Genomic DNA, 57,671 nt, shown 5'->3' with positions numbered 1-57,671 from the left:
TCTGCTCAAACCCTTGCACCAAGCAGAGTAAAGGAATGCCCAGCGCCCGCGCCAGGATCACCGTGTGGGAGGTTTCCGCCCCCTCGCCCATCACGATGCCCTGCAACCCGGCGCTGCGTAGGGCGAGAAGCTGTCCCGGCGTGACGCGCCCGTGGCAGACGATGATGGGATCCTGCGTCAGCACCGGCAGCGTGATGCGCGACGTCAGACACGCCGCCAGCCGCAGACCGAGATCTTCAATATCCAGTTCGCGCTGGCGCAGATAGTCGCTGCCGCTGTCACGAAACGGCAGGCGCAACTCATCAACGGCACAGGCCAGCGCCGCCAGCGTGTTGCGGGCCTCGCGCGGGGCGCAGAGAATTTCCTCCACCGCTTCATCCCCTAAAAGCTGGCTTTGCGCATCCAGAATGCTCGCTGCCTCGCCCGTGGCGCGCCCGGCTTCGTCGTCTAACTGCTGGCGAACGCGTTGCAGCGCCGCCTGTAAAAGCGGGATCTCCACGTCACCTGCGGGTTCTGCCTGGGCCAGCGCGTGCAGATCAAATGGTGTCAGTTGCACGGCGATCCCCTGCGCCAGGCCCGGACTGACGCCGTTACCGCGCACGTACTGCGAGGTGGTGCGGGCTAGAAACACCGGCAGCGCGTGGTTCGTCGTCTCCTGCTGCGCGAGCGGCGCGTCGCTCTCGTTGAATTCGTCGGTAATAAACGGCGCAAGCGCCGCGTGCGCCTGCGCCTCATCCGGTCCTTCAATCTGGAGCAGACACTCATCCCCCAGGGTCACGTCGGCGCTTACCAGCGCCAGCACGCTTTTGGCGCTGGCCTCGCGGGATTTAGTGACGTTGATCAACGTGATAGCGGAATGAAACGCCGCCGCGCGCGTCTCCAGCGCGCTGGCGGGCCGGGCGTGAATGCCGTTCGGCAACTGACAGCGAAATGAAATCGTAAGCATAAGGTGTTCGTCCTTTTAATAATCCATCCGCCAGGAAAGCGGCGTACCGGGCGCAACGGTGTCACTGAGCGCATCGACGGGCGTTTCCGCCAGCGTCACGGGCTGTGCGGCGGTGTTCACGTCTGGCGTCACGCAGGGCAGCGGCGTCAGGCCCGGATTCCAGCCGCGCAGTATCAGCGCGTTGCCGTTCTGCGCCTTTTTGAGGGTGCTGAAGTGCAGCGCACAGTCCCATGCCAGCACGCTGTAATGATCGGCAAAGCGCAGGCCGTGCGGGTTGGTGCGAAAGCGCGACCAGCCAGAGTCCAGATAACCGCTGGCGGGCGTGCGCCAGTGTTCCACCGCGCGCCAGAAACCGGCGCTTTGCCCTTCCGCCATCGGCAACACAGCCAGATGGAAATGGTGCTGACCCGGAATTTGCGACTCCGGCGAAGGCAGAACCATCCCGGAGGCGCGTCCCGGTCGCCACGGCAGATCCGGCAGCCCAAGCCAGCCGACGCTGCGCAACAGCGTGACCGCAATCACCCCGGTTTGCGCCGCCGGGATCTCATATTCCCGCAGCCCTTCCGTGACCGCGCACAGCCCACGCGTGGCGTTATGCAGCATCACGAGGCTTTGCATCGGCCACAGCGACGCGGGCGCTTCCGTCCAGTTCTCCGCCTGCCAGTGTTGCAGGGCAGCCGGGCGATTTTCCCGCTGGATCAGGCCAAACGGCTGATCGGCAAAATGGAACGCCTGCTCAATGCCGACCGGGATTTCCACCTGCAAACGGTGATCGCGCAGGGTGTTATTGACGTCGATTTCAACGTCCAGCCACGGGCGGTCGTGCGGTAACCGGATGGTCATCGCGACCTCAAGCAGCCCGTTGCACTCATGCGCCTGACGCGCCGCGGCATCAACGGGTGCCGGGATGCGCCAGTGCAGGGTGAGCGTGTCGTTGAGCGTCGCCCGCACGCAGTGCGATTTCGTCAGGCAGCCGTCGCTGGTGATCTGCCAGTCCTGTGCGGGCGGGGAGTAGTTGTAGTTGTCCCCGGCGTCGCCGCCGTCCACCAGCCGTAAAATATGCGGGTAGCGCTGCTGGCTGCGTTTATCGGTGAGGGTAAGCTGCCCGTCCTCCAGTTCCAGCCGCAGCCAGGCGTTTTCCAGCGCGTCGGTATCCTGGGTCTGATGGGCAAATCCGGCGGGCTGCCCTTCCTGGAGAGAGAAAGTGCGATAGCCGCAGGCGGGGAGCGCCGCCGCCTCCAGCAAAATCTCGCACTTGCGATACCAGGTGGTGGTGGTGCTGTTGGACAGCTCCTGCACGATGGTCGACATATCCTGCGGCGTCTCACGCAGCAACTGCCAGCGGCACGGGTTTCCGGCGTCGTCGACAATGCGGAAATCGGCGTGCGGCGTGTAGAGCGTCAGCGTTACCTGCGCGTCACGCACGTGCGGCAACGGGTTGAACAGAATGATTTTTTTACCGTCCTGGCGGGCGCTGATGCCCTCCGCCAGCATTTTCATGTTCAGATCGAACAGCTGCCGGGCGCTCTCCAGCCCGTCGGTGAGCCGCGCTTTGACCATGCTGTTGACGCGATCGGCATTGCAGCCGCCGATGCTGTCGTGGGCGTGGGATTTCATCGCCTCGCGCCAGATGTTTTCCACCGCCTGCTGCGGATACGGCAGGCCAAGGCGCATGTTCACTGCCAGCAGCGGTTCCAGCGTCTGGCTGACGAACTGCTCAAGGCGCGCGTTCAGGAGTTTTATGTCGATGCGCGTGGAGAAAATCCCGCGATGGATGCGCATATATTTCGGGCTGAGTAACTCGCCGCTAAACGTCGGCAACGGCGTTTTCGTGGCCCGCAGCGCGGCGAAAAAGGCGCTAAAGTCGCTGCGCTGAAAACGGTAATCCTGCTGGCGTTCGTTTAACGCATCGAGCATCGCCGGGACGCCGTACTCAAACGGCGACTGATCGTTGCCGTTCGGCAAGAGCAGTTCATCAGTGAGTGAAAAACGCGCCTGCTTTTGCAGAATGGCGGGCAGGACGTCCATGGCCTTGTCAGCGTCCGTGGGCAGCCATTTCGCGCAGCCGTAACCCCACGGCAGCACCGCCGTGGTGACCGCGCGACCGCCCTGCGCCACCCAGTCGAACTCGCTGCTGGCGACATCGTACTCACACCAGCCGCGCCAGATCACCGCGCAATCTATGCCAAATTCACGCAAAAAGAGCGGCAGCTGCGCGCTTTGCCCGAAGGAATCCGGTACATAGCCGACCGGCATCGTGCCGCCCCACGTGTCGCAGTCGGCTTTACCGAGCAGCAAATTGCGGGCGATGGACTCCGCACCGACCACTAAAAAATCGGTCTGCGTATACCAGGGGCCGATAAGAATGCGGCCTTCGTGGATAAGTCGCTGCACGCGTTCGCGCTCGTCGGGTGCCACGCGCATAAAATCCTCCAGCACCACCGTTTGCCCGTCGAGGATAAAGGGGCCGAGTGTGGTGTCCTGCTCCAGACGCGTGAGCAAATCCTGCATGAAATAATAAAGTACGACCCGCGAATCGTTCTCGGTGAAATACCATTCCCGATCCCAGTGGGTGTGCTGAATCAAATGTACGGTTTTCATTCCTGCCTCTTTGCTTAAATTCAGGATGCGTAAATCCCCAGGCTTAAATAAGCCTGTGATTTCTCCGTCGATGATGAATAACGCGCTTAGCGCCCGACTTTAAATTTCGGCGCTACCGCAGCGGGTTTATTTTCATTCGGCACATCGCCACGAAAGACCAGTAACGATCCAAAGGCAATAATGGCCGAACCGGTGGCAATGGAAAGCACGTAAATAAGCCAGTTATCCACTGCAAGCCAGCCGTAAAAGCCTGAGATCGGCGCGTGGTTGACTGCGCCCAGGCCTACCGCCATCGCTGCACCGACTGCGGAACCGAGTACGTTAATGACGATGATTTTTGGATTCGACAGCGCAAAGGGGATCGCCCCTTCGGAGACGCCAATCAGCCCCATCAGGGTGGAGGCTTTACCCGCTTCGCGCAGGGATTCCGGGAAGCGTTTTGCCCACAGCAGCGTCGCCACGCCAAGGCCAATCGGCGGAACGATGATCGCCACCTGCGCGGCGGTGTTGGGGTCGTAAATCCCGGAGGCCAGCAGCGCCATCGCAGTGGTGACCGCCGCCTTGTTGACCGGGCCGCCAAGGTCAAAGCCCACCATGCCGCCAACCACCGCTGCGAGGATGACTTTGTTCGCGCCGGACATCGACATCAGCCAGCTTTCCATGCCGTGATTGAGCGCCGCCAGCGGCGTGCCGATGATAAACGCCATCACCAGACAGGTCAGCAGCGTGCCGCCGACGGGCAGGATGAAAATCGGCCCGGCAGAAGCCAGCGCTTTCGGCAGTTTGATGTGGGTAGCGAGGGCACGCACGATGTAACCGGCGACAAATCCCGCCGCCAGCGCGCCCAGAAAGCCGGTGCCGAGGTTGCTGGCGAGTAATCCGCCGACCATGCCCGGTGCCAGGCCGGGTTTGTTGGCAATCGCAAAGCTGATGTACCCGGCAACAACCGGCAGCATCAGCGACAGCGCCATACCGCCAAAGCCATCAAATTTGTGCAGCAGTTGCACCACGACGCTTGCGGCCTGCGCGTGGCTGCCGTCCCAGATGTTATCAATGCCATACATCGATGCGCCGATACGCGCGATGCCCATCAGCACCGCCCCGGCGATGACAAAGGGCAGCATCCATGACACGCCGGTCATGATCGCATTTTTGATTTCCGTGCCCGCAGAAGGGCCGCTCCCGCCTTTGAACTTAGCCATTTGCTATCTCCTGTTCGATGGCTTCAAACACCGCGTCGCCAAATTTAATGGGATCGGCGACGCTGCACTCCAGTTTCACCATGCCGTCGAAGCGCTCCCGGTTGGTCACCGCCACATCGGTGGCCAGAATCACCGCATCGGCACGCGCCAGATCCTCAGCGGTGATTTCGTTTTCCACGCCCATGCTGCCCTGGGTTTCCACTTTGATTTCATGACCGCGCTGTTTGCCGGTCATTTCGAGGGCTTCCGCTGCCATATAGGTATGAGCCACGCCTGTCGGACAGGCCGCTACGCAAACAATAAACATATCAACTCCTTAGAAGGGCATTTTTTAGCAATAAAAAAAGCACAATGGCGTGAGCGCATTGTGCTTTCAGAGAAAACAGAGATTGAAGATGCGGCGTCATCCAGCTCACCACTGGCGTGGTGGCACGCTCTGAGCTGATGCAGGCTGGAGATGCGGCATAAGAACGCCAGTTCGTAACGCTTACGGCTGTGCAGCCGGGTGGAATGGGCGGCGCGGCGGCGGGCTTTTACAGGCTTTGTCGGGCGATAAACGGAGACACAAAGTTTTCTGGCGCTGCACCAGACCTGCGCCCAGTTCAGGAACGCATCTTCATCAGATTCAAACGAGGCATCGTCTTCGAGGGCATTTATGGAGGTGAACCAGCAAATATTATTCAGCAGCGTCCTGATCCTACCGTCAATCGACAGTAAGAATGCGGTGCTGATGAAATAATATCGGGCGATATAGGCCATAGCTGCTCCTGAATATGACAGGCGGAGTATAGGCCAGCGAAAAAATATCGAATGTGATGGTACACGCACTTATGGCGTTGACTATTAGCCGCAGGAATTTCTTTATTCTTTTCAGACAACACGTAATTAAAGACACGAGAACAAAACTCCCCACAAATTGTGTGGGGAGCGGTGACTCTTTTTATATTGCCTGCGGTTTTTCAATCGGCGCAGTTACGCGATTATTGGTCAGGGTGAAGGCCGAAATAACCGTTACCGACAGCACTAAACAGCCCAGAATGAGATAGGTGTCCTGGAAGCCGATGCGGTCATACATATTTCCGGCGAAGGCGGAGAGGAAAATCGCCGCCAGTTGTTTGGCAAAGTTAAAACCAATCAGATAAATGGTGGCAGACAGCCGGGTGTCGAAGACGCCGGTGATGTATTTGAACGCGCCCACCAGCAGGAACGGCACTTCCAGCGCGTGCAGCATTTTCAGCGCCACCACTTCCACCACCGTGGTGGCGAAAGCAGAGCCGATGATGCGCGTCGCCATGATCGTCCCGGCAATCAGCAGGGTGTTTTTCGCACCGATGCGGTTGATGATCCATGGCGAGCAGAACATGATCACCGCGTTGCATAACTCTCCGGCGGTAGTGGCAAACCCAAAGGCCTGCGTGCCCGCCTGCGGGGTGGCGAAGAAGGATTTAAAGAAGGTCGCAAACTGTTGGTCGAACACGTCGTAAACGCACGCCACGCCGATAACGTAGAGCACGAACATCCACATTCTGCGCTGGCGGAACAGGTTGAACACCATTTTGCTGGTGATTTGCGGCGAGTTTGCGCCCAGCGCGTTCATCACCTGCGCGGTCTGGTTCGCCTGCGGGCGGGAAACGAGCAGCAGCACCATTAAAATCAGCGCCGCGCCTGACCCCATCCAGAACACCCATGCCGGGTTGATGCTGAACAGCATCCCGGCGGTCGAGGCGCACAGTCCCCAGCCAAGGCAGCCAAACATGCGCGCTTTGCCGTATTCGAAAAAGTTGTTACGGCTGACGCGCTCGATATACGCCTCAATCGCCCCGGAACCCGCCGAGAAAACAAAGCCGATATATAACCCGCCGCTGAGCGCGCCAAGCCAGATGCTTACTTTCAGCAGCGGCGCGAACACGTACAGGAAGAAGGGCGCAAACAGAAACAGCATGATAGCGATGATCCACAGCAGATGTTTCTTCAACCCGAGTTTATCGGAGATCACCCCCAGCACCGGCTGGAAGGCGATAGCCGACAGCGAAATGCAGGAGAAGACGATCCCGGTATCGGTCTTGCTCAGGCCGATGATATCCGACAGCCATATCGGCAGAAACGGATAGCAGGTCGCCATAATGAAAAAGTAGAGAAAAAAGAACGAGCCGAAAATCCAGAAGTTAGGGTTATTTTTATGGGTACAGGCAGTTGTGTTCATTGTGTTTTCCTCAGTAAGGGCCGTCTGCGCGGCCCGTCGCCACTACACGCGTTCAAAGCCAATCAGAATGGCGCTTTCCGGGTCGAGCACCGGCAGGCTCATCCCCGCCTGCATTAACCAGGCACCGCTGACCGTTTGCGTCCCGGTCATCCACGCGGGTAACTTGCGCATGGTGTGCCCGCCCTCGCCCGTAAGCTGAATGTTGGGGTGATCCAGAAGGGTGGTGCGGTAGCGGGCGCTGGCCTCCAGTCCCGGCACGCGCAACGGCGGCATCAGGCTGTAATCCGGCATCGCAAGCTGGCTGACGCTAAACAGCGCCTGCCGCTTATCCTGGCTCACCACGCCCTGAACCTGGGTGGTGGCATCGGGCATATCGACCCGCCACTGGGTGCCGGAATGGATCACCTCACGCCACTGTTTGTAGAGCGCGGCGTAATGCCGGTAGCCTTCCCGCTCGCCCGCGTCGGCATTGGTGGGGTCCAGTTCCAGCCCCATGTGCCCGAACAGCGCCGTCAGTCCGCGAAACGCAATGCTGTGCTGGCGGAACGTGGCGTGGCAGTGGCGATTGCCGATGTGCGCGCCCATTACTTCCGGCGGGAAGAAATAGCTCATCCCGCGCTGGATAGCGTTGCGCTCCAGCGCGTCGTTATTATCCGACGGCCAGAAACGGTGGCAGCGCGTCAGCACGCCGTAATCTATACGCCCGCCGCCGGAGGCGCAGGACTCAAATTCCACATCGGGGAAACGGGTGCGCAGCGTATCGAGCAGGCGATAGTACTGGCGGGTTTGCGCATCGGCGGCGGCTTTGCCGTTATGCCCCGGCTGCACCAGTTCGCGGTTCATATCCCATTTCACATAATCAATATCGTGCTCGCCGAGCAGCCAGCTCATGCGCTCCAGCAGATAATCAAATGCCGCCGGAATGTTCAGGTTGAGCACCAGCTGGTGCCGTCCGGTGGCCTGCGGATAGTCCGGCAGCGCCAGCACCCACTCCGGGTGCGCGCGGTAGAGGTCGGAATTTGGGTTGATCATTTCCGGCTCCACCCAGATGCCAAACTCCATACCCTGGTTTTTAACGTGATCGATAACCGGCTTCAGGCCGTCCGGGTATTTTTGCGTGTCGAGATACCAGTCGCCGAGCGCCGCGCGATCGTCATTGCGCCCCTTAAACCAGCCATCATCAATGATAAAACGCTCGACGCCGAGCGCCGCCGCGTCCTCAGCCATCTGCATAATATAAGCCGGGGAGTGGTTGAAATAGATGCCCTCCCAGGTGTTGAGGTGCACCGGGCGCGGCTTATTTTCCGGGAAGCGGATCACCAGCTCGCGCAGGAAACGGTGGTACTGCTGGCTCATGCCGTTAAGCCCGTTTGCGGAGTGGCTGGCGTAGAGCCACGGCGTCCACAGCGTTTCGCCCTCGCCCAGCGCCATTTCGCCCGGCAGATAGAGCGCCTCCGCCTGCATGTAGCGGCGTCCGTCGGTCTTCACTTCGCAACGCATCCGGTGGTTGCCGCTCCAGCCCAGGTGCGCCCCCCACACGTCGCCCTGCATTTCGCTAAAGCCGGTACTGCCTGCGATCAGCGCCGGAAAATGCTCGTGCGAGCTGCGCCCCCGGCGGCTTTCCAGCACGAAACTGTCGTGGGTCAGCGCCACGCGGTGCGGCTGAAATTCACGGGTCCAGCGCCCGTGAAAGGCCATCACCTCCTGCGCCCGTTCCGCCACCGGCAGCGTGACCGCCAGCCGATCCACCTGCCAGGCCCCTGCCCGCACATTGGTCAGACCGTGACGAATTTTCAGCACGCCGGACGCGTCGAGGCTGATTTCACTCTGCAAACGCAGTCCGGCGCGGGTGTCTTCGCTGAGGAGGGTCAGCGAGCCATCGTGCTGCTCACAGTGAACGGTGGTGAAGACCGGAGAACCATCGAGGCCGCTGCGGTGCCCTTCAATGCCCGGCGAACCAAACAGACCGTGACCCGGTTCAGCCATCAGCGTCACGGGCGCATCGACATCCAGTTTGCCGTTGGCAACCGGGCGTTCGAGAGTGGCGACATCCTGCGGCGAAAAATCACTAAGATGCGCGCCCCAGTAGAGAATTTCGGCGAACGGGTGGGTTTTGATTATCACATCCACAGTGGCGCTTTGCAGGCGCACGCAGGTCGTTTCCATTGAGCATCTCCTCATAAGTGATGCTTCAATGGTTGATCCGAAACGTTTCGGATGCCAACCAAAACGTTTCGGAAATGTGATCGTGCGAGGAATTTAAGTTTAAGAGATGAACTCAGGCGGTCGCGCCTGGCGTAAATTCAGGCTGCCACAGCACCTGCAAGGTGGCGAGATCGTCGCCCGCAATCAGCCGTCGCACCATGTCGGCAATTTGCCGGCCCACGCCCTGACGGGTGGACTGGATCACCGCCGCAACGTCAACATCAACAATGCTGTCGGCGGGCAATCCGTCATACACGATCAGCGCCACGCGGTTATCGCCGGTGAGTTTGCCCGCGTGCGCCAGCGCCATCGCCGCGCCGTCGCCGTGGGTATTGCAGTCAGTGATAATCGCCGTCGGCGGTTCGGGCAGGGAAAGTAATTCCAGAGTGGCGTTGTAGCCCGCCCGGCGTGACGGCGGCATGGCGCGCAGCCATTCGTGGGATAATCCGCTCTCATTCAGGGCGTTGAGGTAGCCGTTGCGCCGCTGGGTGATAAACGCCTGGGTGTTGTTTTCCGCCAGCATCGCAATGCGCCAATGGCCCTGGGCGATGAGATGGCGCGTGGCGCGGTAGGTGCCTGCGTGATTATCAAAATCAAACCAGGCGTAAGGCTCGCTTAACTGGCTGCGGCCCAGTGCCAGAAAGGGAAAACGCGCGGCCTGAAGCTGCTCCAGGCGCGGATCGTTATCCAGGGTGTGCGCGACAATCAGCGCATCCACCCGGCGGCTTTGCACCATGCGCATGTAGCTGTGTTTGTCGGCTAAATCGTCATCAGCAATTAGCAGCAGGTCGATTTCATGCGTTGCAAGTTGATGGCTGATTTCACCGACCATATCCATAAACACGCTGTTATTGAGCGGCACCGGATGCACCGGGAACACCAGCCCTACCGCGTCGATTTTGCCCATCTTCAGGCGACGGGCGAAGGTGTTAGGGCGGTATCCCCGACGCTGCGCCTCCGCTTCCACCCGCGCGCGCGTTTCCTGCGACACGTCGTCATACCCGTTTAAGGCACGGCTCACCGTGGTAACGGAAAGTCCCAGTTCTTTGGCGATGGCTTTTAACGACATAATTTTCCGTGTCAGAAACAAAAGGTGGCCTTAGTGTCACCCAAGGCTCGCGGGGGGTAAAGCCTGATAAATATTATTTACTTTGCGTTTATCTACCCACCGCGTCCAGCTACCCGGTCCTCCGCTTCTTTCATTTTTAGCTCCTTAACGTTGTAGGGAAATAAAAAACGCCTGGCGAGCAGGCGTTTGAAATTAGCGTTACGAATTAGAAGTAATATTTGAAGCGCAGACGGGCACCGTAGCGATCGTCGTCATCGCCATCCTGGTTACGGGCCGCTTGATCGCTATCCAGCATTGAATAGTACGCACCCAGGAAGATATCGAAGTTCTTCATATCCATGACGTTCGGGATCTGATAAGACGCGTGAATGGTATGAATATCGTAGGTGCCTTCATCACGAATAAAGCAGCCGTTGTCGCACACGACGCCTGCAAAATCGTCCACTTTGTTATGTGCGTAGATATAGCCCACTTCAAAGCGTTTCCACAAAATGTTCGCCGCAGCCGTAAAGTCCTGCTCGTTATCGGCATCCATGTAGGCGGTGTTCACGTTAACCACCACGCCATTATCCGGATCGGTTTTCAGGCCGTCCCAGGTCATGGTCAGACCGTAACCGGTACGGTTCGACTGATCGACAAAATTACCGTTGGCATCGGTGTAACCATAGGCGTTATTAACGACGTTGGTTTCCATTGCCGCCGCGACGGAGAACTCATCCTGCGACCAGGCGATAACCGGACGCAGATAGGCGACGTTCTTTTGCTGTTCCATATCACGGCCATGATAGCCGCCTTCGTTAAACAGCGATGTGCCGTCTTCCAGCAGGGAGTTCAACTCGAAATACCAGTTATCGATCTGTTTGCTGACGAGGAAGTTACCGCCCGCATCGGAACGGCCACGGCCTTCTTTCATCATATAGATGTAGCCGCTACCGTCGTCATACAGATCGTTCGCGGTGTTACCGGAGTGCTCAACAAAGGTATCCTGATTCAGCGGGAACATGTCGTAGGCTTCGAAACGACCCACTTTCACCGCCCAGTCATCTTTCTGACCAAAGAAGAACATGGCGTCATCAAGGTCCATAGAACCTGACATATCAGCCAGCGGCTCGGCGCGGAAGCCCGCGAAATAACCATTTTCTAATGTACGATTGCCTTCAAAGCCCAGCTTGATGCGACCATTCAAATCCCATTGTTCATTAGTCGGGTCGTTATCCAGACTGGCATTGGTCATCGCCAGTAAGCCATGTTTACTTTCGGCATCCATGTTGAATTCAACATCACCATAGATTTTCAGATCGCCATACCCGGCCAGAGATAATGCGGGTGACGTGGCGTTTTTACGAATTTCTTCTTTCGAGGCTTCCACCGCCTCTACACGAATATTACCCTGTGCCGCTTTAATTTCCTGAATTTCAGCCGCCTGTTGAGTCTTCAACTGTTGAACCTGACTTTCCGCTACCGCCGCGCGATTTTCCGCAGCAATAAGGCGTGATTCAAGCTGTTGCAGACGCTGTTCAATTGAGGCATTACTGGTTTTCGCCCACCCAGAGGTCGCCGTTACCGATAATCCTATTGCCACTGCCAGGATTGTTTTCTTCATTATTACATTCCTTGAAATAAAGTAGGGGCTGGCATTGCCGAAGCAATTCCGTCATCTCAATTCATATTCACGATGTATTTTATATATTTTATTTATTGATTAACTGAGTCCCTGATACCCTTGAAATTTTTCAATTACCCAGTTCAAACCCATCAATACAGGTGCAAAAAAATATTATCTGCCCTTTCCTGTGATGTAAACGCTTACAAAAGCAGGTTCGTGAGCGAGATAACATAAGCATTAAATTAAAGTTCATTATATTTTTGAATTTATTTATTCGTATAAATCACATGAATAAAATAGCGTTATTTAAAATCACGGTGAATATAAAACACATCACTGGCAATTATTGAAATAATTAACCCCACGCATTTTTCTTTTATTAATAGAAATAGTTTTCTCATGCGTCGTCGCCGAAATGTGGGCGAGCCCGCAAAATCGCGCTATCGCTGGCAGGAATCTGTCACCGATTCTGGACATATCCGCGCTCAAATCGCCTCCCGCGCCCGCGTACACTCAGGGAAAATCATCAAGGAGTGAACTCATGGCAGAACTGACACCGGACTGCATCAATCTCAACATCAGCGGCAACAGCGCCTATTCGGTGCTGAAAAATCTGGCGGATATGGCCGAAAAGCGCGGCTTCGTCAGCGATCGCGGCGCGTTTTTACACACCCTGCTGCTGCGCGAAAAACTCCACTCCACCGGCTTTGGCGCGGGTATCGCCGTTCCGCACGGCAAAAGTGCCTGCGTGAAACAGCCGTTTATCCTCTTTGCCCGCAAAGCCGATGGCGTGGACTGGAAAGCCAGCGACGACGAAGCGGTTAACTGCTGGATTTGCATCGGCGTGCCGCAGGCGGGTGAGGATGAGCAGGTCAAAATGATCGGCACGTTATGCCGCAGGCTTATCCACGCTGATTTTGTCAGCCAGCTTAAACAGGGCGACATGAGCCAGATCCTCACGTTGCTTAACCACACACTGACTCAATAAGGAGCGCGCCATGAAGGATGCATTACGTCTGGTCGCCATCACCAACTGCCCGGCGGGGATCGCCCACACCTATATGGTGGCGGAAGCGCTGGAGCAGAAAGCCCGCGCCCTCGGCCACACTATTCAGGTGGAAACACAGGGATCGAGCGGCGTGGAAAATCGTCTCAGCGATGAGGCCATTGCCGCTGCGGATTACGTTGTTCTCGCCACCGGGCGCGGCCTGAGTGCGGAAGACAAAGCGCGGTTTGCGGGCAAGAAGGTGTATCAAATTGCCATTTCCCAGGCGCTGAAAAATATCGATCAGATTTTCACCGACCTGCCGACGCACTCTCAGCTTTTTGCTGCCGACAGCGCGGTGAAGCTCGGCAACCAGGAAGTGCAATCAGGCAGCGTGATGAGTCACCTGATGGCGGGCGTCTCTGCCGCGCTGCCGTTTGTGATCGGCGGCGGTATTCTGGTCGCCATTGCCAATATGCTGGTGCAGCTCGGCCTGCCCTATACCGACATGTCGAAAGGCGCGCCGTCATTTACCTGGGTGGTGGAGTCCATCGGCTATCTCGGCTTCACTTTCATGATCCCGGTGATGGGCGCGTATATCGCCTGGTCGATTGCCGATAAACCCGCTTTTGCCCCGGCGTTTCTGGTCTGTTATCTCGCCAACGATAAAGGGCTGCTCGGCACGCAATCCGGCGCGGGCTTCCTCGGCGCGGTAGTGCTGGGGCTGGCAATCGGCTATTTCGTGCTCTGGTTTCGCAAACTCAAACTCGGCAAAGCGCTCCAGCCGCTGCTCGGCTCTATGCTGATCCCCTTTGTCACGCTGCTGGTTTTCGGGGTGCTGACGTACTACGTGGTCGGTCCGGTGATGTCGGACCTCATGGGCGGCCTGCTGCATTTTCTGAACACCATTCCGCCCTCCATGAAGCTCGGCGCGGCGTTCCTCGTCGGCGCAATGCTGGCTTTCGATATGGGCGGGCCAATCAACAAAACCGCATGGTTCTTCTGCTTTTCACTTCTCGAAAAACACATCTATGACTGGTACGCGATTGTGGGTGTGGTCGCGCTGATGCCGCCCGTCGCGGCGGGGATTGCGACCTATCTTGCACCGAAGCTGTTCACCGCCCAGGAAAAAGCCGCCGCCAGTAGCGCGATTGTGGTCGGTGCGACCGTCGCCACCGAACCGGCTATCCCCTATGCGCTGGCCGCCCCGCTGCCGATGATTACCGCCAACATCCTCTCCGGCGGCATTACCGGAATGCTGGTCATCGCTTTTGGCATCAAACGTCTTGCCCCGGGATTGGGTATCTTCGACCCGCTGATCGGCCTGATGTCACCCGTCGGCGCGTTCTATCTGGTGCTGGGTATCGGCCTGACATTGAATATCGCGTTGATTATCTTACTGAAAGGATGGTGGCTTAAGCATAAAGCCGCGAAAACGGAGTTAGCCCATGAACACTGAGTTACTGAAAACACTGTGCGATGCCAGCGCCGTCAGCGGCGACGAACACGAAGTGCGCCAGATGCTGACGCAGCAGTTAAAAAGCCATGCGGATGAAATCGATTTTGACGGACTGGGCAGTTTTATCGCCCGCAAGGGCAGCCAGGGGCCAAAAATCGCCGTGGTCGGGCACATGGATGAAGTGGGCTTTATGGTCACGCACATCAGTGAGCAGGGTTTTATCCGCTTCGACACCATCGGCGGCTGGTGGAGCCAGTCGATGCTCAACCATCGTGTCAACGTACGTACCCGTGGCGGCGAGAAAATCCCCGGTGTGATCGGCTCTATCGCCCCCCACGCACTCAGTGAAAAGCAAAAGCAGCAGCCGCTGGCGTTTGACGAGATGTTTATTGATATCGGCGCAAACAGCCGCGATGAGGTACTCCAGCGTGGCATTGATATTGGCGATTTTGTCAGCCCGGAGGCGAATTTTGCCCTGTGGGGCGAAGACAAAGTGGTCGGTAAAGCGCTGGATAATCGCGTCGGCTGCGCATTAATGGCCGAACTTTTCGCCACTGTCGATAACCCGGCCATTACGCTCTACGGCGTCGGCAGCGTGGAAGAAGAAGTGGGGCTGCGCGGGGCGCAAACCTCGGCGGAAAAAATCAAACCGGACGTGGTGATCGTGCTCGACACCGCTGTAGCAGGCGACGTGCCGGGCATTGATAGCGTCAAATACCCGCTCAAACTGGGTAACGGCCCGGCAATGATGCTTTTCGACAAGCGCTATTTTCCCAATCAGAAACTGGTGAAGGCGGTGAAAGAGAGCGCCGCGCGCAGCGAAGCGCCGTTGCAGTGCTGCACCATGAAAACCGGGGCCACCGATGGCGGGCGCTATAACGTGATGGGCGGCGGGCGTCCGGTGGTGGCGCTTTGTTTGCCGACGCGGTATCTGCACGCCAACAGCGGCATGATCTCAACAAAGGACTATGACGCCGCGCTTGCCCTGGTGCGCGATCTGCTTCTGTCTCTGGATGCCGACAGCGTGCGCGCGCTGGCGGATTTTCACTAAGGAATCTTATGCTTAACGAACGCCAGCTGGCCCTGCTGGAAACTCTGGAAAACCAGCCGCAGACGCTGGCGGAACTGGCACGGCTGGCAGACGTTTCACCGCGCACAATCCTGCGCGATCTCGACTATCTGAACTTTACCCTCAGTGGCAGGGCGCGGCTGTTCACCACCGTTAATGCCACCTGGCAACTGGATATTCTCGATCGTAAAAGCTATTTCCGGCTTTTGCAGCGCCATGACAACGACGACCGCCTGCTGGTGTTATTGCTGCAAAACGCCTTTACCACCCGCATTCAACTGGCCGATGCGCTAAACATGCCAGAAACCTGGGTCGCGGATAAGCTGGCGCGCCTGAAACAGCGCTACGGGAAGGGATTTACTCTCGCCGGTCGCCCCGGTGCGGGCTATTTTATTGACGAACCGGAGATGAAACGGATCGTCATTCTCGCCAATTTACTGAAAAAAGACCCCGATCTGCTGCCATCCTGCGGCAAATCTGTCGCCACGCCGCTGGCCGCCTACCCCGCGATCCCCGGTGACTATCTGGCAAGCCTGATCCGGGCGGTGTATGTCCTGCGTAATCGTCTGGAACCCTCCGTACCCGTGGCGGTGGATGAAGCGCTGAAAATTTGCGTCGAGGAAATGGATATCTACCTTAGCCCGCAGGCGCTGCAAACCCTGACAACGCTTCTTGATGCCCTGCAACAGCGGGCAAATTTACTGACGCCCGCGCGGATCGTGGCCCTGCTGGAGCAGGTACGCGATAAACATCCGCCGGCCATTATCGACCCGCCGTTGATTAACGATCTGACCGGGCATCTGATCCGCTGCGCCGCCACCCCGGTATGGCTGGCCGAAAGCCGCCAGAGCAGCCTGAATAATCTGAAGGCCGCCTGGCCCGCCGCGTTTGATATGAGCATTCGTTTTATTGCCCTGCTGCGTGAGCAACTGAACGTCCCGGTGTTCGACAGTGATTTAATCGGCTTGTATTTCGCCTGTAGCCTGGAACGCAACCAGACCGAGCGCCAGCCGGTTATTTTGCTGTCCGACCAGAATGCGATTGCCACCATCAATAAAATGGCGATTGAGCGCGACGTACTGAACTGCCGGGTGATGGTGGCGCATAACCTGAGTGAACTGACGGCGATGATGGAGGCCTTTTCTCCGGCGTGCATCATTAATAACAGCCATTTCCGCCTGGATGAGGCGCTCAAAAATACGCTGACGATTAAAAACATTATTACGCCCGCCGGGATCGGGCAGATTAAAGATGTTGTGGAATCGGTCTTTATCCGGCAAAACCCTGGCAAGCTGTTCCCGGCGACCGGCAGTTTTCACTACGCCAATCAGCCATCGCAGTGCTGGGATACGGTGATGCTGGCGGTGTGTGAACAGTTAAAAGCAATGCAGCATCTGAGCGCGGAAGAAGCGGTGAATCTTTGTCAGCGTGAGCGCGAAGGAGAGAATTTAATCGTCAACCGTGTGGCGATCCCTCACTGCTGGAGTGAGCGTCCTTCGGCTTTTCGGGGATTTTTCGTGACGCTGGCCCATCCCATGACGGTCAATGACGAGCCGGTTTCACACATGCTGATTGCCTGCGCCAGTTCAGCATCACGGCAGGAATTGAAAATATTCAGTTATCTCGCCAGCGTGCTGCATCGCTATCCTGCGGAGAAGATCGCGGCGCTGCGTGGCTATGATGATTTTATGGCGTTACTGCGGGAGTGAGGCGGGAAGCCTGTCCCTGCCTGAAAAGGCCAGGGACAGTAGCGTGAGGCAAAACCTTATTTGTTCAGTTCAGCCGTCATGTGCACCTGGCCGCCGGTGTACGCTTCAATGATTTTGTAAGATGAAGCACCTGCCTGCTGAGCCTGAGCAGCGATTTTTGCTTCAGCACCGGACAGCGTGGTGTCAGTTGCGGTCACAGACTGCGCAGCGAAAGAACCGAAAGAAGTAGCGAGAGCGATAACTGCAACAAAAGTTTTGATAGATTTCATGATGTTTACCCTTACGTTATTTGTTTGAATAAGGCGTGTCGCCTTGATGTGATAAATAGTAATCCTGTTTATCACCAACGAATAGCGGAAGGATTTGCTTTGAATAGTCAAAATTATTGAACATTCATTTTGCGCTTATCAAACGCTGCGGATGGGTATAAATCGTCGCCCTGCCCGGCTTGCAAAAACCCACCAGCGTCAGGTTGCAACGTTCAGCCACTTCCACCGCCAGCGTGGTGGCGGCAGAGACGGCAAAGAGGATTTCCACCCCGCACATCGCCGACTTTTGCACCATCTCATAGCTTGCACGGCTTGATACCAGCACCGCGCCAGGCTGCCAGGCATCCCCTTCCCGCGCCCGGCGGCCCAGGAGTTTATCCAGCGCCACATGACGGCCCACATCTTCATGGCCACCCGCCAGCTCCCCTGACGGCTGCACCCAAGCCGCCGCGTGCGTGCAGCCGGTGAGTTGCCCGACGGGCTGAAAATCGGTCAGATGACGCAGCGCGTTATCAAGCACGGCGAGGTTAAATGTTTGGGTAAAGGGCAACGGTGCAACGGGTTTGCCGATATCGTTAAGCTGTTCCACCCCGCATACGCCGCAGCCGGTGCGCCCGGCCAGCGCGCGACGGCGCTCTTTAAGTCCCATAAACCGGCGGCTGGAGAGTTCTATTTGTACTTCCAGACCATTGCAGGCGGGCACCACGTCGATTCCATAAATGTCATGGATTGAATCGATAATGCCTTCGGAGAGAGAGAAGCCGATGGCAAACAGCTCAAGATCTTTGGGCGAGGCCATCATCACCACATGGGAGATGCCGTTATAGACCAGCGCTACAGGCACTTCTTCTGCAAGAATATCCTGTTGAGAATGTTGCAAATCATCACGTTTCCAGAGCGTAAAGGGCTGACAGCCTGTGATATAGGTCACACTTTCCTCTTGTGCAGCGCACTAATTGTTCGTTTTTTGTTAACCGCACCGGGTAAGGCCTGGTAACAATATGGTATTCTCTTGCCAAATCCCCCCGCAAAGAGGGGATTACACAATTCTGAACCTTTGCGACGCCCGTCGCAAAGTATAACAACGTGAGACAATGTCGAAACAAGGAGTGACCATGCAGGTCAGCAGAAGGCAGTTCTTTAAGATCTGCGCTGGCGGTATGGCAGGTACAACAGCAGCGGCGCTGGGCTTTGCCCCATCCGTCGCGCTGGCGGAAACGCGGCAGTATAAATTGCTGCGCACCCGCGAAACTCGCAACACCTGCACATACTGTTCCGTCGGCTGTGGGCTGTTAATGTACAGTCTCGGCGACGGCGCGAAAAACGCCAAAGCATCTATTTTCCATATCGAAGGGGATCCGGATCACCCGGTCAACCGTGGCGCACTCTGTCCAAAAGGGGCGGGCCTCGTAGACTTTATTCACTCCGAAAGCCGTTTGAAATACCCGGAATATCGCGCCCCAGGCTCCGATAAATGGGAACGCATCAGTTGGGAAACCGCGTTTGACCGTATCGCCAAACTGATGAAAGAAGATCGTGATGCCAACTATATCGCGCAAAATGCCGAAGGCACCACCGTCAACCGCTGGCTCTCCACCGGGATGCTTTGTGCGTCCGCAGCCAGCAACGAAACAGGCTATTTATCCCAGAAATTTACCCGCGCACTCGGCATGTTAGCCGTCGATAACCAGGCGCGTGTCTGACACGGACCAACGGTAGCAAGTCTTGCTCCAACATTTGGTCGCGGTGCGATGACCAACCACTGGGTCGACATGAAGAACGCCAACCTTATCGTCGTGATGGGGGGGAATGCGGCTGAAGCACATCCGGTGGGATTCCGCTGGGCGATGGAAGCCAAAATTCATAACGGCGCGAAGCTGATTGTGATCGATCCGCGCTTTACGCGTACGGCGTCGGTGGCCGATTTCTATGCTCCTATTCGTTCCGGTACTGACATTGCTTTCCTGTCAGGCGTGATCCTGTACCTGCTTAATAACGAAAAATATAACCGCGAATATACCGAAGCCTATACCAACGCCAGCCTGATCGTGCGTGAAGATTTCGGCTTCGATGATGGTCTGTTTACCGGCTATAACCCGGATAAGCGCCAGTACGACCGCGCGAGCTGGAACTACGAGCTGGACGAACGCGGCTTTGCGAAACGCGACACCACGCTGACGCATCCGCGCTGCGTGTGGAACATGATGAAAAAACACGTTTCCCGCTACACGCCGGACGTGGTTGAAAACATCTGCGGAACGCCAAAAGCTGACTTCCTGAAAGTCTGCGAATACATTGCAGAAACCAGCGCTCACGATAAGACCGCCTCGTTCCTGTATGCCCTCGGCTGGACGCAGCACTCAGTCGGCGCGCAGAACATCCGTACCATGGCGATGATCCAGTTGCTGCTCGGTAACATGGGGATGGCAGGCGGCGGCGTTAACGCCCTGCGCGGTCACTCCAACATTCAGGGTCTGACCGACCTCGGCCTGCTGACGCAAAGCCTGCCGGGTTACATGACGCTGCCGAGTGAAAAACAGGCCGATCTGCAAACCTATCTGGCGGGTAACACCACCAAACCGCTGCTGGAAAATCAGGTCAACTACTGGAGCAACTACCCGAAATTCTTCGTCTCGCTGATGAAAGCCTTCTACGGCGATAAAGCGACGGCAGAGAATAACTGGGGCTTTGACTGGTTACCGAAGTGGGATAAAGGCTACGACGTTTTACAGTATTTCGAGATGATGAACGAGGGCAAGGTCAATGGTTATATTTGCCAGGGCTTTAACCCGGTTGCCTCTTTCCCGAATAAAAACAAGGTCGTTGCGTCGCTGTCGAAACTGAAATTCCTCGTGACCATCGATCCGCTCAATACCGAAACTTCTACCTTCTGGCAGAACCACGGTGAGCAGAACGATGTGGACCCGTCGACCATTCAGACCGAAGTGTTCCGTCTGCCGTCCACCTGTTTCGCGGAAGAAAACGGCTCTATCGTTAACTCCGGTCGCTGGCTGCAATGGCACTGGAAAGGTGCGGACGCCCCCGGCGAAGCGCTGAACGATGGCGAGATCCTGGCGGGTATTTTCATGCGCATGCGTAAGATGTATGCCGCAGAAGGCGGGGCGAATCCAGAGCAGGTGCTGAACATGTCCTGGAACTACCTGACGCCGGAAAACCCGTCGGCAGAAGAAGTGGCCATGGAAAGCAACGGCAAAGCGCTGGTCGATATTATCGATCCGGTAACAGGCAACGTGCTGGCGAAAAAAGGGAATCAGTTGAGTTCCTTCGCGCACCTGCGTGACGATGGCACCACCTCCAGTGGCTGCTGGATCTTCGCCGGAAGCTGGACGCCGGATGGCAACCAGATGGCGCGCCGCGATAACGCCGATCCGTCAGGCCTTGGCAATACGCTGGGCTGGGCATGGGCGTGGCCGCTGAACCGCCGTATCCTGTATAACCGCGCCTCCGCAGACCCGCAGGGTAAACCGTGGGATCCGAAACGCCAGTTGCTCTCTTACGCTAACGGCAAGTGGGTCGGGGCTGATATCCCGGACTACAACACCGCACCGCCGGGCAGCGATGTCGGGCCGTTTATCATGTTGCAGGAAGGCGTCGGCCGTCTGTTCGCAATGGATAAAATGGCGGAAGGTCCGTTCCCGGAACACTACGAGCCGTTTGAAACGCCGCTGGGCACCAACCCGCTGCACCCGAACGTCATTTCTAACCCGGCCGCCCGTATCTTTAAAGGCGATGCGGACGCGTTAGGAAAAGCGGATAAGTTCCCGTATGTCGGCACCACGTACCGTCTGACCGAGCATTTCCACTACTGGACCAAGCACGCCTTGCTGAACGCGATTGCGCAGCCGGAGCAGTTTGTGGAGATCGGTGAGAAGCTGGCGGGGAAACTGGGTATTACTCAGGGCGATACGGTGAAAGTCTCCTCGAACCGCGGCTATATCAAAGCCAAAGCGGTGGTGACGAAACGTATTCGCACGCTGAATGTGAACGGTCAGCAGGTCGACACCATCGGCATCCCGATCCACTGGGGCTATCAGGGCGTGGCGAAGAAAGGCTTTATCGCCAACACGCTGACGCCGTTTGTGGGTGACGCGAACACGCAGACGCCGGAGTTTAAGGCGTTCCTGGTTAACGTGGAAAAGGTGTAACGGCTTATGGCTTACCAATCTCAAGATATTATCCGCCGTTCCGCGACCAACGGTTTCACCCCCGCGCCTCAGGCGCGGGATCACCAGCAAGAAGTGGCGAAACTTATCGACGTGACCACCTGCATCGGCTGTAAAGCCTGTCAGGTGGCCTGTTCGGAGTGGAACGACATCCGTGATGAGGTCGGGCATAACGTCGGGGTGTATGACAACCCGGCGGATCTGACCGCCAAATCCTGGACGGTGATGCGCTTCTCGGAAGTGGAGCAAAACGACAAACTGGAGTGGCTGATCCGTAAGGACGGCTGTATGCACTGCGCCGATCCCGGCTGCCTGAAAGCCTGTCCGTCTGAAGGGGCAATCATTCAGTACGCCAATGGTATCGTCGATTTCCAGTCAGAACAGTGTATCGGCTGCGGCTACTGCATCGCAGGTTGTCCGTTTGACGTTCCGCGTATGAACCCGGAAGACAACCGCGTGTATAAATGCACCCTGTGCGTGGATCGCGTGGCCGTCGGCCAGGAACCTGCCTGCGTGAAAACCTGCCCGACCGGGGCTATCCACTTTGGTTCTAAAGAGGATATGAAAACGCTGGCGGGCGAGCGCGTGTCCGAGCTGAAAACCCGTGGTTACGATAATGCCGGTCTGTACGATCCGGAGGGTGTTGGCGGCACGCACGTAATGTATGTGCTGCACCATGCCGACAAGCCGAATCTGTATCACGGCCTGCCGGAGAACCCGGAAATCAGCGCCACTGTGAAGTTCTGGAAAGGCATCTGGAAACCGCTCGCCGCTGTCGGCTTTGCGGCGACGTTCGCAGCCAGCGTCTTCCACTATGTCGGCGTGGGTCCAAACCGCGCGGATGAAGAAGAAGACAATCTGCATGAAGAGAAAGACGAGGTGCGCAAATGAAAAGACGTGACACCATCGTGCGCTACACCGCGCCGGAACGCATCAACCACTGGGTCACCGCCTTCTGCTTCGTGCTGGCGTCGGTGAGCGGACTGGGCTTTTTCTTCCCGTCCTTCAACTGGCTGATGCAGATCCTCGGCACGCCGCAGCTCGCACGCATTCTGCATCCGTTTGTCGGCGTGGTGATGTTTGCCTCATTCATCATTATGTTTTTCCGCTACTGGCATCATAACCTCATCAATCGTGACGACATTTTCTGGGCGAAGAACATTCGTAAGATCATCGTTAACGAGGAAGTGGGTGACACCGGACGCTATAACTTCGGCCAGAAATGCGTGTTCTGGGCGGCGATTATTTTGCTGGTGATGCTGCTGGTCAGCGGGGTGATTATCTGGCGGCCTTACTTTGCGCCAGCGTTCTCCATTCCGGTGATCCGATTTGGCTTAATGCTGCATTCATTTGCAGCCGTGGGGTTAATTGTGGTTATCATGGTGCATATTTACGCCGCCCTCTGGGTGAAAGGCACCATTACCGCGATGGTGGAAGGCTGGGTACCGAAGGCGTGGGCGAAGAAACATCACCCGCGCTGGTACCGGGAAGTCCGCCAGAAAGAGGAAAAGTCATCTGAATGAGTATTCGCATAATCCCGCAAGATGAGCTGGAACAGAGCGAAAAACGCGCGGCGGGAGCCATTCCGCCGTTGTTATTCCCCAGACTCAAGAACCTCTATAACCGCCGTGCAGAGCGCCTGCGCGAGTTGGCCGAGAAAAATCCGCTGGGCGATTATCTGCGCTTTGCCGCGCTTATCGCCCATGCGCAGGAAGTGGTGCTGTATGACCACCCTTTGCAGATGGATCTCACCACCCGCATTAAAGAGGCTGCTGCTCAGGGTAAACCGCCGCTGGACATTCACGTTCTGCCGCGCGATGCGCACTGGCAAAAACTGCTGCATTCGCTGATCGCCGAGCTGAAGCCGGAGATGAGCGGCCCGGCACTGGCGGTGATTGAGAATCTGGAGAAGGCCTCTTCGCAAGAGCTGGAAGCAATGGCAAGCGCGCTGTTTGCCGCCGATTTTGCCTCGGTCAGTAGCGACAAAGCGCCTTTCATCTGGGCCGCGCTATCGCTGTACTGGGCGCAAATGGCCGCGTTAATCCCAGGGAAAGCGCGTGCGGAATATGGCGAACAGCGCCAGTTCTGCCCGGTTTGCGGGTCGATGCCCGTCTCAAGTGTCGTACAGATTGGTACCAGTCAGGGCCTGCGTTACCTGCACTGCAATCTGTGCGAAACCGAATGGCATGTAGTACGCGTCAAATGCAGCAACTGCGAGCAAAGCCGCGATTTACATTACTGGTCGCTTGAGAGCGAGCAGGCGTCAATCAAAGCGGAAAGCTGCGGCGACTGCGGGACTTACCTGAAAATCCTTTATCAGGAAAAAGATCCGGGAGTCGAACCCGTGGCAGACGATCTGGCCTCGCTGGTACTCGATGCCCGCATGGAGCAAGAAGGCTTTGCCAGAAGCTCCATTAACCCGTTCTTGTTCCCGGGTGAAGGGGAGTAGTCTCACCAATGCCGGACAGTGCGAGCTGTCCGGCTTATAACTGGTAGGGCGTCGTCACACCAGGTATGCCTGCAAAATCCTTCGTGTTTCTTGTTACCAGTTCCAGACGATGAATATGTGCCGTTGCCAGAATGATGGCATCCGGGAGTTTCATTCCATATTCCTGTCTGAGATTGACGCTTTGTTCAGCAATATCTTGCGAAATGCCAATGACGTTAAATGCGCTTAATGCGAGGCGTGTGCGATGTTCCTGATGATATTTTTTTGCCCCCACCATTACTTCCATCCAGGTAATGAGGCTAATGGCATTCTGCGGCGGATACGCCTCAAGCGCATTCCTGGCTTCAACGCGCCCGCTAAATAGATCAATCAATATATTGGTATCAAAAAGTACGGGTCCCTTTAGCATTACCATTCCTCGCGCAGCTTCCTTTCAAATTCAACGCCGTCTTCTTCACAGCCTTGCCAAAGCCCCAAAGCATCAGAAATCGTTGTTTTAGCCTGCTTTTCCAGATACTGCTCAATCGCCTCCCGTAACAGTTCTGCTCGTGGAAGATTGCGCTGCTGCTTGAGGTCATCAAGCCGTTTGATAACTTCGTCCGATAAATCGAGTAATATTCTGCCCATATCCCTGCCAGCCATCATGCTCATATATACCTCCAGTATATCATTTCGGCTCAATTCATCGCCAAAATACCCTTGCAAACTGTAGTAAGCAAAGCCATTTCCCTGACTTTGTTCACTTTTGCGAGGCGCTTTCCAGAATCATATTTCTCTCATTTTTGTCGTTTCCAACGGTGTGAAACCAGGATATAAAAACTGTATATGCATACAGTTTAAAGGGAAAATCATGGCACTGGAAAAGGGTATCGCAGAGTTAGTTGAGGCGTTTATTGCGCAGGGGAGGCCTTCTTTGCAGGCGCAAACTCTCATGGATCAGCAGGGTTTGAAAGCGGCTGATTTAGCAGATGAGCTGGGTTCCAGATCGAATGTGAGCAACATATTGAATGGGCGGCGGGCGCTCACGGTTCAGCATATTAAGGCGCTTTCTGAACGCTTCAACTTGCCTGCTCAGGCGTTTATCGCCTGAGCCTGCCGGTGATGCTTACTCTTCCTCGTTCCCACCCTCTTCATAAGAGCCGAAGGGTTTTGCGGGGAGGACAATATAAATGCCTTCAAAAATTGCGCCCGGCGTGTCGTTGCCGAACAGCTCAACCTGCAACTGCACACGTGCTTTACGCCCGCGAGCCAGGCGGTCGAGATCGCCACTCAGCGAACCTAAATCGGCAACCGCTCCGGGCCTGCCAGTAATCGGCTGACTGTAGCGGATGTGCGCGTCAGCGAGAATGATGGTGCCACCGAGATGGCGCTCGCGCAGCATCAGCCAGATAAGCCCCCAGCCAGTCAGCGTGGCCAGCGAGAACAGGCTACCGGCAAACAGGGTGTGGTGCGGATTCTGATTGCCGGTTTCCGGCATGGTAGTAATGAACTTTTGCCCGGTGTACTGCTGAATGCGCACGCCCATTTTCTCGCTGAGCGGGATGTGCTCGTACCAGGCCTGCTGTAACTGCCCGCACCAGTCGCCACGGTGCAAAATGTCATCCAGTGTTGCGACCGGTTTGATCATTAAAAAGTGACGCAGCGGGGTGGTTTGCGGCGCGGTGATTTCACCTTCGTTGATAAACCCCAGCTTGGCGAAAAACTCGACGGCATCTTCACGCGCGCTACAGGTCACACGCTTAACGCCCTCCTGACGGGCCACGGATTCCAGCGTCATCGCCATCAGCGTGCCAAGACCTTTATCCTGCACCGAGGGATGCACGGCCATAAACCGGATTGAGGCTTCATTGTCAGCATTAATATAAAGACGCCCGACGGCGACCAGATTGCCCTCTTCATCGACAACCATCTGATGATGCGCCATCGCATCCCAGGCGTCGCGTTCCGAACCCCGTGGCTGATGAAGCGGCTGGCGCAGCATCTGCCAGCGGAAATCGTAATAGCGCTCTAACTCTTCCGCTGTCTGCGGTACGCGAAGATGATACATAGCGGTATTCTCTCTTGTTACCCGAGGCCACGCCGCCAGTTGACTCATATCTGCAACCAGAACGTGACGGGGCCATCATTGACCAGCGAAACCTGCATATCGGCAGCGAATCGTCCGGTTTGCGTTTCCACATTCTGCGTGCGGCAACGCTCAACAAAATAGTCGTATAACGCCTGCGCCCGCTCAGGCTCTGCACCTTTCGAGAACCCCGGACGCATACCACGACTGGTATCGGCGGCAAGCGTAAACTGCGAGACGACCAGCACACTGCCACCCGCCTGCTGCACGTTCAGATTCATTTTCCCGTCAGCATCGCTAAAAATGCGGTAGCCCAGCACCCGTTCGCACAGGCGATTAGCTTTTTGCTCATCGTCATCCTTTTCGACACCCAACAGCACCAAAAGTCCTGGGCCAATTTCCCCCGTCACGTCGCCGTCTACGGTGACGCTTGCGCGGCTTACGCGCTGGATCAATGCAATCATGGTTCTTCTGCTTTTTCTTTTTCTGAGGCTTCTTTGAGTTTGCGGTATTCCCCGAGAGTGACAGTTATTTCAGCACCAAGCAAGACGATACACCACGTCCAGTAGACCCAGACAAACAGGATCGGCACCACCGCCAGCACGCCATAAATCAGCTGGTATGACGGAAACATAGTGATATACAGGGCAAAACCTTTTTTCCCCAGTTCAAACAATACCGCCGCGACCCATGCGCCGATGATTGCATCGCGGTTGGGTACCCGCGTCGTCGGCACGATGCTGTAAAGCAGCCAGAAAGAGAGCCAGGAAAGAATCAGCGGAAAAATGCGCAGCACATTATCGATGACGCTATCGAGATCGCTGACCCAGCGCAACGACAGCAGATAAGAACTGATGGCCAGGCTCGCCCCTGCCAGCAGCGGGCCAAGCGTCAGGATCATCCAGTAAACGGCAAACGAATACACTCTGGGGCGCACGCGCTTGCTGCGCCAGATGGTATTGAGCGCGCTATCAATGGCGTACATCAATAAGAGCGAGGTCACAATCAGCCCGCACGCCCCCACCGCCGTCATTTTGCTGGAGTTAGCGACAAACTGTTCGATGTAGCTCTGGATCACATCGCCCGTTGCGGGCATGAAATTAGCAAAAACAAAATGCCGTAACTGGATACTGACGTCTGAAAACATCGGAAAGGCGGCGAACAGCGCAAAAATGACCGCCACCAGCGGCACTAAAGAGAGTAACGACACGTAGGCGAGATTTCCCGCCAGCGTCGTCAGGTGGTCTTCGTCTATTCGCTGCCAGAGCAATTTGAGCCACGCCCAGCTCGCCCTGGCGTGATAGTTGGCTTTATCCTGAACGGTTTTTAGCATAACTGCTTCGCAAAATAATTCGGGATGGTCTCTTTGCCGGTGACCAGAATGGAGACAATCCCCAGTTGGTTAGCGCCTTCTATATTATCGGCGTTGTCGTCAAAAAAGACCGCATCGGCGGCGGAGAAACCTTCGGCCTGCAATACCGCCTGGTAGATCTGCGCTTCGGGTTTACGCATCCCCATATCCTGCGACAGATAAATATGATCGGCGGCGGCGCGGATTTCCGGGTATTCCTCCGGCCAGAACGTGGTGTGCAGGCGATTGGTGTTAGAGAGCACCACTACGCGGTGCCCCTGCTCGCGCAGTTTGTGCATGATGGCAATAACGTCCGGGCGCAGCGCGACAAACACCGTCTGCCAGCCCGCAGAAAACTGTTCGTAACTGAGCGGCAAATCCATTTCCAGGCAGAGCGCTTCGGCAAATGCCTGATCGGTGATTTCTCCCCGTTCATGCTGGTGAAACGCCTCGCCCATGGTGAAGTTTTGTTTGAGCGTCGCCAGCGGCACACGGCTAAAATCGCTCCATGCGCCCAGCACCCGGTTGAAGTCGATATCGACAATCACGTTACCCAAATCAAAGATATAGAGCATTTCCCTCTCCTTGTTAGCCGTGGAAGGTTAACTGTAGCGGGAAAGATCTGGTTTGACTATTCAGGGCTTCAACACGGCAAACCTAATCCACAACATGGCAGCGCAGCCGCTGCCGCTCCTGATGATGCAGCAACCGCTAGCGATGCACAGAGCGCGCAATTCGCGTGTAGGTGTGTCTGACGCCGCGAATGGCAACACTATAAGCAAAGATATTCTCGGGCAGCGCCATGCCCATATAACCCGTGTCGCCGATGTGATGCAGATCGGCCCCGGCCATTTTACTCATCAGGGCAATTTGCCTGATGGTATTCACATCCGCACCTTCCTGCGACGTTCCAATGGCGGTCATCGCCAGCACGCCCTGCGCATGAGCACTGGCGATGAGCGAGGCGACTTTTTGCTGGCTCATACCAGGCACGGTGCCCGGTGCCGGGATCAGAACAATATCAGCGCCCTGTTCAGCAAACCATGCGACGTCTTCTTCACTAATAATCGCGCTTCCGCTTTCGCGAACGATGCCCGCGCCGTGCATCTTTCCGGTGATTACCAGGGCGCTATCCCCCACCGCGTCGCGGATTTCTCGGGTCGCCAGCCCCAGCGCACGGTTACTGATGCCGTTGTTAGGATTGCCGGTCAGCACCAGAATTTTGGCACCCATAGCGACCAGCTTACGTGCGTTATCGGCAGTAGCAGCACGGCCCGGTTTCATGCTCCAGATGTCGTCATGACTGGCGGCAAATTCCGGATCGACGGCCTCCAGATTGACGCCAATAATGCGCCCCGTCAGGCGCTGTAGCTCATGCAATGTGTGTTCTGCGGCAATCCCTGCGGGCATCCCCTGAATGACCGGGGTTTCGCTGTCGAACATGTTAATCAGCAAAATATCGGCGCCCTGCGAGGCGGCAAGCTCAGCATTTGTAACGGTATTCAATAAAGGCTGCGTGATGGCGATAGTTTCACTCACCATTACCCGTCCTTCACTGGCGCGAATGGCATACAACAGCGCGGCTTTATCCATTGATGCCAGCTCGGAAGCGGCACAGTCGAGCAAACGACGATGTATCATGGCATTACCTCTCTCAAGTTTATTGTCAGTGAATATGTACCATTAGTGCCTTTTAATGTGTACCATTAATGGACCATAAAAACCATATTGGTAAAATAATGAGCACGACGTCACCACTCCAGTTACATCTTGAGGGATACAGCGCACTGCCGCTGTATATGCAGCTGATGCACGCGATTAAAGCCGCCATTACTGAGGGGCGATTACGTCCAGGCGACGTTCTGCCCTCCGAGCGTGCGCTGGTTGAGATGCTGGCAATCGCGCGGGGAACGGCGCGTAAAGCCCTACAACAACTGCTGGAAGAAGGCGTGCTGATTCGAAACCAGGGATCGGGTACGTTTGTGGCGCCCCAGGTGCGCCAGTCATTGCCGCTGCTGGAAAGTTTTAGCGAGATGGCGAATGCCAGTGGTGGTGAAGCGCAAAGCGAGCTGGTGGGGTATCTGCGTCGGGCGTCGACGTCCGGGGAGCGACTTGTACTGCAACTGGATGATGACAAAAGTGACGTGGTGGAACTGACCCGCCTGCGGAAAATCAACGGCATCGCGGTTTCGCTCCAGACCGCGATACTCCCGGCCCATTTGCTCAGTAATATTGCTGAGCTGAATGAATCGCTGTACCTGCATCTGGAGAAAAAAGGTTCGCCGGTACTGCGCGCCAGCCAGCGTTTCAGCGCCGTAGCAACGGACAGCAAGCTGGCTCACTATCTGAATATCAGAGAACAGACCCCCCTGCTACTCGTCGTCCGCACGGGGTTTACTCGCCGCGATCAACCGGTGGAATACACCCACACCTGGTGCCTGAACGACTATTACGATTTTACGCTTGAGTTGCATCGTAAAGAACTGGCTTAAACCTCATCACCCGATGCCACAATCAGTTCAATTTGCTTATTTTTCATTAAGGTTTGCAGCGCTTGCGGCGGTGTTTCATCGGTAAACAGCGCTGCGGCCTGGGTCACATTACCAATCTCCACGGCGGCGGAGGCGGTGAACTTGGTGTGATCCGCTGCAACCAGAATCTGTCGGGAGTGCGCCATCATCGCCCGCGCGACGCTGGCTTCGTTGACATCAAACTCCAGCAGCGTGCCGTCGCTCTCAATCGCACCGAGACTGGTGATCAGGTAATCCGCGCGAAACCCTTCAACAAACGACACCGCGTGGGGGCCGATAATGCCGCTGTTGTGCGGTCGAAGCGTGCCGCCAGGCACCATCACTTCAAATCGCGTGTTCTTATAAAGAATGTGCGCCACCCGCAGGCTGTTGGTAATAATGCGCAAATGATTATGGTTAAGCAGCGCCCGGGCGACGTGTTCCACGGTGGTACCGATGGTAATAAAGATGGTCGAACCGTCAGGGATGTAGTCCGCAATCGCCCCGGCAATGGCGTCTTTCTCGGCGGTTTGCGAGACTTCACGCTCTTCAAACGCGGTATTCACCACGCTCGACGCCCTGCCCGCACCGCCGTGGTGACGTGTGATCAGCCCCTGATCGCTGAGCTTACGAATGTCGCGGCGCACCGTCTGCGTGGAGACATCCAGCAACTGGGCCAGTTCATCAATGTTCATGTAGCCACGTTCCGCGATCAACGCCAGCAGTTGATCGTGGCGCGGATTGCCGGTCAGTTCAGTCACGCTCATGGGAAACCCTCTTAACCTCATTTCTTATGCGCATTTTATACATAAAGTGACAAAAAAGACCGGACTTGATCACAATCGGGGATACCCTGCCGTCCGCCGGGGCGGGTGCATTTGAGCGCCGCCACGCCGCTGGCAAAGCGCACGGCTTGTGCAATGCCCTGCTTTTCAGCCAGACCCAGCGCCAGCGCGCCGTGAAAAACGTCCCCCGCCCCTGTGGTATCAACGACGTCTACCGCAAAGCCCGGCTGATGATGTGTATCTGCGCCCTCAATCCAGTAGCACCCCTGCGCCCCGCAGGTGACATAGACCTGTCCATTTGTGCGCGTTTTGGCGTAAGCCAGTCCCTCCAGCGCCTCATTCTGAGCGGAAAAGCGGCGCAGACCGGGCGCTGAAAACGCCGCGTGATCGCTTAACGCCACCAGCTCGCTGATATCCTGCGGCGTGACGTCTGCGTCCAGCACCGTCATCACGCCCGCTTTTTTCGCCAGCGTAAAGGCGCGTTTTGCCCCCTCATGCCAGCGCACATCCGCCAGCACCACGTCCCACTGTGAAAAATCGAGCGCGTCCAGCCAGTCGGCGTCCGGCGTCAGGTCCGGGCTGGGATAGTTAATGATGATCCGCTCGCCCTCTGCGTCCACCAGCACGGCGGACTGCGACGAACGGGCATCCGGCAGGCGGCGGCAATAACGGGTCTTTACCCCCAGGGACTCCAGCTCCGCAAGGAGCCGGTCGCCAGTATCGTCATCACCGACACGTCCGATAAAGTCCACCGTTGCGCCGAGCTTCGCCGCCGCCACCGCAGCCGTTGCCGCCGGGCCGCCACCCACTTCCTGATAGTGACTCGCCACATATTTTCCTCCTTCTGTGGGGAGCGCCGCGACCGAATAGATCCTGTCCATCACGGTGATGCCAACGCAGGCGATACGAATCATGGTCATTCCTTAAACGATTAATGATGGACACATTTTAATTTACTGAATTGTTAAAAAAGTGATGGCTGTCAATTTTTCGCCTATAAATTACAAATACGATCAAAAACAGACAAAAAAGAGCAGGCGTTACGACATGATCTTACAAACAGAATCAACCGGAGGGTGAAATGGCACGCATAGCTTTTATCGGGCTTGGGCAAATGGGCGCACCGATGGCAACCAACCTGGCGCGAAAAGGACACGAGGTTCGCGCATTTGATGTGAGCGCTGCAGCGGTGGAAAACGTAGTGCGTGAAGGCGCGGTGGGCTGCGACTCGCCCGCACAGGCGGCGCAGGACGCAGAGTTTGTTATCACCATGCTGCCGAACGGCGATCTGGTGCGCCAGGTGCTGTTCGGCGAGGGCGGCGTGTGCGAAACCCTCTCCCCTCAGGCGCTGGCTATTGATATGTCCACCATTCACCCGCTGCAAACCGACGCGCTGATCCGCGATATGCAGGCAAAAGGCTTTCAGTTGATGGATGCCCCGGTCGGGCGCACCTCCGATCACGCCATCGCGGGCACCCTGCTGCTGCTGGCGGGGGGCACGTCTGACCAGGTGGAGCGTGCCACGCCGGTGCTGATGGCGATGGGTAACGAACTGATTAACGCGGGCGGCCCCGGCATGGGCATCCGGGTGAAGCTCATCAACAACTACATGAGCATTGCGCTCAACGCCCTGTCAGCCGAAGCCGCCGTGCTGTGCGAGGCGCTGGGGCTGTCGTTCGACGTGGCGCTGAAAGTCATGAGCGGCACGCCAGCGGGCAAGGGACATTTCACCACCTCCTGGCCAAACAAAGTGCTGAAAGGCGATCTCTCCCCCGCTTTTATGATCGATCTGGCCCACAAAGATTTAGGCATCGCGCTGGACGTGGCGAATCAGCTGCATGTCCCGATGCCGCTGGGCGCAGCCTCGCGCGAAGTGTACAACCAGGCGCGCGCCGCCGGACGGGGCCGCCAGGACTGGACCGCCATTTTAGAGCAGGCGCGCGTCAGCGCAGGCCTGACCCCACACGTATCCCTGTGATGTTTGCAAAAGGACAGATGTATGAACAGTTACTCCCTGAAAGACATAACCCGGCCTTCCGGCGGATTTGCGATGCTGGCCGTGGATCAGCGCGAAGCGATGCGCCTGATGTTCGCCGCCGCCGGTGCGCCACAGCCGGTCACCGACCAGGTGCTGACGGATTTTAAAGTCAACGCGGCGAAAACCCTTTCCCCTTACGCGTCGGCCATTCTGGTCGATCAGCAATTCTGCTACCGCCAGGTGGTTGAACAGCAGGCCATCGCGCCCTCGTGCGGCCTGATCGTTGCGGCCGATGCGTTTATTCCCGGCAACGGCATTCCGGTGGACAGCGTTGCCATCGACAAAAGGGTCGATCCGCAGGCGGTGAAACGCGATGGCGCGAAGGCGCTGAAATTGCTGGTGCTGTGGCGCAGCGATGAAGATGCCGATGCGCGGCTGGAGATGGTGCGCGAGTTTAACCAGCTTTGCCACACCAACGGACTGGTGAGCATTATCGAACCCGTTGTCCGCCCGCCGCGCCAGGGCGACACGTTTGACCGCGAGCAGGCGATTATCGACGCCGCGCGCGAGCTGGGCGACAGCGGAGCCGATCTCTACAAAGTAGAAATGCCGCTGTATGGCAAAGGCACGCAGTCTGCGCTGCTGAGTGCCGCACAAAAACTCAATGACAACATTGCGATGCCGTGGGTAATCCTCTCATCCGGCATTGACGAAAAGCTGTTCCCCCGCGCGGTGCGCGTGGCGATGGCCGCGGGCGCATCAGGCTTCCTCGCCGGGCGCGCGGTGTGGTCATCGGTGGTGGGTTTGCCGGATACCGATCTGATGCTGCGGGACGTTTCCGCACCTAAGCTGCAACGCTTAGGGGAAATTGTTGACGAAATGATGGCGAAGCGCTGAAGGGAGAAAAACGATGAGATGGTTTAACACGCTAAGCCATAACCGCTGGCTGGAGAAGGAAACCGACCGCATTTTTGATTTTGGGCGCAATGCCGAGGTGCCTACCGGCTTTGGCTGGCTGGGAAATAACGGCCAGGTCAAAACCGATATGGGAACGCATCTGTGGATCACCGCCCGGATGCTGCATGTTTACGCCGTTGCCGCTGGCATGGGACGCCCCGGCGCGTATGCGCTGGTGGATCACGGTATCAGGGCGCTGAACGGCGCACTGCGCGACAAACAATACGGCGGCTGGTACGCCTGCGTGAATGACGAAGGCGTTATCGACGCATCAAAGCAGGGCTATCAGCACTTCTTCGTGTTACTCGGCGCGGCCAGCGCGGTCACCACCGGGCATCCTGACGCACAGAAACTGCTCGATGATGCCATTGAGGTGATCGAGAACTATTTCTGGAGCGAACAGGAACAAATGTGCCTGGAGTCCTGGGACGAAGCGTTCAGCAAAACGGAAGATTACCGGGGCGGCAACGCCAATATGCACGCCGTTGAAGCCTTTTTGATCGTCTATGACGTGACCCATGACCGCAAATGGCTGGATCGCGCGCTGCGCATCGCCTCGGTGATTATTCATGACGTCGCCCGGAAAGGGGATTACCGCGTTAATGAGCATTTTGACACGAACTGGAACCCGATCCGCGATTACAACCAGGATAACCCGGCCCACCGCTTCCGTGCTTACGGCGGTACGCCCGGCCACTGGATTGAGTGGGGCCGCCTGATGCTGCATCTCCGCGCGGCGCTTGAGGCCCGTGGTGAAACGCCACCAGCCTGGCTGCTCGACGATGCGAAAGGGCTATTCCACGCCACGATCCGTGATGCGTGGGCACCGGACGGTGCAGACGGTTTTGTTTACTCCGTGGGCTGGGACGGCAAGCCGATTGTGCGCGAGCGGGTGCGCTGGCCGATTGTCGAAGCGATGGGAACGGCTTACGCCCTGTGGAGCGTGACCGGCGAGGCGCAGTACGAAGCCTGGTATCAGCAATGGTGGGACTACTGCATCAAATACCTGATCGACTATGAAAACGGCTCCTGGTGGCAGGAACTGGATACCGACAATAAAGTCACCACCAAAGTCTGGGACGGTAAGCAGGATATTTATCACCTCCTGCATTGCCTGGTGATCCCCCGCCTGCCGCTGGCTCCGGGTTTAGCCCCTGCCGTGGCCGCCGGGCTGCTGGATTGCAACGCCAAATAATCAAATAAGAGATCGAACTATCATGCGTACCCTACACCCTGATTTATCTGGCCTGGAACTGAACACACTGCCAGGCGGTTTTACCTTAACGTACCAGCAACGCCTGATCCTGCGTCATACCCCAGAGGCGGCCTGCCTGTGGGTCGGCGCGGGCGTGGCTGACATTGAGATGTTCCGCGGTAACTTCAGCATCAAAGACCGCTTAAATGAAAAAATCGCCCTGCCTGACGCCACGGTTAACGCCCATGCGGCGGGCTGGACAATCCGCTTTGGCCGGGGCGACGCGGTCAGCGCCACGCTCAAAATTGGCCTCGATGAGGCGGGCCGTCTGCTGTTGACCCTGCAAAACGACGACGCCAGCCATAACCGTATCTGGCTGCGGCTGGCGGCTAACCCGGAGGATCATATCTACGGCTGCGGCGAGCAGTTCTCTTATTTCGATCTGCGCGGTAAACCTTTCCCGCTGTGGACCAGTGAACAGGGCGTGGGCCGCAATAAGCAAACGCTGGTGACCTGGCAGGCGGACTGCAAAGAGAACGCGGGCGGTGATTATTACTGGACCTTCTTCCCGCAACCCACGTTTGTCAGTACGCAGAAGTATTACTGCCATCTCGACAACAGTTGCTACATGAACTTCGATTTCAGCGCGCCCGACTATCACGAGCTGGCGATCTGGGAGAATCACACCACCCTGCGGGTTGAGTGCGCACCCACGTATATTACGCTGCTGGAAAAACTCACCGCCCTGCTCGGCCGCCAGCCGGAACTGCCGGACTGGGTGTACGACGGCGTCACGCTCGGCATTCAGGGCGGCACCGACGTGTGCCAGAAAAAACTGGATACCATGCGCAATGCCGGCGTGAAGGTTAACGGTATCTGGGCGCAGGACTGGTCCGGCGTGCGCATGACCTCTTTCGGCAAGCGCGTGATGTGGAACTGGCGGTGGGACAGCAATAACTACCCGCAGCTTGATGACCGCATTGCGCAGTGGAAACAAGAAGGCGTGCAGTTCCTCTCCTATATCAACCCGTATGTCGCCAGCGATCGGGATTTATGCGCGGAAGCCGGGCGTCTGGGCTATCTGGCGAAACAGGCGAACGGCGATGATTACCTCGTGGAATTCGGCGAGTTTTACGGCGGCGTGGTGGATCTGACCAATCCGCAGGCGTTTGACTGGTTCAAAAATGTCATCAAGAAAAACATGATTGAACTGGGCTGCGGCGGCTGGATGGCGGACTTCGGCGAATATCTGCCTACCGACACTTACCTGCATAACGGCGTCAGCGCGGAAATCATGCACAACGCCTGGCCCGCGCTGTGGGCGAAGTGCAACTATGAGGCGCTGGAAGAGACCGGCAAGCTCGGCGAAATCCTGTTCTTTATGCGCGCAGGCTCTACCGGCAGCCAGAAATATTCGACGATGATGTGGGCGGGCGATCAGAACGTCGACTGGAGCCTGGACGACGGGCTGGCCTCCGTGGTGCCTGCGGCCCTGTCGCTGGCGATGAGCGGGCACGGCCTGCACCACAGCGATATCGGCGGTTACACCACCCTGTTTGACATGAAACGCAGCAAAGAACTGCTGTTGCGCTGGTGCGATTTCAACGCGTTCACGCCGATGATGCGCACCCACGAAGGCAATCGCCCTGGCGACAACTGGCAGTTTGACAGCGATGCGGAAACTATTGCCCACTTCGCCCGCATGACCACCGTTTTCACCACCCTGAAGCCGTACATCAAAAACGCCGTGGCGCAGAACGCCAAAACCGGTCTGCCGGTGATGCGCCCGCTGTTTTTGCATTACGAAGACGACGCGCGCGCCTATTCACTGAAATACCAGTATCTGTTTGGCCGCGATCTGCTGGTCGCACCGGTGTATGAAGAAGGCCGGGACGACTGGACGCTCTATTTGCCGCAGGATGCCTGGATCAACCTCTGGACGGGCGAACGCTGTGACGGAGGCGATGTCACCGTCGCCGCCCCGCTCGGTCAGCCGCCGGTGTTTTACCGCGCCGACAGCGAGTGGGCGTCACTGTTCAGCACATTGCGCGCATGTTGATAAGGCTTGCCCGCCGCGAAACCGGCGGGCCTGTGAGGACGAATCATGAGTCAGTCTACCGCAACCGATCCGGCAACCCTGCGGCTGCCGTTTAAGGAAAAGCTCGCCTATGGCATGGGCGATCTCGGCTCCAATATCCTGCTGGATATTGGCACGCTCTATTTACTAAAGTTCTACACCGACGTGCTCGGCCTGCCGGGAACCTACGGCGGCATTATCTTTTTGATCGCCAAATTCTTTACCGCGTTTACCGATATGGGCACCGGCATCATGCTGGATTCCCGGCGGAACATCGGTCCGAAGGGGAAATTCCGTCCGTTTGTGCTTTACGCCGCCTTCCCGGTGACGCTGCTGGCGATCGCCAATTTTATCGGCACGCCGTTTGAGATCACCGGGAAAACGGTGATGGCGACGGTGCTGTTCATGCTCTACGGGCTGTTCTTCAGCATGATGAACTGCTCTTACGGCGCGATGGTACCGGCGATCACCAAAAACCCGGATGAGCGTGCGTCGCTGGCGGCGTGGCGTCAGGGCGGTGCCACGCTCGGCCTGCTGCTGTGTACGGTCGGGTTTGTGCCGGTGATGAACCTGGTGGAGAGTAATCAGCAGGCCGGTTATATCCTGGCCGCCACGCTGTTTTCGCTGTTCGGGCTGCTGTTCATGTGGCTGTGCTATCGCGGCGTGACCGAGCGGTACGTGGAGGCGCAGCCCGCTCAGGCGGCGCAAAAACCGGGGTTACTCGCGTCGTTCCGCGCGATTGCCGGTAACCGCCCGCTGTTTGTGCTCTGCATCGCTAACCTGTGCACGCTCGGCGCGTTTAACGTCAAACTCGCCATTCAGGTCTATTACACCCAGTACGTGCTCAACGATCCGATTTTGCTGTCGTATATGGGCTTTTTCAGCATGGGCTGTATTTTTATCGGCGTCTTTTTGATGCCCGGCGCGGTACGCCGTTTTGGTAAGAAAAAGGTCTATCTCGGCGGGCTGCTGATCTGGGTCGCAGGCGATGTGCTGAATTACTTCCTGGGCAGCGGTTCGGTCAGTTTTGTGGCGTTCTCCTGCCTGGCGTTTTTCGGTTCGGCGTTTGTGAACAGCCTGAACTGGGCGCTGGTGTCGGACACCGTGGAATATGGCGAATGGCGTACCGGGGTGCGTTCGGAAGGGACGGTCTACACCGGGTTCACCTTCTTCCGCAAGGTATCGCAGGCGCTGGCGGGCTTCTTTCCGGGCCTGATGCTGACGCAAATCGGTTATGTCCCCAACGTTGTGCAATCCGAGGCTACGCAGGAAGGCTTGCGCCAGTTGATCTTTATCTGGCCGTGCGTGCTGGCGGTGGTCACGATTATCGCGATGGGCGTGTTCTATAACCTCAACGAGAAGATGTATGTGCGTATCGTTGCCGAGATAGAAACCCGCAAGCGGATGGCGTAACGCAACAGAGGATGACGCCCCCGGCGGGCGTCATGAGGAACGATGATGACTCACGATCCGTTAACCCTGAAGTTGAGCCTGCGTGAAAAATTCTCCTACGGAATGGGAGATTTTGGCTCTAATTTGATGCTGTGCATCGGCACACTCTATTTGCTCAAGTTTTACACCGATGAGTTAGGGATGCCCGCATTTTACGGCGGGATCATTTTTCTGGTGGCGAAGTTTTTCACCGCCTTCACCGATATGCTTACCGGTGTGCTGCTGGATTCCCGGCGCGCTATCGGCGCAAAAGGCAAGTTCCGGCCCTTTATCCTGTACGCCGCGATCCCGGTGGCGCTGGTCGCCAGCGCGCAGTTTATGGCGAATGACTTTAGCCTGACGGTGAAAACCGCGCTGGCTACGGTACTGTTTATGCTGTTCGGGCTGTTCTATAGCCTGATGAACTGCTCCTATGGCGCGATGGTGCCGGCCATCACCAAAAATCCGCAGGAGCGCGCGCACCTGGCGGCGTGGCGTCAGGGCGGTGCCACCGTCGGGCTGCTGCTGTGTACCGTGGGCTTTATGCCGATCCAGTCGCTGTTTACCGAAAAGCCCTCCCTCGGCTATCTGGTGGCGGCGCTGATTTTTACCACCGGCGGCCTGTTCTGCATGTGGTGGTGTTACAGCGGGGTCAGGGAGCGTTATGTCGAGTTGACGCCCGATCACCATAAGCCGGGGATTGTAAAATCGTTCTGCGCCATCTTCCACAACCCGCCGTTGCTGGTGCTGTGCCTGGCGAATCTCTGTACGCTGGCGGCGTTCAATATCAAGCTCGCCATTCAGGTCTATTACACCCAGTACGTGCTCAACGACATTCATTTGCTGTCGTGGATGGGCTTTTTCAGCATGGGCTGCATTCTGGTAGGGGTGTTCCTGGTACCCGGCGCAGTGAAGCGTTTTGGGAAAAAACAGGTTTACCTCGGCGGTCTTACGCTGTGGGCGGTGGGTGACGTGCTGAACTTCTTCTACGGCAGCAACTCGCTGACGTTTGTGCTCTTTTCCTGCATGGCGTTTTTTGGTACCGCTTTTGTGAACAGCCTCAACTGGGCTCTGGTGCCGGATACGGTTGATTATGGAGAGTGGAAAACGGGCATTCGCGCCGAAGGATCGGTGTACACCGGGTATACCTTTTCACGCAAGATCTCCGCCGCGCTCGCCGGATTCCTGCCGGGCATTATGCTGACGCAGATTGGCTATATTCCCAATACGATCCAAAGCGAAGGCACGCTGCTGGGCTTGCGGCAGTTAATCTTCCTCTGGCCGTGCGGACTGGCCATCGTAGCAGCGCTCACAATGGGGTTCTTCTACAAACTCAACGAGCAGCGGTTTGCGATGATTATTGAGGAGATCGGGCAGCGGAAAAAACAAGACGCGCCCGCGACCGTGGCGGCGAAAAGAGAAACAACCGCGGTGAATGTATAGAGCGCAATAAAAAAAGCCCCGTCTTTGCAGACAGGGCTTCGTTTTTAGTGCCGGAGAGGCTTACGCGTCTTTCGGGCCGCGCATTGCGCGTTTACGGTCGTTCTCGGTCAGGTGACGTTTACGGATACGCACGGAGGTAGGAGTAACTTCTACCAGTTCGTCGTCATCGATAAACTCAAGTGCCTGCTCAAGGGACATTTTGATCGGCGGAACCAGAACCGTCGCTTCGTCTGTACCAGACGCACGCATGTTGGTCAGTTTCTTACCGGTCAGGCAGTTAACGGTCAGGTCGTTAGAACGGCTGTGAATACCGATGATCTGGCCTTCATAGACTTCTGCACCGTGACCCAGGAACAGCTTACCGCGATCCTGCAGGCTGAACAGCGCAAACGCGACTGCTTTACCCTGCCCGTTGGAGATCAGCACGCCGTTGTTACGCTGGCCGATTTCGCCCGGACGTACATCGTCGTAGTGGCTGAAAGTGGAGTACAGCAGACCGGTACCGGAGGTCATGGTCATGAACTCGGTACGGAAACCGATCAGGCCACGTGCCGGGATCAGGTAATCCAGACGAATACGGCCTTTGCCGTCAGGGATCATGTCTTTAACGTCACCCTTACGCTCACCCATCGCCTGCATCACAGAACCCTGATGCTGTTCTTCGATATCCAGGGTTACGTTTTCGAACGGCTCTTGCATGCGGCCGTCGATCATACGGTTGATAACTTTCGGACGGGACACAGCCAGTTCGAAGCCTTCACGACGCATGTTTTCGATCAGTACAGACAGGTGCAGTTCGCCACGGCCGGATACACGGAACGCGTCCGCATCTTCGGTTTCTTCAACACGCAGTGCCACGTTGTGCACCAGCTCTTTGTTCAGGCGGTCAAGGATCTGACGGGAGGTAACGAATTTACCTTCTTTACCACAGAACGGAGAGGTGTTGACGTTGAAGAACATGGTCACGGTCGGTTCATCAACAGACAGCGCTGGCAGCGCTTCGACGTTTTGCGGATCGCAAATGGTGTCGGAGATGTTCAGCTCGCCAAGACCGGTGATCGCGATGATGTCGCCTGCTTCCGCTTCGGTGGATTCAATACGCTCCAGACCGAGGTGGCCCAGCACTTTGCCCACTTTACCGTTGCGAGTTTTGCCTTCGCTGTCGATAACAGTAACTTGCTGGTTTGGCTTCACTTTACCGCGTTTGATGCGACCGATGCCGATAACACCAACGTAGTTGTTGTAATCGAGCTGGGAAATCTGCATCTGGAACGGACCATCAAGGTCAACGCTCGGTGCTTTAACGTGGTCAACAATCGCCTGGTACAGCGGGGTCATGTCTTCCGCCATGTCAGTGTGATCGTTACCGGCGATACCCATCAGCGCAGAAGCGTAGATGATTGGGAAATCGAGCTGCTCGTCGGTCGCGTCGAGGTTAACGAACAGGTCGAATACCTGATCAACAACCCAGTCCGGACGCGCGCCAGGACGGTCAACTTTGTTGATAACAACAATCGGCTTCAGGCCATGAGCAAACGCTTTTTTGGTTACAAAGCGCGTCTGCGGCATTGGGCCATCCATTGCGTCAACCACCAGCAGCACGGAGTCTACCATGGACATTACACGTTCAACTTCACCACCAAAGTCGGCGTGACCCGGGGTATCAACGATATTGATACGGTAGTCATTCCATTTAATAGCGGTGTTTTTAGCGAGGATGGTAATCCCACGCTCTTTCTCCAAATCGTTGGAGTCCATCACACGTTCCTGGGTTTCAGCGCGCTCGCTGAAAGTACCGGATTGCTGTAGCAGCTTGTCAACCAGGGTCGTTTTACCATGGTCGACGTGCGCGATGATGGCGATGTTACGCAAATTTTCGATCACAACTTTGCCTCAGGCATTAGAAATAGCGCGTTATTGTACACGTATTAATCGCAGTACAGAACAGGATCACAAAGATCTCTTACAAACAATACGGAAAGTAAGGCTTTGTGATCGCTTTCACGGAGCGGTAAAAGGGCACCTTAACGAAAATTGCACCAATACGGTGCGCATCGTTCACTGACGAGCACTGTATTGGTGCAATCTATCCATCCTGGTGCAGCCCTTTTGCACTATGATGTGCATCATAACGCCTTTTGGGGGTGATTTTAAAGTTGGCACAGATTTCGCTTTATCTTTTACAGGGCGTCACTGCCAATTATAAGCACTATTTGTAGACCTCGTTACCACGACGACAATGACCAAATCCGGGAGAGTTAAGTATGTCCGCTGAACACGTTTTGACGATGCTGAATGAACATGAAGTGAAGTTTGTTGATCTGCGCTTCACTGACACCAAAGGTAAAGAACAGCACGTCACTATTCCTGCTCACCAGGTAAATGCCGAATTCTTTGAAGAAGGCAAAATGTTTGACGGCTCCTCGATTGGTGGCTGGAAAGGTATCAACGAATCCGACATGGTTCTGATGCCGGATGCGACCACCGCTGTCATTGACCCGTTCTACGAAGAATCTACGCTGATCATCCGTTGCGATATCCTGGAACCAGGTACTTTCCAGGGCTATGACCGTGACCCGCGCTCCATCGCGAAACGCGCTGAAGAATACCTGCGTTCAACCGGCATCGCAGACACCGTTCTGTTCGGGCCAGAACCAGAATTCTTCCTGTTTGACGACATCCGTTTCGGCAGCTCCATCTCTGGTTCCCACGTTGCTATCGATGATATCGAAGGCGCATGGAACACCGGCACCAAATACGAAGGCGGCAACAAAGGCCACCGTCCGGCTGTGAAAGGCGGTTACTTCCCGGTGCCACCGGTTGACTCCGCGCAGGACCTGCGTTCCACCATGTGTCTGGTGATGGAAGAGATGGGCCTGGTGGTTGAAGCTCACCACCACGAAGTGGCAACCGCTGGTCAGAACGAAGTGGCTACCCGCTTCAACACCATGACCAAAAAAGCTGACGAAATTCAGATTTACAAATATGTGGTACACAACGTTGCTCACCGCTTCGGTAAAACCGCGACCTTTATGCCGAAACCGATGTTCGGTGATAACGGTTCCGGTATGCACTGCCACATGTCTCTGTCCAAGAACGGTACCAACCTGTTCTCTGGCGACAAATATGCAGGTCTGTCTGAGCAGGCGCTGTTTTACATTGGCGGCGTAATCAAACACGCTAAAGCCATTAACGCCCTGTCTAACCCAACCACCAACTCCTACAAGCGTCTGGTCCCGGGCTACGAAGCACCGGTTATGCTGGCTTACTCTGCCCGTAACCGTTCTGCCTCTATCCGTATTCCGGTGGTGGCGTCTCCGAAAGCACGTCGTATCGAAGTGCGCTTCCCGGACCCGGCTGCTAACCCGTACCTGTGCTTCGCAGCGCTGCTGATGGCTGGTCTGGATGGTATCAAGAACAAAATCCACCCGGGCGAAGCAATGGACAAAAACCTGTACGATCTGCCGCCGGAAGAAGCCGCAGAGATCCCACAGGTTGCAGGCTCTCTGGAAGAAGCACTGAATGCGCTGGACGCAGACCGTGAGTTCCTGACTGCCGGTGGCGTGTTCACCGACGACGCAATCGATGCTTACATCGCCCTGCGTATCGAAGAAAACGATCGCGTGCGCATGACGCCGCACCCGGTAGAGTTCGAGCTGTACTACAGCGTTTAAGTAAATTAAGACTCGGTGAATTTCTTGTCGCAGCAAGGCGGCAACTGAGTGAATCTTCGGGAGCATAGGCAACTATGTGACCGGAGTGAACGAAGGCAGCCAACGCAGCAGCGGCGAGAAAGACGCCAGAGGATTTTTGTTGCCGTGGAACTTTAGCCCATCCCAGGATGGGCTTTTTTCTCCGCGAACATCGCGTGTTTCCGCACATTTCATCTACTTACGCTTATAATGCACTGTATTGGTGCAAACTAAGGAGACTGCTGAATGGCAACTGGCACCCTGCCCGATGCTGGGCAGATCCTCAATTCTTTGATCAACAGCATCTTGCTGGTCGACGATGAACTGGCAGTCCATTATGCGAACCCCGCCGCACAACAGTTGCTGGCCCAAAGTTCGCGCAAACTGTTTGGCACACCGTTGCCAGAACTCCTGAGCTATTTTTCACTGAACATTGGCCTGATGCAGGAAAGTCTGCAAGCCGGGCAAGGGTTTACGGATAACGAAGTGACCCTGGTGATTGATGGCCGATCGCACATTCTTTCCCTGACCGCACAACGGCTGCCTGAGGGCCTGATCCTGCTGGAGATGGCACCGATGGACAACCAGCGGCGTTTGAGTCAGGAGCAGTTGCAGCACGCCCAGCAGGTCGCCGCGCGCGATTTGGTGCGTGGGCTGGCACATGAAATTAAAAACCCGCTCGGCGGATTGCGCGGTGCGGCGCAACTGTTGAGTAAAGCCCTGCCCGATCCCTCGCTGCTGGAATACACCAAAGTGATTATCGAGCAGGCCGACCGGCTGCGTAATCTGGTGGACAGGTTACTGGGGCCGCAACAGCCGGGAATGCACGTCACAGAAAGCATTCATAAAGTGGCCGAACGGGTGGTGAAACTGGTGTCGATGGAGTTGCCGGAGAATGTCACGCTAATCCGCGACTACGATCCGAGTCTGCCAGAACTGCCGCACGATCCCGACCAGATTGAACAAGTTTTACTGAATATCGTGCGCAATGCGTTGCAGGCGCTGGGGCCGGAAGGTGGCGAAATTATTCTGCGCACCCGCACCGCCTTCCAGTTAACGCTGCACGGCGTGCGCTATCGCCTGGCGGCACGTATTGATATCGAAGATAACGGGCCGGGCATACCGTCGTATTTGCAGGACACGCTGTTTTACCCGATGGTCAGTGGCCGCGAAGGTGGCACCGGGTTGGGATTATCTATCGCCCGTAATTTGATTGATCAACATTCCGGCAAAATTGAATTCACCAGTTGGCCGGGGCATACCGAATTCTCGGTATTCCTGCCGATTCGGAAGTAGAGGTGTTTATGCAACGAGGGATAGTCTGGATCGTTGATGACGATAGCTCCATCCGTTGGGTGCTTGAACGCGCGCTCACCGGGGCTGGCTTGAGTTGTACAACGTTTGAAAATGGCAATGAAGTGCTTGATGCGCTGACCACCAAAACCCCGGATGTACTGCTGTCGGATATTCGGATGCCGGGAATGGACGGGCTGGCGCTGCTTAAACAAATTAAACAGCGTCATCCGATGCTCCCGGTCATCATTATGACCGCGCATTCCGATCTGGATGCCGCCGTAAGCGCCTATCAGCAAGGGGCGTTTGATTATCTGCCGAAACCTTTTGATATTGATGAAGCGGTTGCGCTGGTCGAGCGGGCAATCAGTCACTATCAGGAGCAACAGCAGCCGCGCAACGTGCAGGTTTTCGGCCCGACCGCCGACATCATTGGCGAAGCGCCTGCCATGCAGGATGTGTTTCGCATCATCGGGCGTTTATCCCGCTCGTCGATTAGCGTGTTGATCAATGGCGAATCCGGTACCGGTAAAGAGCTGGTCGCCCATGCGTTGCATCGCCACAGCCCGCGTGTGAAAGCGCCATTTATCGCGCTGAACATGGCGGCGATCCCGAAAGATTTGATTGAATCCGAACTGTTCGGCCATGAAAAAGGCGCATTTACCGGGGCGAACACCATTCGCCAGGGGCGCTTTGAGCAGGCCGATGGCGGCACGCTGTTTCTTGATGAAATCGGTGATATGCCGCTGGATGTGCAGACGCGTTTACTCCGCGTGCTGGCGGACGGGCAGTTTTACCGCGTCGGCGGCTATGCGCCGGTCAAAGTGGATGTGCGCATTATTGCCGCCACGCACCAGAATCTGGAGCTGCGCGTACAGGAAGGAAAATTCCGCGAGGATTTATTCCACCGCCTGAACGTGATCCGCGTCCACCTGCCACCGCTACGCGAGCGTCGGGAAGATATCCCCCGGCTGGCGCGGCATTTTTTGCAGGTGGCAGCGCGTGAGCTGGGAGTAGAAGCCAAACTCCTGCACCCGGAAACCGAAGCGGCACTGACGCGCCTGGCCTGGCCGGGTAACGTTCGTCAGCTTGAGAACACCTGTCGCTGGTTGACGGTAATGGCGGCCGGTCAGGAAGTGCTGATTCAGGATCTGCCGGGGGAACTGTTTGAAACCACACTTCCCGATAGCCCGTCACAGACGCTGCCCGACAGCTGGGCGACGCTGCTGGCACAGTGGGCAGACAGGGCGCTGCGTTCCGGTCATCAAAACCTGCTTTCAGAGGCGCAACCGGAGATGGAGCGTACATTGCTGACCACCGCGCTGCGCCACACGCAGGGACACAAACAGGAAGCGGCTCGCCTGCTCGGATGGGGACGTAATACTCTGACGCGCAAGCTAAAAGAGCTGGGTATGGAGTGATGACTGAGGTGAATGTAAAGATTGAATTGTGAGCGCAAATTGCTGCTATTTTGCGCTTTACTGTTCCGATGAGTTCAGTATGATCGTGCGCGTTCACGCGGGAGAGAGATCATGCTGGAATCTATTATTCACTTTGTTTCAAACGGTGCAGAAGTCGGCGCGGCTGCCAGCCAGACACCGCATACGGCACTGGCTGCGGTGTTGTGCGCAGCGCTGGTTGGGCTGTTTAGTTAGTTGCGGGGGCGGTCCCCTCACCCCGGCCCTCTCCCCCAGGGAGAGGGAGAAAGGCAAGCCGGTGCCCGATTCATCCCCTCTCCCCAGGGAGAGGAGTAAGGGTTAGTCAGTGCTCGATCCGTCCCCTCTCCCCAGGGGAGAGGGCCAGGGTGAGGGGGCCCTTCCTCAAATCACCCGCGAAAACTGCTGCATCCGCGCTTTCTGGCGCAAGTACGCGTCAAAGCACATGCAGATGTTACGAATCAACAGGCGGCCTTTTGCCGTAACCTGAATACCCTTCTCATCCACGTCCACCAGCCCGTCTTTGGCCAGCGGTGCGAGCAGTTTCAAATCCTCTGCAAAATAATCCAGGAAATCGAGATCCCACGCATTTTCAACGGCGGCAAAATCCAGGCGGAAGTTGCAGATCAGCGCCTTAATGACGTCGCGGCGGATCTGGTCGTCCCGGGTTAAAGCAATCCCGCGCCACAGCGCGTTGCCCGTTTCATCTACCTGCTGATAATAGTACTTCAGCTCTTTCTGGTTTTGCGCGTAGCAGTCGCCAATCATGCTGATGGCGGAAACGCCCATCCCGAGTAGATCGGTATCGCCCTGGGTAGTGTAGCCCTGGAAATTACGGTGCAGCACGCCTTCACGTTGCGCCACCGCCAGTTCATCGTCCGGGCGGGCAAAGTGATCCATGCCGATAAACTGATAGCCCGTGGCGATTAACGAAGTGATGGTTTCCTGGAGAATATCCAGTTTCTGCTGGGCGGAAGGCAGGTCGGCGTCTTTGATTTTACGCTGAGCGGCAAACAGCGTCGGCAAATGCGCATAGTTAAAGACGCTGAGCCTGTCCGGGTTTAACTCCGCCACCCGTTTCAGGGTAAACGCAAAACTTTCCGGCGTTTGCTTCGGCAGGCCATAGATCAGATCGATATTAGTCGAGGTGAAACCGATCTCGCGCGCATGGTTAATCAGAGCAAAGATAAAATCTTCATCCTGCTCGCGATTTACCAGACGCTGCACTTCTTTATTGAAGTCCTGCACGCCCATGCTCAGGCGGTTAAATCCTTCCGCCCGTAGGTGGTCGAGCACATCCAGTTCGATTTCACGCGGATCGACTTCAATAGAGATTTCCGCATCAGCGTTGAAAGCAAAATGGCTGCGCAGCAGACTCATCAGACGGCTGATTTGCGCTTTGTTGAGATAGGTCGGCGTACCGCCACCCCAGTGCAACTGGCTGACGTGACGCCCGGCAAACAGCGGCGCACGGTGGACAATCTCCTGCTCCAGCGCATCCAGATACTGATCGGCTTTATGCTGCTGGCGGGTAACGATTTTATTGCAGCCACAGAAGTAGCAAAGTTTGTGGCAGAACGGGATATGCACGTAGAGCGACAGCGGGCGCTCAGGATAGCGCGCGACGGCCTGCAAAAATTCGGACTCGCCAAAGGATTCAGCAAACTCCAGCGCGGTCGGGTATGAGGTATAACGCGGCCCGGAATAGTTATATTTCTGGATCAGGGCCAGATCCCAGTCGATTAACTGCGAAGACATGCTCACTCCTTACGATGATGCCGCAGGCGTGTCCGGCGGCCCGGCCTGACCGCATTACGGGTCAATAGCCGGTTGCGCAGCCGTTTTTGCTGCTGCGACAACCGCCGTAGTTTAACGAATAACCACGCCAGATAACATATAACCGGAAGGGTTATAAGCAGGATGGGTAAACCCATGCTCTGACCGTTAGTCGTTGCCCTTAAGCAGGCGCATCAGGTCTTCTTTTTTCTCTTCCTCTTCCTCTTCTTCCTCATCATCCCAGGAGAGGCCGAGCTGCTGCATCAGTTCATCAATGCGGTCGAGTTTTGCATCTACCCACGCCTGATCTTCGGCACTCAGGGTTGCGCCCTCTTCCAGACGCTCCAGAAGCCCGTCCAGGCGCTCATCCGATTCCAGCATATCCAACTCAGCCTGCGGTGAAAGCATAGGTTTCTCGCTCTTAGGTTTGTGCTGACGGGTGACCGGGGCGCTATTACTCACGCCTAACGGCACCGGGGTTTTACTGCCAATACGGGGATCTTTTTGCACGCCTTTACCGCGAGAGCCTGCCGCATTTTCACTGCCGGTCGCACGACTGCCAGCAGCATTGCCACGGTGTTTTTTCTGGCGCTTGCGGTCGCGGGCTTCCTGATTTATTTCTTCGCGTGTTTTACGGCGCGATTTACCAGGGCTTTTAGCGCGTGGAGCAGTTGTCGGTTTATTCATAATATGGGGGTCTTAAGCCGTTTTATTCAGTATAGAATTGCGGCGGAATCTAGCAGAAAGCAAGCAAAGAAAAAAGGCGACAGAGTAATCTGTCGCCTTTTTTCTTAACTCTCCACCCGAAACGGGTTCAACTGTCCGTGTTTGCCTGCAACTCGCCCTGTCTGTCCTTTGGCGTGGAACGTTCCTTGTTACAATCCTTTTCCCTGTTAAAACGTCTCCTGACGTTTGTCATCCTGACAGATCCGCGTCTTCGCCTCCTGGCGCTCCTGACCCTTATCCGTAAGTTCATGTCCTTTGGCGTCCTCGCCTTTGACAACTACTTTACCTTTTTAGCGTAATCTCACAACCCATAATCAGGCGAAAAAGCGAGAATTAAGAAAATTCTATAAAGCAAAAACCCATAATTACAATGGGTTAATAAAAACGGACTCTGCAACTATTCTGAAATGTCCCTAACCCGCAATGGCAAAAGTCTCACAATAACCATGGCTATTTTAGGCGGGAATGCATTGATGGTGAGAAAACCAGCCTTTTCCCGGCGTTCAGGTATAATCCCCCAAAGCTTTATTTATGGAGACGACCGCTTTGACTAACCTGAATTACCACCAGACGCATTTTGTCACCAGTGCGCCTGATATTCGCCACTTACCTTCCGACACTGGAATAGAAGTGGCATTTGCTGGCCGTTCCAATGCGGGAAAATCGAGTGCGCTTAATACGCTGACGAATCAGAAAAGCCTCGCCCGCACCTCAAAAACGCCAGGACGTACGCAGCTTATCAACCTGTTCCAGGTTGCTGAGGGCAAACGACTTGTTGACCTTCCCGGCTATGGTTATGCCGAAGTCCCGGAAGAGATGAAAATTAAATGGCAGAAAGCACTAGGCGAGTACCTGGAAAAACGACAGTGCCTGCAGGGTGTGGTGATCCTGATGGATATTCGCCACCCGCTTAAAGATCTCGATCAGCAGATGATCCGCTGGGCAGTTGAGAGTGAAATTCAGGTGCTGGTATTACTGACCAAAGCCGATAAGCTCGCGAGCGGGGCGCGCAAAGCGCAGGTCAATATGGTGCGTGAAGCGGTGCTGGCGTTCAATGGTGATGTGCAGGTAGAAGCGTTTTCATCGCTGAAAAAACTGGGCGTCGATAAACTTCGTCAGAAGCTGGACACCTGGTTTAACGATCTGCCACCGGTCGAAGAAACCGAAGAGTAATATGAATCGCGGCGCTTGCCGCGCTTTCTTTTACGCAATAAAAAACGCCCCAGTCATAACTGACTGGGGCGGCTAAAATATTCAGCCAAATCCGATTACGTGAAGTAAAAGGTCTGAAAGATAGAACATCTTACCTCTGTACCCTACGTCTTTAACTCTACTCTTTTTTCAGAAAGACACAAAGTGCTTTTTGTAGTTTTTTTTCATTCTTTACATAGCGAATTCTAATGGTTGTCACAAAAATCGCTGAGTTATGTTGTTTACTTACATAAATAGCCTGTTAATCATTGAACGCTTAGTGCGCCTGATCCCAGTTTTCACCGACACCGACTTCCACCAGCAACGGCACATCCAGCTTTGTGCTGTTCTCCATCAGTTCATGGATCTTCTTAGAAACCGCGTCAACATCATCGCGATGAACTTCAAACACCAGTTCATCGTGAACCTGCATGATCATCCGCACGCGGGGTTTTTCGCTTTCCAGCCAGCTATCTACCGCAATCATGGCGCGTTTAATGATGTCTGCGGCAGTACCCTGCATCGGCGCATTTATCGCAGCACGTTCGGCACCCGCGCGGCGCGCGGCATTACTGGATTTGATGTCCGGTAAATAAAGACGACGCCCTTCCAGCGTTTCAACGTAACCCTGCTCTTTCGCCTGAGTCCGCGTACGTTCCATATAATCCCGCACGCCAGGGTAGCGTTCAAAATAGAGATCCATGTACTTTTGCGACTCTTTACGCGGGATATTGAGCTGGCGCGACAGACCAAAAGCGCTCATACCGTAGATCAGGCCAAAGTTAATCGCTTTAGCACTGCGGCGCTGTTCATTCGACACGCTGTCTACCGGCATGCCAAAAACTTCCGCTGCCGTAGCGCGGTGAATATCCTGGCCTTCAGCAAAGGCGGAGAGCAGGCCTTTATCGCGTGACAAATGCGCCATGATGCGCAGTTCGATTTGCGAATAGTCCGCCGAGACGATGACGTAATCTTCCGGAGCGATAAACGCCTGACGAATACGACGACCTTCTTCATTACGCACCGGAATGTTTTGCAGGTTGGGATCGGTGGATGACAAACGCCCGGTAGCGGTTACCGCCTGATGATAAGAGGTATGCACGCGTCCGGTTTTCGGATTGATCATCAGCGGCAGTTTGTCGGTATAGGTCGATTTCAGCTTCGACAGACCGCGATGCTCCAGGATAACTTTTGGCAACGGGTAATCCAGCGCCAGTTCCTCAAGCACTTCTTCTGAAGTGGACGGCGCACCGCCAGGGGTTTTCTTCAGCGGTTTAATCCCTTGTTTCTCAAACAGAATAGTTTGCAGCTGTTTGGTTGAAGCAAGGTTAAACGGCTCGCCCGCTATCTCGTGGGCCTTCTTCTCAAGCTCCGCCAGACGCAGGGTGATTTCACCAGAATGCTTATGCAGCACGGCGGGATCGATTTTCACCCCGTTGCGTTCCACACGCGACAGCACGGGCACCAGCGGCATCTCGATATTCTCGAAGATATTCAGCGGGCCTTTGTGCTGTTGCAGCTTCGGCCACATTTTCAGATGCAGTTGCAGCGTGACGTCCGCATCCTCGGCGGCATAATGCCCGGCTTCTTCCAGCGCGATCTGGTTAAATGTCAGCTGATTTTTGCCCTTCCCGGCGATCTGTTCAAACGTGACGGTTTGATGCTTCAGCCAGCGTTCGGACAGGCTGTCCATATCATGACGCCCGGCGACGCTGTCGAGAATGTAGGATTCGAGCATGGTATCAAACGCAATCCCGCGCAGTTCGATGCCGTAATTTTGCAGAATACCGCGATCGAACTTCAGGTTCTGACCGACCTTGAGCACAGACTTATCTTCGAGAAGCGGTGTGAGCAACGCCAGTGCGCGCTCGCGGGAGATTTGTTCCGGCGCATCCAGATAATCATGGGCGACCGGAATATAGGCGGCCTGGCCAGGTTCGACGGCAAAGGAGAGACCGACCAGGTTGGCGCTGACATTATCCAGGCTGTCCGTTTCGGTATCGAAAGCAATCACCGGCGCTTTTTTCAGGCGTGCAATCCACTCGGTGAGCGTCTTTTCATCAAGGATCGTGACGTAGTGTTCAGACGAGAGCGCAGTAGCCGGCTCCTCATCTTCCTCAACAACAACAGGCGCTTCCAGGGGTTTAGCGGCCGCTTTTGCCCCTCTACCTTGCAGCCATTTCCCCGCTTCAACATCTGCCGTCCAGCGCTTAAATTCATAGCGTTTAAACAGGTCGAGCAACGCTTCAGCGGCAGGCTGCTGAACTTCAAGTTGATCGCAGGTCAGTTCCAGTTCAACGTCCGTTTTAATGGTGGCGAGCTGGTAAGAGAGATAAGCCACCTCTTTATTTTGCTCAAGTTTTGCCGCCATGGTTTTCGCGCCACGGAATGTCAGACCGGCAATTTTATCGGCTTCGGCATAGAGCGTGTCCAGCCCGCCAAGCCCTTGCAACAGTGCCTGCGCGGTTTTCTCACCCACGCCCGGAACGCCGGGAATGTTATCGGAGGAGTCACCCATCAACGCCAGGAAGTCGATAATCAGTTCAGGCGGTACGCCGTATTTATTCACCACCTCTTCCGGGCCAAGGATGGTATTGGTCATGGTGTTGATCAGTGTGATGCCCGGCGTCACCAGTTGCGCCATGTCTTTATCGCCGGTACTGATCAGCACAGGTCGGCCCATCTTTTCGGCTTCTCGCGCCAGCGTGCCAATGACGTCATCGGCTTCAACGCCGGACACAGCCATCAGCGGCAGACCCATAGCCTTCACCATCGCATGCAGCGGTTCGATTTGCGCGCGCAGGTCGTCAGGCATCGGTGGGCGATGAGATTTATAATGCTCAAACAGTTCGTCACGGAACGTTTTCCCTTTTGCATCAAAGACCACCACAGCGTGCGTAGGCTGATACTGCAGGAGCAGGCTTCTGAGCATATTCAGAACACCGTACATCGCGCCGGTTGGCTCACCCATGCTATTTGTCAGCGGTGGAAACGCGTGGTAGGCACGATAAAGGTAAGAAGAGCCGTCAACGAGGATAAGTGGGTTTTCTGGGATCTGAACCATAATGTCCGGGCCTGTTTGTCTGTTTATGGGTAAAGGATGCCACAGACCGACCAAAAACTTGAGTTTTTCACGGTAATTGCCGGAAAAGATTTCTGGATCCTCGGGATCGCCCGCACTCTTAACCTGTGGATAAGTTTGTGGGTTATTTCTTATTGCCTGTAAAGTTGCACACTTTTCGTCATCATATCTTTTAAATTAACCTTTTATTTCAAGGTGATAACAATAACACTTTGGTACTTATTGCGGATCGATGACAATTTACTCCATGTGGATATAAGCAACGGCAATTGTTTTTTATTTGCCTTCAGCGCCCTCTGTCACGTTTCGTCCATCCTGAAGGGTATTTTCTGATAAAATCAGCGCCCTCCGCTTATTCTCAGCGACTTTAATTGCTAACTGCCTGAATATTTTATTATGTCGAGATTACGTGCGGCGTTCACTTTACTGTTGAGTGTTGCTCTAACTATTTTGGTTACTGTCCTGTGCTCCGTGCCGATTATTCTTGCCGGTCTGATTAAAATCCTGCTGCCGATACCTGGCGTATGGCGCGCCGTATCAACCTTTTGTCATTTCATGATGTACGGCTGGTGCGCCGGGTTGGCTGCTTTACTGCATCTGAACCCGCACCTGAAATGGGATGTTCAGGGGCTTGAGGGGTTGAATAAAAGAAACTGGTATTTACTGATTTGTAATCACCATAGCTGGGCTGACATCGTGGTGTTATGTGTGATTCTGCGTAAATGCATCCCCATGAATAAATACTTTCTTAAACAACAACTGGCCTGGATACCCTTTATTGGGTTCGCGTGTTGGGCACTGGATATGCCGTTTATGCGGCGTTATTCCCGGAGTTATTTATTACGCCACCCGGAGCGACGGGGTAAGGATGTTGAAACCACCCGACGCTCCTGTGAAAAATTTAGCAGACAGCCCACGACGATAGTGAATTTCGTGGAAGGCTCGCGCTTTACGGAAGAAAAGCGCCTGCAGACGCATTCGCCATTCAGAAATTTACTTCCGCCAAAAGCGGCGGGGATCGCCATGGCGCTGAATGTCCTGGGTGGGCAGTTTGATAAATTGCTCAATGTAACGCTGTGCTACCCGGAAAACGATCGCCAGCCTTTTCACGATATGCTGACCGGCAAGCTCACACGTATTGTGGTGCGCGTGGATCTTTTACCTGTCACGCAGGCGTTGCATGGGGATTACATTAACGATCGCGTTTTTAAGCGCAGCTTTCAGCAATGGCTGAGCGATCGGTGGACAGAGAAAGACCAACTTATTGACGCTATAAAAGCGGAATACAAAAACGCCGGTCATTGACCGGCGTTTTTATTTATTTCTGCGCAATCAGGAATTTGACGGCATCAGCATATTGCTGGACAAAAATATCCATGCTGCTGGCATCCATTCCTTGCGGGTTAAGCTGGTATTTACCGTTAACAAACATGGCCGGAACACCACGAAGCTGAACATCTGCGGCAGCTTTTTCTTGTTGAGCTACCAGAGATTTCACGACGAAGCTGTTCCAGGCCGCGTCATATTCTTCACCCTTTACGCCTGCATCAACAAATACCTGACGGATATCAGCAACGCTCTGGACGGTTTGCGTTTTTTGTACGGCTTCAAACATAGGAGCGGTAATTTTATCTTCTACGCCCAGCGCAATGGCCACGGCCCATGCCTGCGTTAATTCTTTACCCAACGGGCCAAGGAACTCAACGTGATATTTGGTCATTTTAGTGCCTTCCGGCAGCTTTTCTTTTACCGTATCAGAGACATGCCAGACGCGTTCAAAGTCATAGCAATGCGGGCAATAAAATGAGAAAAACTCCAGCACCTGTGGCGCGCCCGCTACGGGAGTCTCCAGCGTGGTGTACTGTTTGCCTTCGGTAAACTGCGCTGCCGAAGCGCTAAATGCCAGAATAAGCCCAGCCAGCGCCAGCCAAATTTTTTTCATGGTTAACTCTCTCCTGAATAAATAAAATTAATACATTGGCGTTAATTGTAGAGGCGGTTCCCGCAGAACCTTTACCTGCTCGTTGAAGGTCGAAATTTGTTGCCGCCAGTAATCTTCACTGGTCAGCCAGGGGAAATTCCGCGGAAAAGCCGGATCTTCCCATCGCCTGATTAGCCAGGCAAGGTAGTACACCTGACGCATGGCGCGCAGAGGCTCAATAAGCGCGATCTCATCGGTATTGAACTCACTAAATTCTTCGTACGCTTCAATGATCATTTCCAGTTGCATACGCTGTTCAGCTTTATCGCCGTTTAACAGCATCCACAAATCCTGGATAGCCGGGCCGTTACGCGCATCATCAAGATCGACAAAAAGCGGCCCGTCGCGCCATAAGATGTTACCCGCATGGCAGTCACCATGCAGCCGAAGCCGGGTAAAGCGGTTATGCCATTGAGCCATAACAGCGTCAATAAGCGCATCGGTCGCGCCAAGAAACGCCTCTTTCAGGCCTGCCGGAATGAGGGCGGCATGCTCGAAAACCGTGCGCGGTTCGAGTAAATATTCCTGCACGCCGATATCTGGACGGTGGGTAAAACACGCCTTACGCCCGGTTTGATGCAGGCGGCCTAAATAGCGGCCCACCCATTCCATTTGATCGAGATTGTCAGATTCAAACTGACGACCACCGAGACTGGGAAAAACGGCGTAATAGAATCCCTGATGAGTGAGCAGCGTCTGGCCGTTAAATGCTATGGGCGCGGCTACGGGTACCTCATCGCTACGCAATTCTTCTGCAAACTGGTGCTCTTCGCGGATTTGATCGGCTGACCAGCGTTGGGGACGATAGAATTTGACGACAAAACGTCGGCGATCTTCGTCCTGAAACTGGTAGACGCGGTTTTCATAACTGTTAAGCGGGGTAAGACCGGAATCCACCCGAATTCCCTGCTCAAAGAGCGCATCCATGATGGTATCCGGGTGTAGCGTCTGGAAAGTAAAAGCGTTGTCGATCATCCCATCTTCCGGAAATTACTACGAATGATTCAGGATATCATTTCGTGGCGATTTCGGTTGTTCCGCTTACAAGCTTTTACTCTTTAATTACTCCGCGGGCGCGAAGCAGAGCCGTTTTAAAATCTTCTTCATAATCTTTTTGGATCCCGGGAATGACGGCGTCTTTCGCCGAGTCGCGCATTTTCAACTGATAGATCAGGATATCGTCAGAAAGGTCAGCCAGCTCACCTTCAAAGCCTGACTCCTGAGCAAGTTTCTGCAAAAATTGGATCAGGTTAAGCTCAGGTTCTTTCTGCCAGGCAGGCTGGAGGAGTTCAATGACTTCGTTCAGGCGTTTACATTTCATAATCCGTGCTCCTTACTCTTGAGAAAGACACGTTAGCAGGGTCATACCCACAATAAAAGAGGCGATAAAGGTGAATCTGGAGAGTGCGATTACGGGAGTGGTACTGGCAGGCGGTAAAGGCCGGCGAATGGGTGGGGCTGATAAAGGCTTGCTTGAGCTGAATGGGAAGCCTTTGTGGAAACATGTTGCCGATGCCCTTGCCTCACAGCTTGAAACGGTTGTGGTGAATGCTAATCGTCATCAGGAGATTTACCAGGCAAGCGGGTTGAAAGTGATCCAGGATTCTCTCGCTGATTTTCCCGGCCCGTTGGCGGGAATGCTGTCTGTCTTTTTGCAGCAGGATGGCGACTGGTTTTTGTTCTGCCCCTGCGATACCCCTTATATTCCTGACGATCTGGTCGCACGTTTACAGACTCTGCGTGAGGGTGCTCCCGTGGTATGGGTGCACGATGGCGAACGGGATCATCCGACCATCGCCCTGATTCATCGATCTGTACAGCCTCTATTGCAGGATTACCTGAAGTCAGGAGAGAGGCGGGTGATGGTTTTCATGCAGTTGGCCGGAGGGCATGCCGTTGATTTCAGTGATTGTAAGGGGGCATTTGTGAACGTGAATACACCCGAGGAGCTTGCGCGATGGCAGGAAAAAGCGTGATCCCCCTGCTCGCTATTGCAGCGTGGAGCGGGACGGGGAAAACTACCCTGCTCAAAAGATTAATTCCGCAATTATGTGCCAGCGGGATCCGCCCCGGTCTGATTAAGCATACTCATCACAATATGGATGTGGATACGCCGGGGAAGGACAGTTATGAGTTACGCAAAGCGGGTGCGGCGCAAACGCTGGTCGCCAGTCAGCAACGCTGGGCATTGATGACGGAAACACCGGAAGAGCCTGAGCTGGATTTAGCTTATCTGGTAAGCCGGATGGATGCTTCTGCTTTGGATATGGTGCTGGTTGAGGGTTTTAAACACGAAGCGGTGCCAAAGATTGTGCTTTTTCGTCAGGATTGTGGGCATAGCGTGGACGCGCTTACGCTTGATAAGCATGTCATTGCTGTTGCCAGCGACGTTCCGCTGGTAGTGGACGTTCCGCAATTAGATATTAATGATATACCGCAGATCACGGCATTTATTCTGCACTGGCTGGGGCGCTGAAGAGGTGGATTGTAGGCGGGATCGGGGGTGTGCGCTGCCCGCCGTCTGACGCGCAGAAACGCAAAAAGGCCATCCTTCCGGATGGCCTCTTCACTTGATTGATGCCTGGCAGTTCCCTACTCTCGCATGGGGAGACCCCACACTACCATCGGCGCTACGGCGTTTCACTTCTGAGTTCGGCATGGGGTCAGGTGGGACCGCCGCGCTAGTGCCGCCAGGCAAATTCTGTTATCAACACGTCCTGTGACCTGTTGATGGTATCTGTATCAG

At 55.6% G+C, this 57,671-nt stretch carries 51 protein-coding genes, 1 rRNA gene and 1 pseudogene (1 of these 53 running past the window's edge); 25 read left to right on the top strand and 28 right to left on the bottom strand.

Annotated elements, in window-relative coordinates:
• From BM373_RS19340 to BM373_RS19300, 9 genes are all read right to left on the bottom strand, one after another.
• Positions 1 to 946: the 5' portion of an HPr family phosphocarrier protein gene (locus BM373_RS19340; RefSeq protein WP_090465206.1), read on the bottom strand. The gene continues 581 nt to the left of window position 1, outside the view; the window shows 946 of its 1,527 coding nt (coding positions 1-946); it begins with the start codon at positions 944 to 946; its stop codon lies beyond the left edge, outside the window.
• 15 nt (positions 947 to 961) lie between these two features.
• Positions 962 to 3,547: a glycoside hydrolase family 38 N-terminal domain-containing protein gene (locus BM373_RS19335; RefSeq protein ID WP_090465203.1), complete on the bottom strand. Its 2,586-nt coding sequence runs from the start codon at positions 3,545 to 3,547 to the stop codon at positions 962 to 964.
• A gap of 86 nt (positions 3,548 to 3,633) precedes the next feature.
• The gene (locus BM373_RS19330) at positions 3,634 to 4,749 is read right to left on the bottom strand and encodes a PTS fructose transporter subunit IIC (RefSeq protein WP_090465200.1); all 1,116 of its coding nucleotides are present in this window, start codon (positions 4,747 to 4,749) and stop codon (positions 3,634 to 3,636) included.
• Complete coding sequence (locus BM373_RS19325) at positions 4,742 to 5,056, bottom strand: PTS fructose transporter subunit IIB (RefSeq protein WP_090465197.1); 315 nt, start codon at positions 5,054 to 5,056, stop codon at positions 4,742 to 4,744. Before BM373_RS19325 ends, BM373_RS19330 begins: the two co-directional genes overlap by 8 nt.
• Positions 5,038 to 5,508 carry a hypothetical protein gene (locus BM373_RS19320; protein WP_090465194.1) on the bottom strand — a complete coding sequence of 157 codons (471 nt, stop codon included), beginning with the start codon at positions 5,506 to 5,508 and terminating at the stop codon, positions 5,038 to 5,040. The genes BM373_RS19325 and BM373_RS19320 overlap by 19 nt, the downstream gene beginning before the upstream one ends.
• Before the next feature lie 181 nt (positions 5,509 to 5,689).
• Entirely contained in the window at positions 5,690 to 6,952 is a 1,263-nt protein-coding gene (locus BM373_RS19315; RefSeq protein ID WP_090465191.1) for an MFS transporter, read from the bottom strand.
• Positions 6,953 to 6,994: 42 nt separating this feature from the next.
• Positions 6,995 to 9,118, bottom strand: coding sequence for an alpha-galactosidase (locus tag BM373_RS19310; RefSeq protein ID WP_090465189.1), 2,124 nt, complete (start codon positions 9,116 to 9,118; stop codon positions 6,995 to 6,997).
• A gap of 112 nt (positions 9,119 to 9,230) precedes the next feature.
• Positions 9,231 to 10,226: a LacI family DNA-binding transcriptional regulator gene (locus BM373_RS19305; RefSeq protein WP_090465187.1), complete on the bottom strand. Its 996-nt coding sequence runs from the start codon at positions 10,224 to 10,226 to the stop codon at positions 9,231 to 9,233.
• A 205-nt stretch (positions 10,227 to 10,431) separates the two neighbouring features.
• Entirely contained in the window at positions 10,432 to 11,829 is a 1,398-nt protein-coding gene (locus tag BM373_RS19300; RefSeq protein ID WP_090465184.1) for a carbohydrate porin, read from the bottom strand.
• Between the two features lie 544 nt (positions 11,830 to 12,373).
• Between BM373_RS19300 and BM373_RS19295 the strand changes: the two genes are divergently transcribed.
• Genes BM373_RS19295 through BM373_RS19280 form a run of 4 tightly spaced genes read left to right on the top strand, consistent with a single transcriptional unit; the run spans position 12,374 to position 17,054 of the window.
• Positions 12,374 to 12,820, top strand: a complete 447-nt coding sequence (locus tag BM373_RS19295; RefSeq protein ID WP_090465182.1) for a PTS fructose transporter subunit IIA — start codon at positions 12,374 to 12,376, stop codon at positions 12,818 to 12,820.
• 10 nt (positions 12,821 to 12,830) lie between these two features.
• Entirely contained in the window at positions 12,831 to 14,276 is a 1,446-nt protein-coding gene (locus tag BM373_RS19290; protein WP_090465178.1) for a PTS fructose-like transporter subunit IIBC, read from the top strand.
• The gene (locus BM373_RS19285) at positions 14,266 to 15,327 is read left to right on the top strand and encodes an aminopeptidase (protein ID WP_090465176.1); all 1,062 of its coding nucleotides are present in this window, start codon (positions 14,266 to 14,268) and stop codon (positions 15,325 to 15,327) included. The genes BM373_RS19290 and BM373_RS19285 overlap by 11 nt, the downstream gene beginning before the upstream one ends.
• A gap of 8 nt (positions 15,328 to 15,335) precedes the next feature.
• Positions 15,336 to 17,054, top strand: coding sequence for a putative frv operon regulatory protein (locus BM373_RS19280; RefSeq protein ID WP_090465173.1), 1,719 nt, complete (start codon positions 15,336 to 15,338; stop codon positions 17,052 to 17,054).
• A gap of 56 nt (positions 17,055 to 17,110) precedes the next feature.
• On the opposite strand, the gene BM373_RS19275 is transcribed toward BM373_RS19280, so the two are convergent.
• Positions 17,111 to 17,323 carry a YdgH/BhsA/McbA-like domain containing protein gene (locus tag BM373_RS19275; protein WP_090465169.1) on the bottom strand — a complete coding sequence of 71 codons (213 nt, stop codon included), beginning with the start codon at positions 17,321 to 17,323 and terminating at the stop codon, positions 17,111 to 17,113.
• 124 nt (positions 17,324 to 17,447) lie between these two features.
• The gene (gene fdhD, locus BM373_RS19270) at positions 17,448 to 18,254 is read right to left on the bottom strand and encodes a formate dehydrogenase accessory sulfurtransferase FdhD (protein ID WP_090465165.1); all 807 of its coding nucleotides are present in this window, start codon (positions 18,252 to 18,254) and stop codon (positions 17,448 to 17,450) included.
• Between the two features lie 184 nt (positions 18,255 to 18,438).
• Between fdhD and fdnG the strand changes: the two genes are divergently transcribed.
• The 4 genes from fdnG to fdhE are packed head-to-tail and all read left to right on the top strand — an operon-like array spanning position 18,439 to position 23,956.
• Positions 18,439 to 21,489: a formate dehydrogenase-N subunit alpha gene (fdnG, locus tag BM373_RS19265; protein ID WP_090465162.1), complete on the top strand. Its 3,051-nt coding sequence runs from the start codon at positions 18,439 to 18,441 to the stop codon at positions 21,487 to 21,489.
• Positions 21,490 to 21,495: 6 nt separating this feature from the next.
• A complete protein-coding gene (fdxH, locus tag BM373_RS19260; protein WP_090465160.1) occupies positions 21,496 to 22,398 on the top strand; it encodes a formate dehydrogenase subunit beta in 903 nt (300 codons plus the stop codon).
• Positions 22,395 to 23,030 carry a formate dehydrogenase cytochrome b556 subunit gene (gene fdoI / locus BM373_RS19255; protein WP_090465157.1) on the top strand — a complete coding sequence of 212 codons (636 nt, stop codon included), beginning with the start codon at positions 22,395 to 22,397 and terminating at the stop codon, positions 23,028 to 23,030. The genes fdxH and fdoI overlap by 4 nt, the downstream gene beginning before the upstream one ends.
• Positions 23,027 to 23,956, top strand: a complete 930-nt coding sequence (fdhE, locus tag BM373_RS19250) for a formate dehydrogenase accessory protein FdhE (RefSeq protein ID WP_090465154.1) — start codon at positions 23,027 to 23,029, stop codon at positions 23,954 to 23,956. The genes fdoI and fdhE overlap by 4 nt, the downstream gene beginning before the upstream one ends.
• A 34-nt stretch (positions 23,957 to 23,990) precedes the next feature.
• Here fdhE and BM373_RS19245 read toward each other — a convergent pair whose 3' ends face one another.
• The gene (locus tag BM373_RS19245) at positions 23,991 to 24,365 is read right to left on the bottom strand and encodes a type II toxin-antitoxin system VapC family toxin (RefSeq protein ID WP_090465151.1); all 375 of its coding nucleotides are present in this window, start codon (positions 24,363 to 24,365) and stop codon (positions 23,991 to 23,993) included.
• On the bottom strand, positions 24,365 to 24,601 hold the full coding sequence (locus BM373_RS19240) for a ribbon-helix-helix domain-containing protein (protein ID WP_177220169.1): 237 nt from the start codon (positions 24,599 to 24,601) through the stop codon (positions 24,365 to 24,367). Before BM373_RS19240 ends, BM373_RS19245 begins: the two co-directional genes overlap by 1 nt.
• A 277-nt stretch (positions 24,602 to 24,878) precedes the next feature.
• Here BM373_RS19240 and BM373_RS19235 point away from each other — a divergent pair.
• Positions 24,879 to 25,046: pseudogene (locus BM373_RS19235) on the top strand (type II toxin-antitoxin system HigA family antitoxin); the annotation flags it as partial.
• A gap of 15 nt (positions 25,047 to 25,061) precedes the next feature.
• On the opposite strand, the gene fabY reads toward BM373_RS19235, so the two are convergent.
• From fabY to BM373_RS19210, 5 genes are all read right to left on the bottom strand, one after another.
• On the bottom strand, positions 25,062 to 26,003 hold the full coding sequence (gene fabY / locus BM373_RS19230; protein ID WP_177220168.1) for a fatty acid biosynthesis protein FabY: 942 nt from the start codon (positions 26,001 to 26,003) through the stop codon (positions 25,062 to 25,064).
• 44 nt (positions 26,004 to 26,047) lie between these two features.
• Positions 26,048 to 26,485, bottom strand: a complete 438-nt coding sequence (dtd, locus tag BM373_RS19225; protein ID WP_090465142.1) for a D-aminoacyl-tRNA deacylase — start codon at positions 26,483 to 26,485, stop codon at positions 26,048 to 26,050.
• Positions 26,482 to 27,354 carry a virulence factor BrkB family protein gene (locus tag BM373_RS19220; protein ID WP_090465140.1) on the bottom strand — a complete coding sequence of 291 codons (873 nt, stop codon included), beginning with the start codon at positions 27,352 to 27,354 and terminating at the stop codon, positions 26,482 to 26,484. Before BM373_RS19220 ends, dtd begins: the two co-directional genes overlap by 4 nt.
• Positions 27,348 to 27,947, bottom strand: a complete 600-nt coding sequence (gene yihX, locus BM373_RS19215) for a glucose-1-phosphatase (protein WP_090465136.1) — start codon at positions 27,945 to 27,947, stop codon at positions 27,348 to 27,350. The genes BM373_RS19220 and yihX overlap by 7 nt, the downstream gene beginning before the upstream one ends.
• A gap of 136 nt (positions 27,948 to 28,083) precedes the next feature.
• The gene (locus BM373_RS19210) at positions 28,084 to 29,013 is read right to left on the bottom strand and encodes a DUF7916 family protein (RefSeq protein WP_090465133.1); all 930 of its coding nucleotides are present in this window, start codon (positions 29,011 to 29,013) and stop codon (positions 28,084 to 28,086) included.
• Between the two features lie 98 nt (positions 29,014 to 29,111).
• Between BM373_RS19210 and BM373_RS19205 the strand changes: the two genes are divergently transcribed.
• Positions 29,112 to 29,864 (top strand): GntR family transcriptional regulator, encoded by a 753-nt coding sequence (locus BM373_RS19205; protein ID WP_090465394.1) that lies wholly within the window; start codon positions 29,112 to 29,114, stop codon positions 29,862 to 29,864.
• Here BM373_RS19205 and BM373_RS19200 read toward each other — a convergent pair.
• Together BM373_RS19200 and BM373_RS19195 are read right to left on the bottom strand one after the other, a co-directional pair.
• Positions 29,861 to 30,649: a DeoR/GlpR family DNA-binding transcription regulator gene (locus BM373_RS19200; protein WP_090465130.1), complete on the bottom strand. Its 789-nt coding sequence runs from the start codon at positions 30,647 to 30,649 to the stop codon at positions 29,861 to 29,863. The genes BM373_RS19205 and BM373_RS19200 overlap by 4 nt on opposite strands.
• 35 nt (positions 30,650 to 30,684) lie before the next feature.
• Positions 30,685 to 31,581, bottom strand: coding sequence for a sugar kinase (locus tag BM373_RS19195; protein WP_090465127.1), 897 nt, complete (start codon positions 31,579 to 31,581; stop codon positions 30,685 to 30,687).
• A gap of 167 nt (positions 31,582 to 31,748) precedes the next feature.
• Here BM373_RS19195 and yihU point away from each other — a divergent pair, with 167 nt between their 5' ends.
• Genes yihU through BM373_RS19165 form a run of 6 tightly spaced genes read left to right on the top strand, consistent with a single transcriptional unit; the run spans position 31,749 to position 39,748 of the window.
• Positions 31,749 to 32,645, top strand: coding sequence for a sulfolactaldehyde 3-reductase (gene yihU / locus BM373_RS19190; protein ID WP_090465125.1), 897 nt, complete (start codon positions 31,749 to 31,751; stop codon positions 32,643 to 32,645).
• Positions 32,646 to 32,666: 21 nt separating this feature from the next.
• Positions 32,667 to 33,542: a sulfofructosephosphate aldolase gene (yihT, locus tag BM373_RS19185; RefSeq protein ID WP_090465122.1), complete on the top strand. Its 876-nt coding sequence runs from the start codon at positions 32,667 to 32,669 to the stop codon at positions 33,540 to 33,542.
• Between the two features lie 13 nt (positions 33,543 to 33,555).
• Positions 33,556 to 34,797, top strand: a complete 1,242-nt coding sequence (gene yihS / locus BM373_RS19180; protein WP_090465119.1) for a sulfoquinovose isomerase — start codon at positions 33,556 to 33,558, stop codon at positions 34,795 to 34,797.
• A 22-nt stretch (positions 34,798 to 34,819) separates the two neighbouring features.
• On the top strand, positions 34,820 to 36,856 hold the full coding sequence (locus BM373_RS19175; protein WP_090465116.1) for an alpha-glucosidase: 2,037 nt from the start codon (positions 34,820 to 34,822) through the stop codon (positions 36,854 to 36,856).
• Between the two features lie 45 nt (positions 36,857 to 36,901).
• On the top strand, positions 36,902 to 38,287 hold the full coding sequence (locus tag BM373_RS19170) for an MFS transporter (RefSeq protein WP_090465113.1): 1,386 nt from the start codon (positions 36,902 to 36,904) through the stop codon (positions 38,285 to 38,287).
• A 42-nt stretch (positions 38,288 to 38,329) separates the two neighbouring features.
• Complete coding sequence (locus BM373_RS19165; protein ID WP_090465110.1) at positions 38,330 to 39,748, top strand: MFS transporter; 1,419 nt, start codon at positions 38,330 to 38,332, stop codon at positions 39,746 to 39,748.
• Between the two features lie 60 nt (positions 39,749 to 39,808).
• Here the strand turns inward: BM373_RS19165 and typA are convergent, their stop codons facing one another.
• Positions 39,809 to 41,632: a ribosome-dependent GTPase TypA gene (gene typA / locus BM373_RS19160; protein WP_090465108.1), complete on the bottom strand. Its 1,824-nt coding sequence runs from the start codon at positions 41,630 to 41,632 to the stop codon at positions 39,809 to 39,811.
• A gap of 380 nt (positions 41,633 to 42,012) precedes the next feature.
• On the opposite strand from typA, the gene glnA reads away from it, so the two are divergent.
• The 4 genes from glnA (at position 42,013) to BM373_RS21545 (ending at position 46,388) form a co-directional block, all read left to right on the top strand.
• Positions 42,013 to 43,422, top strand: coding sequence for a glutamate--ammonia ligase (gene glnA / locus BM373_RS19150; protein WP_090465105.1), 1,410 nt, complete (start codon positions 42,013 to 42,015; stop codon positions 43,420 to 43,422).
• A 264-nt stretch (positions 43,423 to 43,686) separates the two neighbouring features.
• A complete protein-coding gene (glnL, locus tag BM373_RS19145; RefSeq protein ID WP_090465103.1) occupies positions 43,687 to 44,736 on the top strand; it encodes a nitrogen regulation protein NR(II) in 1,050 nt (349 codons plus the stop codon).
• Positions 44,737 to 44,744: 8 nt separating this feature from the next.
• On the top strand, positions 44,745 to 46,154 hold the full coding sequence (glnG, locus tag BM373_RS19140) for a nitrogen regulation protein NR(I) (protein WP_090465100.1): 1,410 nt from the start codon (positions 44,745 to 44,747) through the stop codon (positions 46,152 to 46,154).
• A gap of 111 nt (positions 46,155 to 46,265) precedes the next feature.
• Entirely contained in the window at positions 46,266 to 46,388 is a 123-nt protein-coding gene (locus tag BM373_RS21545) for a YshB family small membrane protein (protein ID WP_143102686.1), read from the top strand.
• Positions 46,389 to 46,553: 165 nt separating this feature from the next.
• Here the strand turns inward: BM373_RS21545 and hemN are convergent, their stop codons facing one another.
• Both hemN and yihI read right to left on the bottom strand, forming a co-directional pair.
• Positions 46,554 to 47,927: an oxygen-independent coproporphyrinogen III oxidase gene (gene hemN / locus BM373_RS19135; RefSeq protein WP_090465097.1), complete on the bottom strand. Its 1,374-nt coding sequence runs from the start codon at positions 47,925 to 47,927 to the stop codon at positions 46,554 to 46,556.
• A 186-nt stretch (positions 47,928 to 48,113) separates the two neighbouring features.
• Complete coding sequence (gene yihI / locus BM373_RS19130) at positions 48,114 to 48,632, bottom strand: Der GTPase-activating protein YihI (protein ID WP_090465095.1); 519 nt, start codon at positions 48,630 to 48,632, stop codon at positions 48,114 to 48,116.
• 585 nt (positions 48,633 to 49,217) lie between these two features.
• Here yihI and yihA point away from each other — a divergent pair.
• The gene (gene yihA, locus BM373_RS19120; RefSeq protein WP_090465392.1) at positions 49,218 to 49,844 is read left to right on the top strand and encodes a ribosome biogenesis GTP-binding protein YihA/YsxC; all 627 of its coding nucleotides are present in this window, start codon (positions 49,218 to 49,220) and stop codon (positions 49,842 to 49,844) included.
• 295 nt (positions 49,845 to 50,139) lie between these two features.
• On the opposite strand, the gene polA is transcribed toward yihA, so the two are convergent.
• Positions 50,140 to 52,926 (bottom strand): DNA polymerase I, encoded by a 2,787-nt coding sequence (polA, locus tag BM373_RS19115; RefSeq protein WP_090465090.1) that lies wholly within the window; start codon positions 52,924 to 52,926, stop codon positions 50,140 to 50,142.
• Between the two features lie 36 nt (positions 52,927 to 52,962).
• On the opposite strand from polA, the gene BM373_RS21885 reads away from it, so the two are divergent.
• Positions 52,963 to 53,088, top strand: coding sequence for a hypothetical protein (locus tag BM373_RS21885; RefSeq protein WP_256214698.1), 126 nt, complete (start codon positions 52,963 to 52,965; stop codon positions 53,086 to 53,088).
• 252 nt (positions 53,089 to 53,340) lie between these two features.
• On the top strand, positions 53,341 to 54,249 hold the full coding sequence (locus BM373_RS19110) for an acyltransferase (protein ID WP_090465088.1): 909 nt from the start codon (positions 53,341 to 53,343) through the stop codon (positions 54,247 to 54,249).
• A gap of 13 nt (positions 54,250 to 54,262) precedes the next feature.
• Here the strand turns inward: BM373_RS19110 and dsbA are convergent, their stop codons facing one another.
• From dsbA to BM373_RS19095, 3 genes are all read right to left on the bottom strand, one after another.
• On the bottom strand, positions 54,263 to 54,886 hold the full coding sequence (dsbA, locus tag BM373_RS19105; protein ID WP_090465085.1) for a thiol:disulfide interchange protein DsbA: 624 nt from the start codon (positions 54,884 to 54,886) through the stop codon (positions 54,263 to 54,265).
• A gap of 27 nt (positions 54,887 to 54,913) precedes the next feature.
• A complete protein-coding gene (locus BM373_RS19100) occupies positions 54,914 to 55,900 on the bottom strand; it encodes a serine/threonine protein kinase (RefSeq protein ID WP_090465082.1) in 987 nt (328 codons plus the stop codon).
• A 76-nt stretch (positions 55,901 to 55,976) separates the two neighbouring features.
• Positions 55,977 to 56,246 (bottom strand): YihD family protein, encoded by a 270-nt coding sequence (locus BM373_RS19095; RefSeq protein ID WP_090465079.1) that lies wholly within the window; start codon positions 56,244 to 56,246, stop codon positions 55,977 to 55,979.
• 70 nt (positions 56,247 to 56,316) lie between these two features.
• Between BM373_RS19095 and mobA the strand changes: the two genes are divergently transcribed.
• Entirely contained in the window at positions 56,317 to 56,901 is a 585-nt protein-coding gene (gene mobA / locus BM373_RS19090; RefSeq protein WP_090465077.1) for a molybdenum cofactor guanylyltransferase MobA, read from the top strand.
• A complete protein-coding gene (gene mobB / locus BM373_RS19085; RefSeq protein ID WP_090465389.1) occupies positions 56,898 to 57,401 on the top strand; it encodes a molybdopterin-guanine dinucleotide biosynthesis protein MobB in 504 nt (167 codons plus the stop codon). The genes mobA and mobB overlap by 4 nt, the downstream gene beginning before the upstream one ends.
• A 103-nt stretch (positions 57,402 to 57,504) precedes the next feature.
• Here the strand turns inward: mobB and rrf are convergent.
• Positions 57,505 to 57,620 (bottom strand): 5S ribosomal RNA (gene rrf, locus BM373_RS19080).
• Between the last annotated feature and the right edge of the window lie 51 nt (positions 57,621 to 57,671).

Origin of the sequence: Enterobacter sp. kpr-6, from assembly GCF_900116015.1 — a bacterium.
Lineage (GTDB): Bacteria > Pseudomonadota > Gammaproteobacteria > Enterobacterales > Enterobacteriaceae > Enterobacter_D.
This window is presented reverse-complemented; position numbering and strand designations above follow the sequence as displayed.

What these genes read in the sequence shown, in the direction of transcription:
- BM373_RS19335 (WP_090465203.1), bottom strand. Translation starts at nt 3,547, where the DNA reads ATGAAAACCGTACATTTGATTCAGCACACCCACTGGGATCGGGAATGG.
- BM373_RS19330 (WP_090465200.1), bottom strand. Translation starts at nt 4,749, where the DNA reads ATGGCTAAGTTCAAAGGCGGGAGCGGCCCTTCTGCGGGCACGGAAATC.
- BM373_RS19325 (WP_090465197.1), bottom strand. Translation starts at nt 5,056, where the DNA reads ATGTTTATTGTTTGCGTAGCGGCCTGTCCGACAGGCGTGGCTCATACC.
- BM373_RS19320 (WP_090465194.1), bottom strand. Translation starts at nt 5,508, where the DNA reads ATGGCCTATATCGCCCGATATTATTTCATCAGCACCGCATTCTTACTG.
- BM373_RS19315 (WP_090465191.1), bottom strand. Translation starts at nt 6,952, where the DNA reads ATGAACACAACTGCCTGTACCCATAAAAATAACCCTAACTTCTGGATT.
- BM373_RS19310 (WP_090465189.1), bottom strand. Translation starts at nt 9,118, where the DNA reads ATGGAAACGACCTGCGTGCGCCTGCAAAGCGCCACTGTGGATGTGATA.
- BM373_RS19305 (WP_090465187.1), bottom strand. Translation starts at nt 10,226, where the DNA reads ATGTCGTTAAAAGCCATCGCCAAAGAACTGGGACTTTCCGTTACCACG.
- BM373_RS19300 (WP_090465184.1), bottom strand. Translation starts at nt 11,829, where the DNA reads ATGAAGAAAACAATCCTGGCAGTGGCAATAGGATTATCGGTAACGGCG.
- BM373_RS19295 (WP_090465182.1), top strand. Translation starts at nt 12,374, where the DNA reads ATGGCAGAACTGACACCGGACTGCATCAATCTCAACATCAGCGGCAAC.
- BM373_RS19290 (WP_090465178.1), top strand. Translation starts at nt 12,831, where the DNA reads ATGAAGGATGCATTACGTCTGGTCGCCATCACCAACTGCCCGGCGGGG.
- BM373_RS19285 (WP_090465176.1), top strand. Translation starts at nt 14,266, where the DNA reads ATGAACACTGAGTTACTGAAAACACTGTGCGATGCCAGCGCCGTCAGC.
- BM373_RS19280 (WP_090465173.1), top strand. Translation starts at nt 15,336, where the DNA reads ATGCTTAACGAACGCCAGCTGGCCCTGCTGGAAACTCTGGAAAACCAG.
- BM373_RS19275 (WP_090465169.1), bottom strand. Translation starts at nt 17,323, where the DNA reads ATGAAATCTATCAAAACTTTTGTTGCAGTTATCGCTCTCGCTACTTCT.
- fdxH (WP_090465160.1), top strand. Translation starts at nt 21,496, where the DNA reads ATGGCTTACCAATCTCAAGATATTATCCGCCGTTCCGCGACCAACGGT.
- fdoI (WP_090465157.1), top strand. Translation starts at nt 22,395, where the DNA reads ATGAAAAGACGTGACACCATCGTGCGCTACACCGCGCCGGAACGCATC.
- fdhE (WP_090465154.1), top strand. Translation starts at nt 23,027, where the DNA reads ATGAGTATTCGCATAATCCCGCAAGATGAGCTGGAACAGAGCGAAAAA.
- BM373_RS19245 (WP_090465151.1), bottom strand. Translation starts at nt 24,365, where the DNA reads ATGCTAAAGGGACCCGTACTTTTTGATACCAATATATTGATTGATCTA.
- BM373_RS19240 (WP_177220169.1), bottom strand. Translation starts at nt 24,601, where the DNA reads ATGATGGCTGGCAGGGATATGGGCAGAATATTACTCGATTTATCGGAC.
- fabY (WP_177220168.1), bottom strand. Translation starts at nt 26,003, where the DNA reads ATGTATCATCTTCGCGTACCGCAGACAGCGGAAGAGTTAGAGCGCTAT.
- dtd (WP_090465142.1), bottom strand. Translation starts at nt 26,485, where the DNA reads ATGATTGCATTGATCCAGCGCGTAAGCCGCGCAAGCGTCACCGTAGAC.
- BM373_RS19220 (WP_090465140.1), bottom strand. Translation starts at nt 27,354, where the DNA reads ATGCTAAAAACCGTTCAGGATAAAGCCAACTATCACGCCAGGGCGAGC.
- yihX (WP_090465136.1), bottom strand. Translation starts at nt 27,947, where the DNA reads ATGCTCTATATCTTTGATTTGGGTAACGTGATTGTCGATATCGACTTC.
- BM373_RS19210 (WP_090465133.1), bottom strand. Translation starts at nt 29,013, where the DNA reads ATGATACATCGTCGTTTGCTCGACTGTGCCGCTTCCGAGCTGGCATCA.
- BM373_RS19205 (WP_090465394.1), top strand. Translation starts at nt 29,112, where the DNA reads ATGAGCACGACGTCACCACTCCAGTTACATCTTGAGGGATACAGCGCA.
- BM373_RS19200 (WP_090465130.1), bottom strand. Translation starts at nt 30,649, where the DNA reads ATGAGCGTGACTGAACTGACCGGCAATCCGCGCCACGATCAACTGCTG.
- BM373_RS19195 (WP_090465127.1), bottom strand. Translation starts at nt 31,581, where the DNA reads ATGATTCGTATCGCCTGCGTTGGCATCACCGTGATGGACAGGATCTAT.
- yihU (WP_090465125.1), top strand. Translation starts at nt 31,749, where the DNA reads ATGGCACGCATAGCTTTTATCGGGCTTGGGCAAATGGGCGCACCGATG.
- yihT (WP_090465122.1), top strand. Translation starts at nt 32,667, where the DNA reads ATGAACAGTTACTCCCTGAAAGACATAACCCGGCCTTCCGGCGGATTT.
- yihS (WP_090465119.1), top strand. Translation starts at nt 33,556, where the DNA reads ATGAGATGGTTTAACACGCTAAGCCATAACCGCTGGCTGGAGAAGGAA.
- BM373_RS19175 (WP_090465116.1), top strand. Translation starts at nt 34,820, where the DNA reads ATGCGTACCCTACACCCTGATTTATCTGGCCTGGAACTGAACACACTG.
- BM373_RS19170 (WP_090465113.1), top strand. Translation starts at nt 36,902, where the DNA reads ATGAGTCAGTCTACCGCAACCGATCCGGCAACCCTGCGGCTGCCGTTT.
- BM373_RS19165 (WP_090465110.1), top strand. Translation starts at nt 38,330, where the DNA reads ATGATGACTCACGATCCGTTAACCCTGAAGTTGAGCCTGCGTGAAAAA.
- glnA (WP_090465105.1), top strand. Translation starts at nt 42,013, where the DNA reads ATGTCCGCTGAACACGTTTTGACGATGCTGAATGAACATGAAGTGAAG.
- glnL (WP_090465103.1), top strand. Translation starts at nt 43,687, where the DNA reads ATGGCAACTGGCACCCTGCCCGATGCTGGGCAGATCCTCAATTCTTTG.
- glnG (WP_090465100.1), top strand. Translation starts at nt 44,745, where the DNA reads ATGCAACGAGGGATAGTCTGGATCGTTGATGACGATAGCTCCATCCGT.
- BM373_RS21545 (WP_143102686.1), top strand. Translation starts at nt 46,266, where the DNA reads ATGCTGGAATCTATTATTCACTTTGTTTCAAACGGTGCAGAAGTCGGC.
- hemN (WP_090465097.1), bottom strand. Translation starts at nt 47,927, where the DNA reads ATGTCTTCGCAGTTAATCGACTGGGATCTGGCCCTGATCCAGAAATAT.
- yihI (WP_090465095.1), bottom strand. Translation starts at nt 48,632, where the DNA reads ATGAATAAACCGACAACTGCTCCACGCGCTAAAAGCCCTGGTAAATCG.
- polA (WP_090465090.1), bottom strand. Translation starts at nt 52,926, where the DNA reads ATGGTTCAGATCCCAGAAAACCCACTTATCCTCGTTGACGGCTCTTCT.
- BM373_RS21885 (WP_256214698.1), top strand. Translation starts at nt 52,963, where the DNA reads ATGCCACAGACCGACCAAAAACTTGAGTTTTTCACGGTAATTGCCGGA.
- BM373_RS19110 (WP_090465088.1), top strand. Translation starts at nt 53,341, where the DNA reads ATGTCGAGATTACGTGCGGCGTTCACTTTACTGTTGAGTGTTGCTCTA.
- dsbA (WP_090465085.1), bottom strand. Translation starts at nt 54,886, where the DNA reads ATGAAAAAAATTTGGCTGGCGCTGGCTGGGCTTATTCTGGCATTTAGC.
- BM373_RS19100 (WP_090465082.1), bottom strand. Translation starts at nt 55,900, where the DNA reads ATGATCGACAACGCTTTTACTTTCCAGACGCTACACCCGGATACCATC.
- BM373_RS19095 (WP_090465079.1), bottom strand. Translation starts at nt 56,246, where the DNA reads ATGAAATGTAAACGCCTGAACGAAGTCATTGAACTCCTCCAGCCTGCC.